The 57,671-nt window shown below is 56.0% G+C and carries 53 protein-coding genes and 6 tRNA genes (2 of these 59 only partly in view); 24 read left to right on the plus strand and 35 right to left on the minus strand.

Annotation, left to right across the window (positions count from 1 at the left end):
* The 5 genes from yacG to EQV93_RS02375 all read left to right on the plus strand — a co-directional run.
* Positions 1-20: the 3' portion of a DNA gyrase inhibitor YacG gene (gene yacG / locus EQV93_RS02355; RefSeq protein ID WP_122785818.1), read on the plus strand. It extends 184 nt beyond the left edge of the window; 20 of the gene's 204 nt are visible here — the last part of the coding sequence; its start codon lies off the left edge, out of view; the stop codon is at positions 18-20.
* Between the two features lie 84 nt (positions 21-104).
* Positions 105-734 (plus strand): DUF1780 domain-containing protein, encoded by a 630-nt coding sequence (locus tag EQV93_RS02360; protein WP_146384323.1) that lies wholly within the window; start codon positions 105-107, stop codon positions 732-734.
* Positions 731-1,258 (plus strand): MOSC domain-containing protein, encoded by a 528-nt coding sequence (locus EQV93_RS02365; protein ID WP_122785820.1) that lies wholly within the window; start codon positions 731-733, stop codon positions 1,256-1,258. Before EQV93_RS02360 ends, EQV93_RS02365 begins: the two co-directional genes overlap by 4 nt.
* 54 nt (positions 1,259-1,312) lie before the next feature.
* Complete coding sequence (locus EQV93_RS02370) at positions 1,313-1,486, plus strand: DUF3094 family protein (RefSeq protein WP_122785821.1); 174 nt, start codon at positions 1,313-1,315, stop codon at positions 1,484-1,486.
* Positions 1,487-1,552: 66 nt separating this feature from the next.
* Complete coding sequence (locus tag EQV93_RS02375; RefSeq protein ID WP_122785822.1) at positions 1,553-2,854, plus strand: NAD(P)/FAD-dependent oxidoreductase; 1,302 nt, start codon at positions 1,553-1,555, stop codon at positions 2,852-2,854.
* A gap of 46 nt (positions 2,855-2,900) precedes the next feature.
* Here the strand turns inward: EQV93_RS02375 and EQV93_RS02380 are convergent, their stop codons facing one another.
* Positions 2,901-4,298, minus strand: coding sequence for a glutamate decarboxylase (locus EQV93_RS02380; RefSeq protein ID WP_122785823.1), 1,398 nt, complete (start codon positions 4,296-4,298; stop codon positions 2,901-2,903).
* A gap of 169 nt (positions 4,299-4,467) precedes the next feature.
* Here EQV93_RS02380 and glsA point away from each other — a divergent pair, with 169 nt between their 5' ends.
* The 3 genes from glsA to EQV93_RS02395 all read left to right on the plus strand — a co-directional run bounded on the left by glsA (position 4,468) and on the right by EQV93_RS02395 (position 7,868).
* On the plus strand, positions 4,468-5,421 hold the full coding sequence (gene glsA, locus EQV93_RS02385) for a glutaminase A (RefSeq protein WP_240890815.1): 954 nt from the start codon (positions 4,468-4,470) through the stop codon (positions 5,419-5,421).
* A gap of 15 nt (positions 5,422-5,436) precedes the next feature.
* A complete protein-coding gene (locus EQV93_RS02390; protein ID WP_122785825.1) occupies positions 5,437-7,023 on the plus strand; it encodes an amino acid permease in 1,587 nt (528 codons plus the stop codon).
* Between the two features lie 572 nt (positions 7,024-7,595).
* A complete protein-coding gene (locus EQV93_RS02395) occupies positions 7,596-7,868 on the plus strand; it encodes a DUF3077 domain-containing protein (protein ID WP_240890816.1) in 273 nt (90 codons plus the stop codon).
* 251 nt (positions 7,869-8,119) lie between these two features.
* On the opposite strand, the gene EQV93_RS02400 is transcribed toward EQV93_RS02395, so the two are convergent.
* The 9 genes from EQV93_RS02400 to rluD form a co-directional block, all read right to left on the minus strand.
* Positions 8,120-8,195 (minus strand) — tRNA-Lys (locus EQV93_RS02400).
* 18 nt (positions 8,196-8,213) lie between these two features.
* Positions 8,214-8,289: transfer RNA gene (locus EQV93_RS02405), tRNA-Asn, on the minus strand.
* 120 nt (positions 8,290-8,409) lie between these two features.
* Positions 8,410-8,486: transfer RNA gene (locus tag EQV93_RS02410), tRNA-Pro, on the minus strand.
* Between the two features lie 93 nt (positions 8,487-8,579).
* Positions 8,580-8,655: transfer RNA gene (locus EQV93_RS02415), tRNA-Lys, on the minus strand.
* Positions 8,656-8,660: 5 nt separating this feature from the next.
* Positions 8,661-8,737: transfer RNA gene (locus tag EQV93_RS02420), tRNA-Pro, on the minus strand.
* Between the two features lie 9 nt (positions 8,738-8,746).
* Positions 8,747-8,822: transfer RNA gene (locus EQV93_RS02425), tRNA-Asn, on the minus strand.
* 307 nt (positions 8,823-9,129) lie between these two features.
* Positions 9,130-11,697 (minus strand): ATP-dependent chaperone ClpB, encoded by a 2,568-nt coding sequence (gene clpB / locus EQV93_RS02430; RefSeq protein ID WP_122785828.1) that lies wholly within the window; start codon positions 11,695-11,697, stop codon positions 9,130-9,132.
* A 120-nt stretch (positions 11,698-11,817) separates the two neighbouring features.
* Positions 11,818-12,552, minus strand: coding sequence for a peptidoglycan editing factor PgeF (pgeF, locus tag EQV93_RS02435; protein WP_122785829.1), 735 nt, complete (start codon positions 12,550-12,552; stop codon positions 11,818-11,820).
* Positions 12,549-13,511, minus strand: coding sequence for a 23S rRNA pseudouridine(1911/1915/1917) synthase RluD (rluD, locus tag EQV93_RS02440; protein ID WP_122785878.1), 963 nt, complete (start codon positions 13,509-13,511; stop codon positions 12,549-12,551). Before rluD ends, pgeF begins: the two co-directional genes overlap by 4 nt.
* 148 nt (positions 13,512-13,659) lie before the next feature.
* Between rluD and EQV93_RS02445 the strand changes: the two genes are divergently transcribed.
* A complete protein-coding gene (locus EQV93_RS02445; protein ID WP_122785830.1) occupies positions 13,660-14,673 on the plus strand; it encodes an outer membrane protein assembly factor BamD in 1,014 nt (337 codons plus the stop codon).
* 119 nt (positions 14,674-14,792) lie between these two features.
* Positions 14,793-15,014, plus strand: coding sequence for a PP0621 family protein (locus EQV93_RS02450; RefSeq protein ID WP_122785831.1), 222 nt, complete (start codon positions 14,793-14,795; stop codon positions 15,012-15,014).
* A 71-nt stretch (positions 15,015-15,085) separates the two neighbouring features.
* Here EQV93_RS02450 and thiO read toward each other — a convergent pair whose 3' ends face one another.
* From thiO to pilV, 5 genes are read right to left on the minus strand one after another with little or no spacing between them, the layout of a single operon-like run.
* Positions 15,086-16,189: a glycine oxidase ThiO gene (thiO, locus tag EQV93_RS02455; protein WP_240890817.1), complete on the minus strand. Its 1,104-nt coding sequence runs from the start codon at positions 16,187-16,189 to the stop codon at positions 15,086-15,088.
* Between the two features lie 30 nt (positions 16,190-16,219).
* The gene (locus EQV93_RS02460; protein WP_425281162.1) at positions 16,220-16,651 is read right to left on the minus strand and encodes a type IV pilin protein; all 432 of its coding nucleotides are present in this window, start codon (positions 16,649-16,651) and stop codon (positions 16,220-16,222) included.
* The gene (locus EQV93_RS02465) at positions 16,633-17,175 is read right to left on the minus strand and encodes a pilus assembly PilX family protein (RefSeq protein ID WP_146384335.1); all 543 of its coding nucleotides are present in this window, start codon (positions 17,173-17,175) and stop codon (positions 16,633-16,635) included. Before EQV93_RS02465 ends, EQV93_RS02460 begins: the two co-directional genes overlap by 19 nt.
* Positions 17,176-17,182: 7 nt before the next feature.
* The gene (locus EQV93_RS02470) at positions 17,183-17,878 is read right to left on the minus strand and encodes a PilW family protein (RefSeq protein ID WP_146384337.1); all 696 of its coding nucleotides are present in this window, start codon (positions 17,876-17,878) and stop codon (positions 17,183-17,185) included.
* Entirely contained in the window at positions 17,875-18,327 is a 453-nt protein-coding gene (pilV, locus tag EQV93_RS02475; RefSeq protein ID WP_122785836.1) for a type IV pilus modification protein PilV, read from the minus strand. The genes EQV93_RS02470 and pilV overlap by 4 nt, the downstream gene beginning before the upstream one ends.
* Before the next feature lie 252 nt (positions 18,328-18,579).
* Between pilV and EQV93_RS02480 the strand changes: the two genes are divergently transcribed.
* A complete protein-coding gene (locus EQV93_RS02480; RefSeq protein ID WP_240890818.1) occupies positions 18,580-19,095 on the plus strand; it encodes a GspH/FimT family pseudopilin in 516 nt (171 codons plus the stop codon).
* Here the strand turns inward: EQV93_RS02480 and ispH are convergent.
* The 6 genes from ispH to murJ all read right to left on the minus strand — a co-directional run bounded on the left by ispH (position 19,092) and on the right by murJ (position 26,481).
* Positions 19,092-20,039 carry a 4-hydroxy-3-methylbut-2-enyl diphosphate reductase gene (gene ispH / locus EQV93_RS02485; RefSeq protein ID WP_122785838.1) on the minus strand — a complete coding sequence of 316 codons (948 nt, stop codon included), beginning with the start codon at positions 20,037-20,039 and terminating at the stop codon, positions 19,092-19,094. The two genes, EQV93_RS02480 and ispH, sit on opposite strands and share 4 nt — an antisense overlap.
* Before the next feature lie 65 nt (positions 20,040-20,104).
* The gene (gene fkpB, locus EQV93_RS02490; RefSeq protein WP_122785839.1) at positions 20,105-20,542 is read right to left on the minus strand and encodes an FKBP-type peptidyl-prolyl cis-trans isomerase; all 438 of its coding nucleotides are present in this window, start codon (positions 20,540-20,542) and stop codon (positions 20,105-20,107) included.
* Positions 20,535-21,053, minus strand: a complete 519-nt coding sequence (lspA, locus tag EQV93_RS02495; protein WP_122785840.1) for a signal peptidase II — start codon at positions 21,051-21,053, stop codon at positions 20,535-20,537. The genes fkpB and lspA overlap by 8 nt, the downstream gene beginning before the upstream one ends.
* Positions 21,046-23,877: an isoleucine--tRNA ligase gene (gene ileS / locus EQV93_RS02500; protein ID WP_146384341.1), complete on the minus strand. Its 2,832-nt coding sequence runs from the start codon at positions 23,875-23,877 to the stop codon at positions 21,046-21,048. Before ileS ends, lspA begins: the two co-directional genes overlap by 8 nt.
* On the minus strand, positions 23,874-24,824 hold the full coding sequence (gene ribF, locus EQV93_RS02505; protein ID WP_122785842.1) for a bifunctional riboflavin kinase/FAD synthetase: 951 nt from the start codon (positions 24,822-24,824) through the stop codon (positions 23,874-23,876). Before ribF ends, ileS begins: the two co-directional genes overlap by 4 nt.
* Positions 24,825-24,942: 118 nt before the next feature.
* Positions 24,943-26,481, minus strand: a complete 1,539-nt coding sequence (murJ, locus tag EQV93_RS02510; protein ID WP_240890819.1) for a murein biosynthesis integral membrane protein MurJ — start codon at positions 26,479-26,481, stop codon at positions 24,943-24,945.
* Positions 26,482-26,731: 250 nt separating this feature from the next.
* Here murJ and rpsT point away from each other — a divergent pair, with 250 nt between their 5' ends.
* Entirely contained in the window at positions 26,732-27,010 is a 279-nt protein-coding gene (gene rpsT, locus EQV93_RS02515; RefSeq protein WP_003443902.1) for a 30S ribosomal protein S20, read from the plus strand.
* Positions 27,011-27,287: 277 nt separating this feature from the next.
* Here the strand turns inward: rpsT and EQV93_RS02520 are convergent, their stop codons facing one another.
* The 5 genes from EQV93_RS02520 to rplU all read right to left on the minus strand — a co-directional run bounded on the left by EQV93_RS02520 (position 27,288) and on the right by rplU (position 31,054).
* Positions 27,288-27,749 (minus strand): CreA family protein, encoded by a 462-nt coding sequence (locus tag EQV93_RS02520; RefSeq protein WP_122785845.1) that lies wholly within the window; start codon positions 27,747-27,749, stop codon positions 27,288-27,290.
* 14 nt (positions 27,750-27,763) lie between these two features.
* Positions 27,764-28,882 (minus strand): glutamate 5-kinase, encoded by a 1,119-nt coding sequence (proB, locus tag EQV93_RS02525; protein WP_240890895.1) that lies wholly within the window; start codon positions 28,880-28,882, stop codon positions 27,764-27,766.
* A 123-nt stretch (positions 28,883-29,005) separates the two neighbouring features.
* Positions 29,006-30,232: an Obg family GTPase CgtA gene (gene cgtA / locus EQV93_RS02530; protein ID WP_122785846.1), complete on the minus strand. Its 1,227-nt coding sequence runs from the start codon at positions 30,230-30,232 to the stop codon at positions 29,006-29,008.
* A 197-nt stretch (positions 30,233-30,429) separates the two neighbouring features.
* The gene (gene rpmA / locus EQV93_RS02535) at positions 30,430-30,705 is read right to left on the minus strand and encodes a 50S ribosomal protein L27 (RefSeq protein WP_003443913.1); all 276 of its coding nucleotides are present in this window, start codon (positions 30,703-30,705) and stop codon (positions 30,430-30,432) included.
* Positions 30,706-30,739: 34 nt separating this feature from the next.
* Positions 30,740-31,054: a 50S ribosomal protein L21 gene (gene rplU / locus EQV93_RS02540; RefSeq protein WP_007901869.1), complete on the minus strand. Its 315-nt coding sequence runs from the start codon at positions 31,052-31,054 to the stop codon at positions 30,740-30,742.
* Between the two features lie 240 nt (positions 31,055-31,294).
* Here rplU and EQV93_RS02545 point away from each other — a divergent pair, with 240 nt between their 5' ends.
* The 3 genes from EQV93_RS02545 (at position 31,295) to EQV93_RS02555 (ending at position 33,431) form a co-directional block, all read left to right on the plus strand.
* Entirely contained in the window at positions 31,295-32,263 is a 969-nt protein-coding gene (locus tag EQV93_RS02545; protein WP_122785847.1) for a polyprenyl synthetase family protein, read from the plus strand.
* Positions 32,264-32,627: 364 nt separating this feature from the next.
* Positions 32,628-32,969 (plus strand): zinc ribbon domain-containing protein YjdM, encoded by a 342-nt coding sequence (locus EQV93_RS02550; protein ID WP_146384347.1) that lies wholly within the window; start codon positions 32,628-32,630, stop codon positions 32,967-32,969.
* Positions 32,970-33,158: 189 nt separating this feature from the next.
* Positions 33,159-33,431, plus strand: a complete 273-nt coding sequence (locus EQV93_RS02555) for a PA4570 family protein (protein ID WP_122785849.1) — start codon at positions 33,159-33,161, stop codon at positions 33,429-33,431.
* A gap of 62 nt (positions 33,432-33,493) precedes the next feature.
* On the opposite strand, the gene EQV93_RS02560 is transcribed toward EQV93_RS02555, so the two are convergent.
* Together EQV93_RS02560 and EQV93_RS02565 are read right to left on the minus strand one after the other, a co-directional pair.
* Positions 33,494-34,111 (minus strand): FKBP-type peptidyl-prolyl cis-trans isomerase, encoded by a 618-nt coding sequence (locus EQV93_RS02560; RefSeq protein ID WP_122785850.1) that lies wholly within the window; start codon positions 34,109-34,111, stop codon positions 33,494-33,496.
* A 147-nt stretch (positions 34,112-34,258) separates the two neighbouring features.
* Positions 34,259-34,747, minus strand: coding sequence for a TIGR00645 family protein (locus EQV93_RS02565; RefSeq protein WP_122785851.1), 489 nt, complete (start codon positions 34,745-34,747; stop codon positions 34,259-34,261).
* Positions 34,748-34,888: 141 nt separating this feature from the next.
* Here EQV93_RS02565 and EQV93_RS02570 point away from each other — a divergent pair, with 141 nt between their 5' ends.
* Complete coding sequence (locus EQV93_RS02570) at positions 34,889-36,721, plus strand: hypothetical protein (RefSeq protein WP_122785852.1); 1,833 nt, start codon at positions 34,889-34,891, stop codon at positions 36,719-36,721.
* On the opposite strand, the gene EQV93_RS02575 is transcribed toward EQV93_RS02570, so the two are convergent.
* Together EQV93_RS02575 and EQV93_RS02580 are read right to left on the minus strand one after the other, a co-directional pair.
* On the minus strand, positions 36,718-37,035 hold the full coding sequence (locus EQV93_RS02575) for a PA4575 family protein (protein WP_122785853.1): 318 nt from the start codon (positions 37,033-37,035) through the stop codon (positions 36,718-36,720). The genes EQV93_RS02570 and EQV93_RS02575 overlap by 4 nt on opposite strands.
* Positions 37,036-37,281: 246 nt before the next feature.
* Entirely contained in the window at positions 37,282-39,723 is a 2,442-nt protein-coding gene (locus EQV93_RS02580; protein ID WP_146384349.1) for a Lon protease family protein, read from the minus strand.
* Between the two features lie 271 nt (positions 39,724-39,994).
* Here EQV93_RS02580 and EQV93_RS02585 point away from each other — a divergent pair, with 271 nt between their 5' ends.
* The 3 genes from EQV93_RS02585 (at position 39,995) to EQV93_RS02595 (ending at position 43,037) form a co-directional block, all read left to right on the plus strand.
* Positions 39,995-40,483 carry a DUF3015 domain-containing protein gene (locus tag EQV93_RS02585; protein WP_122785855.1) on the plus strand — a complete coding sequence of 163 codons (489 nt, stop codon included), beginning with the start codon at positions 39,995-39,997 and terminating at the stop codon, positions 40,481-40,483.
* 75 nt (positions 40,484-40,558) lie between these two features.
* Entirely contained in the window at positions 40,559-42,412 is a 1,854-nt protein-coding gene (locus tag EQV93_RS02590; RefSeq protein ID WP_240890820.1) for an Lnb N-terminal periplasmic domain-containing protein, read from the plus strand.
* Positions 42,413-42,542: 130 nt separating this feature from the next.
* The gene (locus EQV93_RS02595; protein WP_240890821.1) at positions 42,543-43,037 is read left to right on the plus strand and encodes a GreA/GreB family elongation factor; all 495 of its coding nucleotides are present in this window, start codon (positions 42,543-42,545) and stop codon (positions 43,035-43,037) included.
* On the opposite strand, the gene gdhA is transcribed toward EQV93_RS02595, so the two are convergent.
* Positions 43,034-44,371: an NADP-specific glutamate dehydrogenase gene (gene gdhA, locus EQV93_RS02600; RefSeq protein WP_122785858.1), complete on the minus strand. Its 1,338-nt coding sequence runs from the start codon at positions 44,369-44,371 to the stop codon at positions 43,034-43,036. The genes EQV93_RS02595 and gdhA overlap by 4 nt on opposite strands.
* Positions 44,372-44,754: 383 nt before the next feature.
* Entirely contained in the window at positions 44,755-46,422 is a 1,668-nt protein-coding gene (gene ettA, locus EQV93_RS02605; protein ID WP_122785859.1) for an energy-dependent translational throttle protein EttA, read from the minus strand.
* Between the two features lie 280 nt (positions 46,423-46,702).
* Here ettA and EQV93_RS02610 point away from each other — a divergent pair, with 280 nt between their 5' ends.
* The gene (locus EQV93_RS02610; protein ID WP_146425471.1) at positions 46,703-50,149 is read left to right on the plus strand and encodes a sensor domain-containing protein; all 3,447 of its coding nucleotides are present in this window, start codon (positions 46,703-46,705) and stop codon (positions 50,147-50,149) included.
* 99 nt (positions 50,150-50,248) lie between these two features.
* Positions 50,249-51,502, plus strand: coding sequence for a serine hydroxymethyltransferase (glyA, locus tag EQV93_RS02615; protein ID WP_122785861.1), 1,254 nt, complete (start codon positions 50,249-50,251; stop codon positions 51,500-51,502).
* A 59-nt stretch (positions 51,503-51,561) separates the two neighbouring features.
* Here glyA and EQV93_RS02620 read toward each other — a convergent pair whose 3' ends face one another.
* Positions 51,562-52,686, minus strand: coding sequence for a methyltransferase (locus tag EQV93_RS02620; protein WP_122785862.1), 1,125 nt, complete (start codon positions 52,684-52,686; stop codon positions 51,562-51,564).
* 169 nt (positions 52,687-52,855) lie between these two features.
* Complete coding sequence (locus EQV93_RS02625) at positions 52,856-53,569, minus strand: autoinducer binding domain-containing protein (RefSeq protein ID WP_240890822.1); 714 nt, start codon at positions 53,567-53,569, stop codon at positions 52,856-52,858.
* A 356-nt stretch (positions 53,570-53,925) separates the two neighbouring features.
* Between EQV93_RS02625 and EQV93_RS02630 the strand changes: the two genes are divergently transcribed.
* Positions 53,926-54,702, plus strand: a complete 777-nt coding sequence (locus EQV93_RS02630; protein ID WP_240890823.1) for a ferredoxin--NADP reductase — start codon at positions 53,926-53,928, stop codon at positions 54,700-54,702.
* 53 nt (positions 54,703-54,755) lie between these two features.
* Here the strand turns inward: EQV93_RS02630 and mscL are convergent, their stop codons facing one another.
* On the minus strand, positions 54,756-55,169 hold the full coding sequence (gene mscL, locus EQV93_RS02635; protein WP_122785864.1) for a large-conductance mechanosensitive channel protein MscL: 414 nt from the start codon (positions 55,167-55,169) through the stop codon (positions 54,756-54,758).
* 270 nt (positions 55,170-55,439) lie between these two features.
* Here mscL and katB point away from each other — a divergent pair, with 270 nt between their 5' ends.
* Positions 55,440-56,981: a catalase KatB gene (katB, locus tag EQV93_RS02640; RefSeq protein WP_146425465.1), complete on the plus strand. Its 1,542-nt coding sequence runs from the start codon at positions 55,440-55,442 to the stop codon at positions 56,979-56,981.
* Positions 56,982-57,251: 270 nt separating this feature from the next.
* On the plus strand, positions 57,252-57,671 hold the 5' portion of the coding sequence (locus EQV93_RS02645; protein WP_240890824.1) for an ankyrin repeat domain-containing protein. The gene runs 111 nt beyond the window's last position; the window shows 420 of its 531 coding nt (coding positions 1-420); its start codon is at positions 57,252-57,254; its stop codon lies beyond the right edge, outside the window.

Below are 57,671 nucleotides of genomic sequence, written 5' to 3' on the forward strand. Positions count from 1 at the left end.
TGCCTGAGCAAGTGCATTAAACGAGGAGCGCCGGGCAGCGGCTGCGAGCCCGAACACGTTTCGGGCTCTCGGTAACCCCTGTTTCAACGCTAAGGTGCCTGTATATGGACGACTCAGATTATCTGCGCCTGCTCACGATCCAGGCCGAACAAGCCAATGCATTTTTATCCAATGCTCGCAAATGGGAGCGTGAGCGCTGGGTATGCCAGCGCCTGCTTCAGGGGTTGAATGTTCCCTACCACACTGAAGACTTCACACCCGCCAGCCAGGAACCCCCGGATGTGCTGTTTGGCGAAGCGCGTTTCGAAGTGTTTTTTGTGCTCGACGAAGGTCGACGCTTGAATGACGAATGGCGCGAAGAGCTCCAACGACGACGCAGTGCATATTCCCTGAGCCAACTGGTACGCCGTGAAGCACGGCCCAAACGCATTCCCGCGAGCAAGCTGCTGCAACGACTGGGCCCGACTCTGCACAAAAAAGCCAAGAACTATTTAGAGCGTGATATCGATCTGGGGCAACTGGACATCATTGCCTTCTCCAGCCTCAAACGCGAGGTACTGGACCTCAACAGCCACTTCCCGCCGCCGACCGAGTATTTGCGTATGGGCTGGCGCTCCTTGTCACTGGTGGGCCCCACCTTCGCCCGTGTGCTGTTCGCGCAACCGGATGCACCCGATTTTCTACGCAACAACCTGGGCCGCAGCATTATTTTTGATGTGGGTATCAGTCTGTGAGCCCTCTGCAAGAGTTGATAGCGAACGTCCCGCAAACCGGGCTCGTACGCTGGATTGGCGTACGCCCCGAATCTCGTGCCGAAATGCTGGTGCTCGATGCCGTCGAAGCCCGGCGCGAAGCCGGACTGACCGGCGACCATGCACGACCCGGCGCTCGCAATGCCCGACAAGTCACACTTATTCAGTGGGAACATCTGGCTGTGATCAACTCATTGCTGGGACGGGCGCCCGATCAACCGGTTGTGGCGCAAGACTTGCGCCGCAATCTGGTCATCAGCGGGATCAACCTGTTTAGCCTCAAAGGCCGACGGTTCAAGATTGGCCAGGCCATTTTCGAAACGACCGGCTGGTGCCAACCTTGCGCCCGGCTTGAGCAACGGCTGGGTGAGGGGACGTTTCAGGCAGTACGCGGCCATGGCGGTATCACGGCACGGGTAATTGAAAGTGGCATCATTCGTCTAGACGACCAAGTAAGTGTCGAGCCGCTGGGTCCCAACGGCTATGCTTCATTTCATCCCGGTTGATCACTGCTGTAGCTTTAACACCGCCTGCAACGTCTATCGGATGAGGCCTTAAATATGTCCAGCCGCCTGAACCCAGATGATCAAAAGCATGTCGAAGAGTACCTGCTGCTTCCTCAACACCAAGTTGAGCGCCGGCCTTTCAGGCCGTGGCTGCTCCTTGCTGTGGTGGTGATCGTGGTGATTGGCCTCGGCCTTTTGAGCCGCCTCCTGAGTTATCTGGCGCTATGAGCTGCGTAGCGCTCGCCCGGATTGCTCAGGCACAGAATTTTTTTTCAAGCCTTGTGAGTGATACCTATGTCCCATCGTATTGTTATTGTCGGCGGCGGTGCCGGCGGCCTGGAGTTGGCGACCCGCCTGGGCAAGACTCTGGGTAAGCGCGGCAAAGCCAGCGTCACGCTGGTCGACGCCAACCTGACCCATATCTGGAAGCCGTTGCTGCATGAAGTCGCCGCTGGCTCGCTGAACTCCTCTGAAGATGAGCTCAACTATGTCGCCCAAGCTAAATGGAACCACTTCGAGTTCCAGCTGGGGCGCATGAGCGGTCTGGACCGCGATGGGAAAAAGATCTCATTGTCGGCGACCCTCGACGAAAACGGTCAGGAATTGGTGCCAGCGCGCGACTTGAGTTACGACACGCTGGTGATTGCCGTGGGCAGTACCACCAACGACTTCGGCACCCAGGGCGCAGCGGAGCACTGTTTGTTTCTCGACACCCGCAAACAGGCAGAGAAGTTTCACCAACAATTGCTTAATCACTACCTGCGCGCGCACGCCGGGCAAACCGATGCCGTTGAGCAAATCAGCGTCGCAATTGTAGGTGCCGGGGCAACCGGTGTTGAACTGGCCGCCGAACTGCACAATGCCGCGCACGAGCTGGCGGCTTACGGGCTGGATCGGATCAAGCCGGAAAACATGCACATCACTCTGATCGAAGCCGGTCCACGGGTGCTGCCTGCCCTGCCGGAACGTATTGGCGGGCCTGTGCATAAAACCCTGGAAAAACTTGGCGTCACCGTACTGACTAACGCCGCCGTGAGCGAAGTGACTGCTGACAGCCTGATCACCAAGGATGGCCAAGTCATTCCTGCCAGCCTGAAAGTATGGGCAGCAGGCATTCGGGCACCGGGCTTTCTGAAAGACATTGCCGGGCTGGAAACCAACCGCATTAACCAATTGGTCGTGCGCCCTACCCTGCAAACGACGCACGATGACAACATCTTTGCCTTTGGCGACTGTGCGGCGTGCCCGCAACCGGGCAGTGACAAGATGGTTCCTCCTCGCGCGCAAGCCGCTCACCAGCAAGCGTCGCTGCTGGCCAAGTCGTTGAAACTGCGCCTGGAAGGTAAAACGCAATTACCGGACTACCACTACCGCGATTATGGTTCGCTGATTTCGCTGTCGAGCTTTTCGGCGGTGGGTAACTTGATGGGCAGCTTGATGGGTACCGTCATGCTGGAAGGCTGGTTGGCGCGAATGTTCTATATCTCGCTGTATCGCATGCACCAGATGGCGCTTTACGGCACGTTCCGTACGTTGATGCTGATGCTTGGCAGCAGAATCGGACGCGGCACCGAGCCGCGTCTGAAACTGCACTAAATAACCACCCTCGGCCCCGCGAGCAAGCGCTTGCGGGGCGCAGAACCTAACGACCCGTGTGGTTACCCGCCTCGCCCTCACGGCCTTTGAAGCCATGAGGCTGGTGCTCATCGAAGAACTCAACCGCACGTTTGAAGTCAGCCAGCAGCAACTTGGCCATGTCGATCGACAGGCCTTGCTTGACCAGAATCCGCTGCACGACGACGTTTTCGACATTTGCTGGCAAGCTATACGCCGGCACCAACCAACCCCGCGTACGCAACCGATCCGCCAGATCATAGAGCGAATAACTCACCTTCGCGCCCGGCTTCAAACGCCATGTGAGCGCGGGGATACCCAACTGTGGATTGCCGTCATAGAGCATTTCGAACGGGCCGATCTTGACCACTTCGCTGGCCAGAAATTGTGCCGTCTCATAGCACGCCGAATGAATTCGCTCGTAACCTTCACGCCCCAGGCGCAAGAAATTGTAGTACTGCGCAATGATTTGCCCCGCCGGACGCGAGAAGTTCAAGGCGAAGGTTGGCATGTCCCCGCCCAGGTAATTCACGTGGAAGATCAAACCTTCAGGTAGCTCTTTGACGTCACGCCAGATCACCCAGCCTGCCCCCAGCGGTGCCAAGCCAAACTTGTGCCCCGATGTACTGATGGACTTGACGCGTGCGACACGGAAATCCCAAAGAACATCAGGTGCACAAAACGGAGCCAGCATCGCGCCACTTGCACCGTCAACGTGAATATCAACGCTCAAGCCAGTGCGCTTGTCCAGATCATCCAGCGCATCCGAAAGCGGTTTTACCGTTTCATAGAGACCGGTGAAGGTCTGCCCAAACGTTGGTACTACCACAATCGTATTTTCATCAACACGCGACAGCATGTCTTCGGGCGTCATAAACCACTGCCCTTCGGACATCGGCACTTCACGAATTTCGACATCCCAGTAACGGGCAAATTTGTGCCAGCAAACTTGTACCGGACCACAGACCATGTTCGGGGTGGACGTAGGCTTGCCTGCCGCCTTGCGTACCGCACGCCAGCGCCACAGAGCAGCGAGACCACCGAGCATGCAAGCCTCACTGGAGCCTACGGTTGATGTGCCGATAGTGGTCGCAGCTTCCGGGGAGTGCCATAGGTCCGCCAGCATGTGAATGCAACGGTTTTCCAGCTCGGCGGACTGGGGGTATTCGTCCTTGTCGATCATGTTTTTGTCGATCGACAGGTCCATCAGTTTGTGAACTTCATCCTCTTCCCACGTTTGGCAAAACGTGGCGAGGTTCTGCCGAGAGTTGCCATCGAGATACAACTCATCATGAACCAGCTGAAACACATCCCCGGGGGATTGCTCAGCCTCGGGAAATTGCTTGGTCGCTGCAACATGCGCCAGCGCGGAAGAACCAAATACAGGGTCAATATCCTTATTGCTCTTGATACGGTGAAGGGCCATTTAATCTCTCCTTGAGTATGGGTCAACCGGGGCGTGCCTTAATCAACTGAGGCTCGATCAGACCCAGCCAGCATAGACAACCTTTTGAGGGATGCCGTCCGATAATCGATCGATGTGAATTTTCCGATCTATAGTCTTTTGTCTTCAACGTACTCACGGAGCGAGCACCATGAAACAAAGACCCACCACCCTCAATAGCGAGGTCAAGCAGGCACTGGACGAAGCGCTGCAGCGCTATAGCGGCAACCATCATGGAAAAAACGCCAGTTACATTCCCTATCTGGCCTCAGTACCTTCGAATCTGTTTGGCATCAGCATCATGTTTTGCGATGGCACGCATGCCGAAGTGGGCGACACCGATTACGCCTTCGCCATTGAGTCAATTTCCAAGGTATTTACGCTGGCCCACGTGCTGGATGAAGTGGGGCCCCAAGTCTTGCGCAGCAAGATCGGCTGCGACCCGACCGGCGAACCCTTCAATTCGGTCATTGCTCTGGAACTGCACAAAGGCCGCCCCCTGAACCCCTTCGTCAACGCCGGTGCGATGGCGACTGTCAGCCTGATCAAAGCCGAGACGGCAAAAGATCGCTGGGATCAGATTCAAGCAACCTACAACGCTTTCGCAGGGCGCGAATTGTCCGTCAACGAAGAAGTTTATCAATCGGAAGCCAACACCAATCAGCACAACCGCGGCATTGCCTGGCTGTTGCAAAGCTATGGCTATATGCACGCCGATCCCATGCAAGTGTGCGACGTTTACACCCGCCAATGCTCCGTTTCGATTACCTGCCATGACCTCGTGACCATGGGCGTGACACTGGCTAATGGCGGCGTGAACCCCATTACGGGCAAGCGTGTTGTGGCCGCTAAAAATGTGGCACCGATTCTTTCCGAGATGACCTTGAATGGCCTGTATGACACCACGGGCGACTGGTACTACAAGGTCGGCTTACCGGGTAAAAGCGGGGTTGGCGGTGGAATTCTGGCCGTAGTGCCGGGCGTGTGCGCCATTGCCGCCTTTGCCCCGCCTTTGGATGTGGCGGGTAACAGCGTGCGCGGCCAGCTAGCCGCCGAGCACCTGAGCCGCACGCTTAATCTGAGCCTGCTGCACGAATTCGCGTAAGGGAGCGAGACACTTATGGCTACTACCAGTAAAGCTAAAACATACATGTCGTGGCTCACCATCTGCTTCATGATGGTTGCCGCGGTTGCCAGCATCCGCTCCTTGCCGAGCATGGCGGTCTACGGTTTGGGCTCGGTATTTCTGTACGTGATTCCGGCGCTGCTGTTCTTCATTCCGGTGTCACTGGTTGCCTCTGAACTGGGCACAGGTTGGAACGGCGGGATTTACGGCTGGGTGCGCCAAGCATATGGCGACCGACCGGGCTTTTTCATCATGTGGTTCATGTGGGTACAAGTGGTCACCTGGTACCCCATCGTCCTGGGCTTTGGCGCCAGCACGCTGGCTTACCTGATCAATCCTGAACTGGCCAAGAGCGGGGTTTTCACCACTGCGGTGATCATCGTCCTGTATTGGCTATCAACGTTCGTGGCGCTTAACGGGCTGACAGCCCTGTCGAAATTGACCTCCTGGTTCATGTTGCTGGGCACGGCCTTACCCGCTGCGCTCTTGGTGCTGCTCGGCGTGGCCTGGCTGGTACTGGGGCATAAATCGGCAACACCCTTGACGTGGGACGCGCTGATTCCAGCCATTTTCGACACCCACACCACAGTAAAAGCGGGCGCTCATAATCTGCACCCGGACTTTTGGCAGGAATTTACCGGAGCCATCACCGGCCTGGTGCTGATCGTCAGCAACTTCCTGGCGTTCGCCGGTATTGAAATGAACGCTATTCACGCCCGTGAGCTGCGCAACCCGCAAAAAGAAATGCCGCGCGCAATCCTGTTGGCGTTCTTCATGATTCTGTTGGTGTTCATCCCACCGACCGTGGCGATTTCGCTGGTGGTGCCGGCGGATTCGACCAGCCTGACCGCGGGCGTCATTCAGGCTTACTCGGCCTTTTTTGAAGGTTTCGGCATACCGTGGGCAACGCCCATTCTGGCTATCCTGCTGATTATCGGTGCATTGGGCGGGGTGCTGGCCTGGACGGCGGGGCCATCAACAGGCCTGCTGTTCGTCGGTAAAGCCGGCATGCTTCCACCCATCTTTCAGCAAGTGAACAAAAAGGGCGTGCAGAAAAACATCCTGTACTTGCAGGCCATCATCGTCACCCTGCTTTCAACGATCTATATCTTTATCGACAACGTATCCGATGCCTTCTGGATGATCAGCGCCATGGCCGCGTTGATGTACCTGATCATTTACGTGTTCATGTTCCTGGCCGCCATGAAGTTGCGTAAAACTCAGCCCAACGTCAAACGCGGTTATGTGCTTAAAGGGCTGCACGGCTGGTGCTATCTGGGTCTGTTTTCGACCTGCGTGGCGCTGATCTTCGGCTTTATTCCACCGAACAGTTTCAGCAGCATGCCGTTCTTTGAATACGCGGGGATATTACTGCTCGGGCTGATCATCGCGGGGATACCGCCCTTTATCTTCTATGCGGTGCGCAAACCTTCATGGCAGATGGTGCCCAAGGCAGAAGCCGATCAGTACTCCGCAGCACTGCAAGACTTGCAAGATGCAGACGACAAGGCTGCTGCCGCGACGGCCGCAAGCAACAGCACGACATCAACGACCCCTCCCCCTGCTCCAGCGGCAACCTGAGATGGCACGTGGTCGCTGCCTGGGGCAGTGACCACAGACTGGGTTTAACACAGGTGTAAAAAAAGCGTCCCAACGGACGCTTTTTTTATGAGTAACGCGAATACGGCTCTCGATAGAGCCGTTTTTCATCCGGAGGCTTATCGGTGGTCGCTGGGAATAATGATCACGTTACAAATGCAGGGGATGTTGCTGTGGCACGCGAGCACGCGGTTGCACTTTAATGACCCCAGCGTTACCCTTCCGACGTCGCTGCTCATCAGCGAACGGGTTTAGCGGCCCGAGTTCATACAGGCGCACAGCGCCCACCATTCAGATGACAGGCGCTTTTTTGTGCCCGCCTATCTGTTTATGGCGGTTGTGCGTGGGAGACCCTCGGGTCTGCCGGGGTCCTGTATGCCCGGTCCGCTAACCTGCGCACAGCTGCCACCCTAATTCGTTTAGCGGCGAACCGTGGTAGCTCCTCACATACAGGAGTAATGCCAGATGCACGCTCTCAATCCGTTCAAAAAATGCCCTACGCGCACTGTCGCCCTGCCCAAAGCCCAACATCTCGATGCGAAACGAGGTGACCTATGAACGCCTCCCCGTTGATCAAAACTGTTGGCGGCGCCACCTTTGGCTCCTGCAACGCAGAGAACCAGCGCCTGTTCAGCGTCATTGCCGGTGTCTCGGGCGAAGAAGCCCTGCAACACGCCTCGTTACTGTTGAACTGTGTCAACCGGCTCTCGTACCTGGGTGCCATGGACGATGGCCACGAAACCATGCGTTGGGCGTCGCACTACCTCAGCGAGATGGCGAAAGCGATCATTGATGACGTGACCCTGGGGCTGCAAGACGTTCCTTGACACGCATCATGAGCGCTTCTCCTTGATGCCTAGTGCCCATCCTGCCTACGCTCGGTCGCCAACTGCCGATCGACCTGGCGGCTTTCCACGTGCAACGCACCTATTGATTTAAAGCGGGAGCAGCATACTAGGCAATCCTTCCCGTCGAATATCAGCTAGTGCTCACCTGAAGAGGGCTATTCTTACCAAATCGCAGGCACAAAAAAGCCGGTCATCCCTGAGGATAAACCGGCTGTTTTGGTCTTGCGATATGGTGGGTCGTGTGGGATTCGAACCTACGACCAATTGGTTAAAAGCCAACTGCTCTACCAACTGAGCTAACGACCCAAAAAACAGGTTTGAAAATGGCTCCACGACCTGGACTCGAACCAGGGACCCAATGATTAACAGTCATTTGCTCTACCAACTGAGCTATCGCGGAACTGCATATTTCAATAACAACTGGATAAAAAAAGCGCCCCTGCGGACGCTTTTTTTATGGCAACTGATGCAATTGGCATCAGCACCGTATTTTCTACACCCACTACTGCCGGGCAGAAAATGGTCGGGGTAAGGGGATTCGAACTCCTGACATCCTGCTCCCAAAGCAGGCGCGCTACCGGACTGCGCTATACCCCGGTAAAAAAAAGGCACCTTCAAGAGGCGCCTTCTGCGATCAGCGCTTTTGGCATCTGATCTTAAGATCTAGCTTCAGCGAACTGAAACCAAAAATGGTGGGTCGTGTGGGATTCGAACCTACGACCAATTGGTTAAAAGCCAACTGCTCTACCAACTGAGCTAACGACCCAAAAATGGTCGGGGTAAGGGGATTCGAACTCCTGACATCCTGCTCCCAAAGCAGGCGCGCTACCGGACTGCGCTATACCCCGGCTTGAAAATGGCTCCACGACCTGGACTCGAACCAGGGACCCAATGATTAACAGTCATTTGCTCTACCAACTGAGCTATCGCGGAACTACATATTTCAATTTACAACATTACTGCCTTACAACTTTACAGCACTCTTTGACTTCTTCGTATCGCTACGCTTGCGTCTCTAAGGCGGGCCATTTTACAACCTTTGAAACCCTTGTCAACCCTTATTTTTCGTTAGAAGACAATGATTTAGCTCTTCTTACGGGCTTCCTGGTTTGGGCCAAGTTGCCGTTACGGGTGACTTACTGCGGGGCGCATCTTACAAGCGTTTTCCTTACAGATCAACACTCTAAGAAAAAAAAGGCCTCGCCAAGCGAGGCCTCTCTTAAAACACCACCACAAAGCCTTATGCGAAGACGATTTCGTCGTCTTTCACAGTGGCCACCACCGTAGTGCCCGGCATGAACTGACCCGAAAGAATCAGCTGTGCCAGAGGGTTTTCGATCCAGCGCTGGATCGCACGTTTCAGAGGACGTGCGCCATAGACAGGGTCGTAACCTACCGCAATCAGCTTGTCCAAAGCTTCTTGGCTCAACTCCAGGCTCAGATCACGCTCAGCCAGACGGCTACGCAGACGACCCATCTGGATTTCAGCAATACCTGCAATCTGATCACGGGCCAGAGGCTCGAAGATCACCACTTCATCGATCCGGTTCACAAACTCCGGACGGAAGTGCGTGCTGACAGCATCCATCACCGCTGCCCGTTGCGCTTCACGATCGCCAACCAGTTCCTGGATCTGTGCAGACCCCAGGTTGGAGGTCATCACGATCACCGTATTGCGGAAGTCAACGGTGCGACCATGGCTGTCAGTCAGACGGCCATCCTCAAGCACTTGCAGCAACACGTTGAACACGTCCGGGTGAGCCTTCTCGACTTCGTCCAGCAAGATCACCGAATACGGTTTGCGGCGCACAGCTTCGGTCAAGTAGCCGCCTTCCTCGTAACCCACGTAGCCAGGTGGCGCACCAATCAGTCGAGCCACAGAATGTTTCTCCATGAACTCGGACATGTCGATCCGTACCATCGCCTCTTCCGTATCAAACAGGAACTCGGCCAGCGCCTTGCACAACTCGGTTTTACCCACACCGGTTGGGCCCAGGAACATGAACGAGCCGCTTGGACGGTTCGGGTCACTCAGCCCGGCGCGCGAACGGCGTACGGCGTTGGACACGGCCACTACGGCCTCGTCCTGACCAATTACGCGCTCATGCAGCAAGCTTTCCATTTTCATCAATTTGTCGCGCTCGCCTTCGAGCATTTTGGATACCGGAATACCGGTCCACTTCGACACGACTTCGGCAATTTCTTCTTCAGTCACTTTGCTGCGCAACAATTGATTCTCGGTCTTGTTGCTGTGCTCATCGACCATTTGCAGGCTGCGTTCCAGGTCGGGAATGACCCCGTACTGCAATTCGGCCATGCGATTGAGGTTGCCACTACGACGCGCCACTTCAAGCTCTTGGCGCGCTTGCTCGATCTTTTGCTGGATCTGGGCAGAACCCTGCACTTCAGCTTTTTCCGAAGTCCAGATTTCTTCCAGGTCAGAATACTCACGCTCATGGCGCTCGATTTCTTCCTGCAATTTTTCGAGGCGTTTTTTCGCAGCCTCATCCTCTTCTTTCTTCAGCGCCTGCGCCTCAACCTTCAGTTGAATCAGGCGGCGTTCAAGACGGTCCAGTACTTCAGGCTTGGAGTCGATCTCCATGCGAATACGGCTGGCCGCCTCGTCCATCAGGTCAATCGCCTTGTCAGGCAACTGCCGATCGGTGATGTAACGATGGCTAAGTTTTACCGCCGCGATAATCGCGCCATCAGTGATCGCCACTTTGTGGTGAACTTCATAGCGTTCTTTCAGGCCACGCAGAATCGCGATGGTGTCTTCTTCGCTAGGTTCATCCACCAATACTTTCTGGAACCGACGCTCAAGAGCGGCGTCCTTCTCGATGTATTGCCGATATTCGTTGAGCGTGGTGGCACCGACACAGTGCAGCTCACCTCGCGCCAGCGCTGGCTTGAGCATGTTGCCCGCATCCATTGCGCCTTCGCCTTTACCGGCGCCGACCATGACATGCAGTTCGTCAATGAACAGGATGATTTGCCCTTCCTGTTTCGACAGCTCATTGAGCAACGCTTTCAGACGCTCTTCGAACTCACCGCGGAACTTGGCACCCGCAATCAGCGCACCAATGTCCAGCGACAGCAGGCGTTTGCCTTTCAGGCCGTCAGGCACTTCACCATTGATGATGCGCTGGGCCAGACCTTCGGCAATCGCGGTTTTACCCACACCCGGTTCACCGATCAACACAGGATTGTTTTTAGTCCGGCGTTGCAACACTTGAATGGTGCGACGAATTTCATCGTCACGACCGATCACAGGGTCGAGCTTGCCTTCTTCAGCACGCTTGGTCAGGTCAATGGTGTATTTATCCAACGCCTGACGCGACTCTTCCGCGTTTGGATCATTGACTGCTTCACCGCCACGCAGGTTGTTGATGGCATTTTCCAGGGCTTTTTTGCTCACACCCTGGCCCAGCAACAACTTGCCCAGCTTGCTGTTTTCATCCATCGCAGCGAGCAACACGAGTTCGCTGGTGATGTATTGGTCACCTTTTTGCTGTGCCAAACGATCCGCCTGATTCAGCAGGCGTGCCAAATCCTGCGACATATTCACGTCGCCAGTAGGATTCTGAATTTTTGGCAGTTGATCGAGCTCTTTGGTCAGCTCTTTACGCAGGCTGTTTACATCAAAACCGACTTGCATCAGCAACGGCTTGATCGAGCCGCCCTGTTGTTCCAGCAATGCCTGCATCAAGTGCGCAGGTTCAATGGCCGGATGGTCAAGGCCTACGGCCAAGGACTGAGCATCGGACAACGCCAATTGCAATTTGCTGGTTAATCTATCTATACGCATTCGTCACCTTCCTTATGAGCAGGCCGGAGGGATGGAAACTCCTGAATGAAGAAACCTGCCAGATACCATAGTAGATGCGGGCGAATACGGAAGTTTCAAGACGAACACATTTGATGCAGATCAGCTGGACGGTCTTTCGATCCAGACCAGAGATGCGAAGCGGCCAGTGCGAGGACTGCGCCGGTAGGAGAAAAATCGCGGATCAGTCACGGTGCAATAACCCCCGCCATAGACGGCCGTAATACCGTAACGAGCAAGACGCAGGCGCGCCAGCTCATAAATATCGGCCATGAATCGTCCCGGATTGATACTTGGAACGAAAGCCGCGGCGGACTGCGGCAGGTCTTGCACAAAGACTTCCCTGACCTCGCCTCCAACCTCGAAGGCTGTGGGGCCGATAGCAGGGCCAAGCCAGACCAGTATCTCTTGAGGCTCAACATTGAGGCTTTTGGCGGTGGCTTCAAGCACCCCGGCGGCGAGCCCGCGCCAGCCAGCATGAGCCGCAGCCACACGGGTGCCGGCACGATTGCAGAACAATGCGGGCAAACAGTCGGCCGTCATGACCGTGCAGGCAATACCGGGCGTAGAGGTCCAGCTGGCGTCAGCTTCAACGACGCGGCCTGGTGAAGCAGGTGCAACGACAACCCCGTGAACCTGGCTAAGCCAAGCGGGCTGTACGTCAAAAATATGGGTGAGACGCTGGCGGTTGGCAGCAACGGCCAGGGGATCGTCATCAACATGGTCGCCCAGATTCAGGCTGTCGAACGGCGCCAGACTGACGCCGCCCGCACGGGTGGTCACGCAGGCCCTGATGCCTGCCGGCGCAGGCCAGTCAGGAATCAGGAACGTATTCACCCGATGAATGCCTCACGGTCTTGCTTGAGCAGCGTCAACAGCCAGACAAAATCGTCGGGCAGTGGCGATTCCCAGCTCATGCGCTTACCGGTCGTCGGATGATCCAACTCAAGGAAACGCGCATGCAGCGCCTGACGCGGGAAGTTTTTCAGTGATTCGACCATCGTCACGTTGGCCGCTGGGGGAATACGGAAGCGACCGCCGTAGGCAGGGTCTCCGACCAACGGGAAGTTGATGTGCGACATATGCACGCGAATCTGGTGCGTACGGCCGGTCTCCAGTTTGACCCGCACATGGGTGTGGGAACGGAAGCGCTCAAGCACACGGTAATGACTCACCGCCTGTTTGCCGCCTTCCATCACCGCCATGCGCTGGCGCTGCTGACCGTGACGGCCGATGGGCGCGTCAATTTTGCCCCCGGCGGTGACGACACCAATAACGATGCACTCGTAGATCCGGCTGACACTGCGGCTCTGCAACTGGGTGACCAGTTGTGTCTGCGCCTGAATGGTCTTGGCGACGACCATAAGGCCCGTGGTGTCTTTGTCCAGGCGATGCACGATACCCGCACGCGGCACATTGATAATGTCCGGTACGTGATGCAGCAAAGCATTGAGCAAAGTGCCATCGGCATGCCCCGCAGCCGGGTGTACCACCAGGCCCGCAGGCTTGTTGATGACCAGGATGTCATCGTCTTCGTAGACGATGTCCAGGGGGATGTCTTGGGCGACCCACTCACCCTGGGCTTCCTGCTCGGCAGTCAGCTCCAGGATGGCACCACCGTGAACAATGTCACGGGGCCGAATAACGGCTCCGTCCACAGTCAGGCGGCCGTCTTTGATCCAGGCGGAAAGGCGCGAGCGCGAGTGCTCAGCGAATAATTGTGCGGCGACTTGATCGAGGCGTTGGCCACCCAGTTCGGACGGCACCTCTTCGCGAAGTTGAATTTTCTCGGACATGCTCATCAGGACCGCGCCAAGCCTTTGGTTTCGGCTGCGCGCTTGTGGTTAAATACGGCGTCTTTTGCCCCGAGGCTTTTCACGGGGCGCTCATCATAACAGGACGGACCCGCCCAAGACAGCGGCCGTCATAGGGACGCAAGCCGCCATGCAAGTGAGACACCTGCTGCTGATCGCCATCCTCGCACTGACCGCCGCCTGCTCGTCGACCAAAGAAGTCGTGGACGACAACTTGAGCGAAGTCGAGCTGTACCAGCAGGCGCAGGCCGACCTGGATAACCACAGCTATACCAGTGCTACCGCCAAGCTGAAGGCTTTAGAGTCGCGCTATCCGTTCGGACGCTATGCCGATCAGGCACAGCTCGAACTGATCTACGCCTACTATAAAAACTCCGAACCGGAAGCTGCAAAGTCAGCTGCCGAACGGTTTATCCGCCTTCACCCACAGCATCCGAACGTCGACTATGCCTATTATCTTAAAGGCTTGACCTCGTTCGACCAGGACGTTGGCCTGCTGGCGCGCTTCCTGCCGCTGGACATGACCAAGCGCGACCCGGGTGCTGCACGCGACTCCTACAACGAGTTCGCTCAGCTCACCAGCCGCTTCCCGGACAGCCGCTACGCACCGGATGCCAAACAACGCATGATCTACCTGCGTAACCTGCTGGCCGCCTATGAAATTCACGTTGCCGATTACTACCTGACCCGTCAGGCCTATGTAGCCGCGGCTAACCGTGGACGCTATGTGGTAGAAAACTTCCAGGAAACCCCTTCAGTGGGTGACGGCCTGGCAGTAATGGTTGAGGCTTATCAACGCATGCACCTCGATGAGCTGGCCAACACCAGCCTCGAAGTATTGAAAGACAACTACCCGAACCACCCAAGTCTGGTGGACGGTCAGTTTGTGCCGCAGGTGTCCGATTCGGATAACCGCTCGTGGCTGAGCAAGGCTACGCTGGGCCTGATCGAATCGAGCACACCGTTGCCGCCAGGTGAAACGCGCGCCAACCTTGATATTCAGAAGCAATATCAGGACGCCAAGGATTCGATTCCTGCCGAACTGAAGCCAAAAGACGCCGACGGTAACGTCATCCCTGAGCCGGAAGCGGAAGGCAAAAGCCGTTCGTGGTTGAGCTACATGACCTTTGGTCTGTTTGACTGATCAATCCGCGCCACAAAAAAGAGCCCTTCGGGGCTCTTTTTTTTATGTGCAATTTGGCCCTGTGCGCCTGTGGAGTCCTTGGCTAAACTGACGCATCTTCTTTCTAATAGCGAATAACCATGTTTCGTCTACTGTTGTGGGCTGCACTGATTGCTGCGGGCGTATGGTGCTGGCGCAAATACAAAGCGAGTATTGCTGCCCCTAAAAGGTCGGTTGATCCCGGTGCAATGCCGATGGTGCGTTGCGCTCACTGCGGCGTTCACTTACCCCGTGATCGCGCATTGAGCCAGCAGCAAGAATGGTATTGCACCCAGAATCACCTGGAGAAAGGCCCGAAGTAATCACGCTGAACGCTATTCAATACGTAGCCGCGCGCTGCTCGTCAGCGGCTACAGGGGTTGCGCCAGAGCGTTCAAATCCGCCCTTCGGGCGCATAGGATCGCGGGTCGATGATCGGCTCACGCCCTAACAATAGATCGGCAAACAAATGGCAAGACGCTGGAGCCAATACCAAGCCGTTACGGTAATGCCCGCAGTTAAGCCATAACCCCTCTACCCCCGCCACCCTGCCGATATACGGAATACCTTCAGGCGAGCCCGGCCTCAACCCGGCCCAATGCGCCACCGGCTCGGCCCCCGCCAACGCTGGAATCAACTCAACTGCCGACGCTTTCAAACTTTCAAGGGCGCTTTGAGTCGGGGTTTTATCAAACCCTTCATGCTCCAGCGTGCTACCAATCAAGATATGGCCGTCACGACGCGGGATTGCGTACCGCCCTTTTGCCAGCACCATGCTGGACAAAAAGTCGGGCGCACACTTGTACATAATCATCTGGCCTTTGACAGGTTCTACAGGTAATTCAAGGCCCAGACTGCTCAGCAACTCACCACTCCAGGCACCCGCGGCTAACACCACGTGGTCAGCCAAGCGCTCACCTTGAGCCGTCTTCACGCCCAGAATTTTTTCGCCCTTTTGAATAAACCCCTCAACTTTGCAGTGCTCCTCAATCGTGACGTTAGGCATTGCCTGCAAGGCAGCCCTTAACGATTTAACCAGTCGCGGATTGCGAACATTAGCGACACCGGCCATATAAATAGCGCGCGAATAATCACCAGCGCCCAACACCGGTACTGCACGTTCTACGGCCGAGATATCGACTGAACTCAAGGGCCGCCCCTCGCGCTTTGCCCACGCCAGCGCCTGGGCCTCATCTTCGAGGTCTAGCCAGTACAGGCCCGTGGTATGAACTTCAGGGTCCAGGCCCGTCTCAGCCAACAAACGCTGTGCCAAATGAGGGTAAAAGTCTTGCGACCAATGAGCCAAAGCGGTGACTGCCAAGTTATAGCGCCAAGGGTATAGCGGAGAAACAATGCCGCCCCCAGCCCATGACGACTCCTGGCCTACACCGCTACGATCCAGCAATACGACGCGCTCAACCTGCGCCGCCAGATTAAATGCGGTCAGCAGCCCAATAACACCGCCCCCTACAATTACCACTCGTTGCTGCTTAGCCATCGATCCACTCAGCTCACATAAAAATAAACGTTAGTGCCCCCAACACTGCTGCTCTGTCAGGTCCGGGGCGGCTTGGGTAATCGCCATTACCCCGGTGTGGGCCAATGTGAAGTTGCCGCAGGCATCGTCCACCATAGACGCGCCTTCTCGGCGGGTCGCCGTCAACAAGAAGTCGTGATCGCCTAACGCATGGGTTACCCAGTAATGCTTATTGCCCACACTCAGATTTTCTGCACCTCTGTATACGCCATTTTTCGAAAAAAAACGCTCCAGACTTTGGGATTGTTCCCACAACAAAACCACGATTTGCGAGCGGTTGGCACGGGTTACCGAGTCGCTGTAGACCGGATACACAAACGCACTCAGCAGGCCAACAATAGCCACCACGACCATGAGTTCCACCAAGCTAAACCCTGCCCCATGCTTGCCCACAACCTGCCCTCCTATTGGATTTGACGCCACATCACACGCTTGAAGAGCAGACCTTGGGCCTGACCGGGTGCTGCGCCGACCTGTTGATAACTCACCACTACGCTCTCCAGAACCGTGCGTGACAAGCCGCGCAAACCAATGCCTGTCACCCGATAAAACTGACCGACAGTGATGCCCGGCAGGTTTGCCGGCATCACACCCTGGCCCAGACTCTGAATGCCAAAAAAACCGTCGGGGGTGCGCTCCCATATCACCCGTGACACCGGGTCTACACCCGGCGAGTCTCGAGTACGGGCTTCTTGAGGAGGGATGCATTGAGCAGCCGAGGCGCACTCGATTAATCGCGGCCATTGGGCTTGCACCTGCAACTCGCCCCTACGCAATGCTGTTTCTGCAGCTTGCAGCGACTGATGAGCGAACAACACGCTGCCAGCGATCTTTTGCTGCTGACCCGCGCTTTGCAGAGCTGATACGCCGAGCACGCTCAGCATCAGTAAAAATGTCAGGCAAACCAGTAATGCCATGCCAGCCTGATGGCGTGATAAAGACGTCATCTGCGATCTAACTCAATCGATTACGCAGCGCGACGACAAGGTGATAGACCTGATCTTTGACCTGCAACCCGGGATCTCGCAGGGTAAGGGCAATGCGCACACTGCGAATGCTGCCTAAACGAGCAGGGCTGGCCTCATAACGCTGAACAGACTGATCACTGCCCGCGCCGGAAACACCGAAGCTCATATCGAATGCGATAACGTTATCCAGAAGTACAGCTTTGTTCGCCCCAACTTTTAGTTGATTGCCTTCAAACCAATAAAAAATCTTACGCAACGCAAAAGCAGTTTCTCCGGGCGCCAAAACAGCCCGCGAACCAGAATAGGACTGTGCATAACTTTTACAGTCCGAGACCACGGTCCAATCAGGTTGTGACGATTGCGACCCGACATCCGCACTAATCAATGTCAGCGATCGCGAGGTTGCTGAGCCTTGCCAGGCGATAGGTGTTTGAAACGCAGCCGGCGCATCAACAATGCGGTCGGCGGCCAGACAACCGAACATGCCAGTCATGCGGATTTCCTGAGCTATTTTGCTTAAGACAAAACGCGCATCCTGTTGCGCCATTGCGCCTGCGTGTTGGGCCAGATACGTATGCCGGGCACTCAAAAAAACCTGTGTAACCGCTAAGACCAATAGCATCCCCAGTGCCAGAGCCACCATGAGTTCAATCAGACCAAACCCTGCATTTCGCAAGCTCATGAAGCAGTTGCCAGTGCGTCGGCGGAAATCTGGCTGGTCAGGGTAATGGTTTGCCGTGCACCGATTTGCGAGGCCCTGCGAGCGTCACTCCACTCAAGGGTAATACTCACCTCCCGATCAGTGACCGCAATCATGCCGGTCGCACTCTCCCCGCCGAACTCGAATATGGCGCGTTTGAAATCATTCAAGTCCTGATTAAGCGCACCGCTTGGAACTGCGCCGTCAGAGCTCGAATAGCGGTAATCGGCCTGTTCGTTCGCGCGTACCCGATCCAGCATGCCGTAAGCAATAAAGCTGGCCTGGGAGGTCATCAGCGCACTGTCTGTGTGTTTAAGGGCGCTGAGCTGAACCGCCGCAGCACCCAGCAAACCGCTGGATAAAATCAATGTCGCGACCATCACCTCAATCAAGGTCATTGCGCATTGACGGTATTTGTGTGAGATAGCCATGTGCCCCATCCGTGAGCGTTTACTGGGCGACACGTCCTGTGTCGTCAGGAGTGAAGCCTAGCCCCGGAATATGGGCCTACCTGTAGGAGAACACTGGCAAGGCATACGGATTGTTCTTTAACTGAACCTAAACACGCCTTAAACATGATGAAACTGTTGCCAACATGGGCCTTCTAACCCTTGAGCTATACCTGAAAGCAGCCAACGAACAGCGCAAGGAGTGCGACTGCCAATCTGTCCAGGGAGGACATCGTGAACCAACAAGGCATGAGCCTGATTCAACTGTTATTCGTTCTGCTGATCGTCGCGCTTAGCGCTCAATTCGCCAGTCCGGCTTATAACGTTCTGATTGAGCAGCAACGGCGGCAAGTTGCTGCACAGCAATTAGTCAGCAGCCTGCGCAACGCCCGCGTCGAGGCGCTGGTGCGTCATCAGACTGTAGTGGTTCATGCATTGGGCGCAGATTGGAGCCAAGGCTGGCAGGTCATTCTGGACGTGAGTGGACGAGGACATCAGGACCCCAGCAACCCGGTGCTGACACAAAGACAAGGCGACTCACGCATTCCAATTGCCGGCAATACACCGGTCAGGCATTACGTGCGTTTTAACCCGCTGGGTGAACCCTTATTGAGTGGAGGCGCATTTCAAGCAGGAACGCTGCATGTTTGCCATGCAAGGACAGCGCAGAGCCACTTTCAAGTGGTGCTGGCAAAAACCGGGAGGATCAGCCTGCGCAACGATAAAGCCGCGCAGGCGTTATGCGCTTAAAGCAGCGAGCGAACGCGCAGCTCTTTGGGCATGGAGAACGTAATGTTCTCTTCGCGACCGGCCAATTCATCAGCGCCGGTTGCACCCCAGGCGTGCAATTGCTGGATCACGCCACGAACCAATACTTCAGGCGCAGAAGCACCGGCAGTAATACCGATACTCTGAACGCCGTCGAACCAGTCTTTCTGCATGTCTTCGGCACCATCGATCAAGTAAGCCGGAGTTTTCATGCGTTCCGCCAGCTCACGCAGACGGTTCGAGTTAGAGCTGTTCGGGCTGCCCACCACCAGCACCACATCACACTCGTCGGCCAGTTGCTTGACGGCATCCTGACGATTTTGGGTGGCGTAGCAGATGTCATCCTTGCGCGGGCCACCAATAGCCGGAAAGCGGGTGCGCAAGGCGTCGATGACTCGGCTGGTGTCGTCCATAGATAGCGTGGTCTGTGTGACAAACGCCAGTTTTTCCGGGTTTTTCACTTGCAGGTTGGCGACGTCTTTCTCATCTTCAACCAGATAAATAGCGCCGCCATTACTGGCGTCGTACTGGCCCATTGTGCCCTCAACCTCCGGGTGGCCGGCATGACCAATCAGAATGCATTCGCGACCGTCGCGGCTATAACGAGCCACTTCGATGTGCACCTTGGTCACCAGCGGACAGGTGGCATCGAATACTTTCAGGCCACGACCCGCGGCTTCGGTACGCACGGCCTGGGATACACCGTGAGCACTGAAGATGACGATGACGTCGTCCGGAACTTGGTCCAGCTCTTCGACAAAGATCGCGCCACGGGAGCGCAGGTCTTCAACGACGAATTTGTTGTGCACCACTTCGTGGCGGACGTAGATAGGCGGACCGAATACTTCGAGAGCGCGATTGACGATTTCAATCGCCCGATCCACCCCAGCGCAAAAGCCACGGGGGTTGGCGAGTTTGATGTGCATGCTAGGCCTCGTGGGACGCGCAGAGAAATAATGCCAATCAGGCCCGGCTTTCGCCGGGCACTGAGTTACAGCGCTTTGACTTCGAAGATTTCCACGTCGAAGGTCAGGGTCTTGCCTGCCAACGGGTGGTTGAAATCGATAGTCACTTGCTCATCATCAAAGGCTTTGACCACACCCGGCAACTCGGTGTTGGCGGCATCATTGAAGATGACCAGCAAACCTTCCGACAACTCCATGTCATTAAACTGGGAGCGCGCAATGATTTGTACGTTTTGCGGGTTAGGCTGACCGAAGGCGTTTTCCGGCAGGATCTGCAGCTCGCGCTTGTCGCCTGCCTTGAAACCAAACAGGGCGGCTTCGAATCCCGGTAACAGGCTACCGTCGCCGACCTTGAAAGTGGCAGGCGATTTGTCAAAGGTGCTGTCAACGGTGTCGCCATTTTCAAGACGCAGAGCGAAATGCAAAGTGACTTGCGTGTTCTGGCCAATACGTTGCTCAGTCATGAGCGGGTTCTCCGGACTTTTTACTTTTAAACATATCCAGTGCCAGCATCACTGCCCCTACACAAATCGCACTGTCGGCGAAGTTGAATGCAGGGAAGTACCAGCGATTTTGCCAATGCACCAGAATGAAATCGACGACATGTCCGTAGGCAATGCGGTCATAGAGGTTGCCCAAGGCACCTCCAAGAATCAGTGCAAGCGCGATGGCCAGCCAAGTGTCATTGCGCCCGAGACGCTTGAGCCACACCACCAGCACGGCACTGACCACCACAGCAATCAATGCGAACAGCCAACGCTGCCAACCCGCACTTTCAGCCAGAAAGCTGAAGGCCGCACCTTCGTTGTAAGCCAGCGTCCAGCTAAAGAGGTCAGGTATGACCACAATCTGCTGGTACAAATGCAGCGCGTTATCAAAATAGACCTTGCTGGTCAGGTCAATGACCAGAACCAGCACAGTCAACCAGAGCCAGCCCAGGCGCCCGAAGCGCCCGGCAGTGCTGGTGTTAGGCATAGTGACGTACCTCGCCGGCGCCGCTGATGTTGTCGACACAACGACCGCAGATTTCCGGATGCTCCGGGTTCACGCCAACGTCTTCACGGCAATGCCAGCAGCGCGCGCACTTGGCGTGTACAGACTTGACCACTTTGAGCTTGAGGCCCGGTACTTCAGTGACCACAGCATCGGCAGGTGCCAGTGCAAACGGCGCAACGCTGGCGGTGGAAGTGATCAGTACAAAACGCAGCTCGTTGCTCAGCTTGGACAGGTCGGCCGCCAGCTCTTCTTCGGCAAACAGAGTGACTTCAGCCTGCAAGTTACCGCCAATGGCCTTGGCCGCGCGCAGGTTTTCCATCTCTTTGTTGACCGCAACTTTAACCGCCATGATCCGCTCCCAGTAGGCGCGGTCCAGCTCGGTGCCTTCCGGCAATTCGCTCAGGCCTTCGTACCAGGTGTTCAGCATGACCGACTCGTTACGCTCGCCCGGCAGGTATTGCCACAATTCGTCCGCGGTGAACGCCAGGATCGGCGCGATCCAGCGAACCAAGGCTTCGGAGATGTGGAACAGCGCGGTCTGGCACGAACGGCGAGCCTTGCTGTTGGCGCCGGTGGTGTACTGGCGGTCCTTGATGATGTCGAGATAGAAGCCGCCCAGCTCCTGAACGCAGAAGTTGTGCACCTTGGAGTACACGTTCCAGAAACGGTATTCGCCGTAATGCAGTTCCAGCTCACGTTGCAGCAACAACGCACGATCCACAGCCCAACGGTCCAGTGCCAGCATTTCTTCGGCAGGCAGGATGTCAGTGGCCGGGTTGAAGCCGGTCAGGTTGGAGAGCAGGAAGCGCGCGGTGTTACGGATACGACGATAGGCGTCGGCACTGCGTTGCAGAATCTGGTCGGAAACCGCGATTTCACCCGAGTAGTCGGTCGAGGCCACCCACAGGCGCATGATGTCGGCACCCAAGGTGTCATTGACCTTTTGCGGAGCAATGACATTGCCCAGGGACTTGGACATTTTGCGGCCTGCTTCGTCCACAGTGAAACCGTGGGTCAGCAACTCGCGATAGGGCGCGTGGTTGTCGATGGCGCAGCCGGTCAACAACGACGAGTGGAACCAGCCACGGTGTTGGTCCGAACCTTCAAGGTACAGGTCGGCACGCGGGCCGCTTTCGTGGCCCATCGGGTGCGAACCACGCAGTACGTGCCAGTGTGTGGTACCCGAATCGAACCAGACGTCCAGCGTGTCGCTGATTTTGTCGTACAGCGGTGCTTCGTCGCCCAGCAGCTCGGCAGCATCCAGCTTGAACCACGCCTCGATACCTTCAACTTCAACGCGCTTGGCCACTTCTTCCATCATTTCGACGGTGCGCGGGTGCAGCTCGCCGCTTTCCTTGTTCAGGAAGAACGGGATCGGCACGCCCCAGTTACGTTGACGCGAGATGCACCAGTCTGGACGGTTGGCGATCATCGAGTGCAGGCGAGCCTGGCCCCATGCGGGTACGAACTGGGTGTCTTCGATGGCCTGAAGTGCGCGGGTGCGCAGGGTATCGCCTTCGACGGGCTCTTTGTCCATGCCGATAAACCACTGCGCGGTAGCGCGGTAGATCAGCGGCGTCTTGTGGCGCCAGCAGTGCATATAGCTGTGGCTGATGGTCTCGGTGAACATCAACGAACCGACTTCGATCAGTTTGTCGATGATGTTCTGGTTGGCTTTCCAGATGAACTGGCCACCGAAGAATTCCAGCGACGGCACATATACGCCGTTGCTTTGAACCGGATTGATGATGTCGTCGTTGACCATGCCATAGGCTTTGCAGGTCACGAAGTCGTCTACGCCATAAGCCGGTGCGGAGTGAACCACGCCCGTGCCTGCGCCCAGCTCAACGTAATCGGCCAGGTAAACAGGCGACAGACGGTCGTAGAACGGGTGACGGAAGTTGATCAGTTCCAACGCCGTACCGGTCGTGGTGGCGATGACCGAACCTTGCAGGTTGTAGCGCGCCAGACTCGCCTCGACCAGCTCTTCAGCCAGCACCAGCAGTTTGTCGCCCACGTCGACCAGCGCGTAGGTGAACTCAGGGTGCACATTAAGTGCTTGGTTCGCCGGGATGGTCCACGGGGTGGTGGTCCAGATCACGATCGAGGTCGGCTTGCTCAAGGCAGCCAGACCGAAGGCTTCGGCCAGCTTGGCTTCATCGGCAACCGGGAAGGCAACGTCGATGGCTGCGGACTTTTTGTCCTGGTATTCAACTTCAGCTTCAGCCAGTGCCGAGCCGCAGTCGAAACACCAGTTCACAGGCTTAAGGCCCTTGAACACGAAACCGCCCTTGACGATTTCGGCCAATGCTCGAATTTCACCGGCTTCGTTTTTGAAGTCCATGGTTTTGTACGGGTTGGCGAAATCGCCCAACACGCCCAAACGGATGAACTCGGATTTCTGACCTTCGATCTGCTCGGTTGCGTACGCACGGCACAGCTCGCGGGTTTTATCCGCGCTCAGGTTTTTACCGTGGGTCACTTCAACCTTGTGCTCGATCGGCAGGCCGTGGCAGTCCCAGCCCGGCACATACGGCGCATCAAAACCCGACAGGGTTTTGGAGCGGATAATCATGTCCTTGAGGATCTTGTTCAGCGCATGACCGATGTGGATGGTGCCGTTGGCGTACGGAGGACCGTCGTGAAGTACGAACTTCGGACGATCCTTGCCAATCTCGCGCAACTTCCCGTACAGGCCAATGCTGTCCCAGCGCTGCAAAATTTGCGGTTCGCGCTGTGGCAGGCCGGCCTTCATTGGGAAGGCTGTGTCCGGAAGGTTTAGCGTGGCTTTGTAGTCGGTCATTTCAGGCTCTTTTTAAGCGGTTGACCCAGCCAGAAGGCTCGGGCGGCGGCGACGTCCGCATTGATCGCCGTCTTGAGCGCCTCAAGGGAGGCGAAACGCTGCTCATCACGCAGCTTGTGGTGGAATGCCACGGTCAATCGTCGGCCATACACATCGCCGGCGAAATCTAATAGATGTACTTCAAGATGGGCGCTGCCATCCCCTGCTACGGTGGGTCTGACGCCGATATTGGCGACACCCGGCCAGGTTTTACCGTCGATTTCAACGCTGACCACATAAACACCGGTCAACGGAGCGCGACGACGCTTGAGCTGGATATTGGCGGTTGGTGTGCCCAGTTGGCGCGCCAGTTTCTGACCGTGCAGAACCCTGCCTTCAATGGTGAAGGGGCGCCCGAGCAAACGTTCTGCGAGGCCGAAATCTGCACTGGCCAAGGCGTCTCGCACCTTGGTACTGCTGATTCGTACGCCATCAAGCTCAACAGTTTGCGCCGCTTCGACCGTAAATTTCTGCATCAGCCCTGCTTGCTGCAGGAAGTCAAAGTCGCCCACCCGGTCACAGCCAAAGCGGAAGTCGTCGCCGACTTCAAGGTGCTGAACACCCAGGCCGTCAACCAGAATGGTATCAACGAACTCTGCGGCGCTGAGTTTGCACAAGCGTTGGTTAAACGCCAGGCACAAGACCCGATCAACCCCGGCGTCGGCCAACAACTGCAGCTTGTCGCGCAGGCGTGCCAGACGGGCCGGAGCCGTTTCAGGGGCAAAGAACTCGCGCGGCTGCGGCTCAAAAATCACCACGCAGCTGGGCACGCCCAACTCCAGTGCACGCTCACGCAGTCGCTCCAGGATAGCCTGGTGACCACGGTGTACACCGTCAAAGTTGCCAATAGTGGCGACACAGCCCCGATGCTGGGGCCGCAAATTGTGTAGGCCTAGAACCAGCTGCATAACGCGCTTCTTGCTCATAAAGTGGCCGATTATAACCACACCCGGCCCGCTACGACAGGCAACTGCACACGGCAAATCGAGTGAAATCGACAAAATGGACGTCTGACAGGTCATTACCTTACATAAGAGACTTGCGGGCGAAATCCCTCAAACGCAAGCCCAGCAGCAATAACATGCCGAAATAAGTCGCAACACCGGCAATCACCAGGCCGCCCAGACGAATAAACCGCTCGAGCATATGACCGTGATCCCAGGCGGGCATCAACTGCATAAGGCCCAACAATACGGCGGACATCACAGCCACTGCCACCGCCAGTTTGAACAGGTACTTCGTCCAGCCGGGCTGCGCCACAAACAGCTTTTGCTTACGCAACTGCCAAAACAGCAGGCCGGCATTGATGCAGGCCCCCACACTGATAGCCAAGGCGAGGCCGGCGTGTTGCAGCGGCACAATAAAAACCAGGTTGAGCAACTGAGTGATGATCAACGTGAACACCGCGATTTTCACCGGCGTGCGAATGTTTTGCTGAGCATAGAACCCAGGCGCTAACACCTTGATCAAAATCAGCCCGAGCAAACCGACGGAATAGGCAACCAGTGCGCGTTGGGTCATCGAGGCATCAAATGCACTGAATTCACCGTACTGAAACAGCGAAACCGTCAGTGGCTCAGCCAGGATAGCCAGAGCCAGCGAGCACGGCAGCACCAGTACAAAACACAGGCGCAAGCCCCAGTCGAGGATCCGCGAGTACTCCTGGCGGTCTTTGCTGGCATAGGTTTTGGACAGGGTGGGCAACAGGATCGTGCCCAGCGCGACGCCCAGCACTCCCGATGGCAACTCCATCAACCGGTCGGCGTAATACATCCAGGACACGGAACCCGCGACCAGAAATGACGCAAAAATGGTGTTGATGATCAGCGAAATCTGGCTAACCGAAACCCCGAGAATGGCCGGCAGCATCAGCTTCATGACTCGCCACACACCGGTATCGCGCAGGTTGATTCGTGGCAGCACCAACATGCCGATTTTCTTCAGATGCGGCAACTGGAACAGCAACTGGGCCAAACCGCCCACTAGCACAGCCCAACCCAACGCCATGACGGGCGGATCGAAATATGGCGTCAGAAACAGAGCGAAAATAATCATGCTCACGTTCAGCAGCGTCGGCACAAACGCGGGCACCGAAAAACGGTTCCAGGTATTGAGAATGGCGCCGGCCAATGAAGACAACGAAATCAACAATATGTAGGGAAACGTAACCCGCAACATCTCGGAGGTCAGTTCGAATTTCTCCGGTGATGTGGCAAAACCGGGCGCCGTAGCCCAAATCACCCAAGGTGCAGCCACCATGCCGAGTACGGTGACTATGGCCAGCACCAGCGTCAGTAAACCGGCCACGTACGCCACAAAGGTGCGCGTCGCTTCCTCGCCTTGCTGACTTTTGTATTCCGCCAGAATGGGCACGAATGCTTGAGAAAAAGCCCCCTCGGCGAAAATTCTGCGCAGCAGATTGGGCAATTTAAAGGCAATAAAGAACGCATCCGTGGCCATTCCAGCACCAAATGTACGCGCGACGATGGTGTCCCGAATAAAGCCCAAAACCCTTGAAATCATTGTGATAGAGCTGACGGCTGCTAGCGATTTGAGCAAATTCATTGAAAGAGTTTTTGCCTATAGAGAAAGAGCAGGCGAACAAAGCGTCCACTTATGCGATACTGCGCGCCGCAACAGCACAGAGCCAAGCTCGCGAGTTTACAGGTCAAGCGCCGGAAATAAATCTCCCGTCTCCCTCGATCCACCACTCAGCGGATCTTATCAATCGCCCTTGACAAGAGTTGTCGTCATCGGCATGATTCGCGGCCTATTTTGTTTGTTATTTCCCAAAAGTCTTTCGAGGAGCTCGACGGTGGCCAACACACCTTCCGCCAAAAAACGTGCAAAACAGGCTGAGAAGCGTCGCAGCCACAACGCCAGCCTGCGTTCCATGGTTCGTACCTACATCAAGAATGTAGTTAAAGCCATCGACGCAAAAGACGCTGCTAAAGCGCAAGCTGCTTATGTTCTGGCTGTTCCTGTTATCGACCGTATGGCCGATAAAGGCATCATCCACAAGAACAAAGCTGCTCGCCATAAGAGCCGCCTGAATGGCCACGTCAAGGCGTTGAACCTTGCGACTGCCGCTTAAGCGATAAGCTTTTTAAAAAACCGACCCTAGGGTCGGTTTTTTATTGCCTCAGAATTGATCTCGATCCTGTAGTTGCTGAGGAGCGCAGCAAGGCTGCGAGCGACGGCAAAGCCGTCGTAAACCATGAGATTGCGAGCATCCAGCCTGAACGCACCCGCAGAATTTGCGACCGCTTCGCGCTCGAACGCAGCCTCGCTGCGCTCCTCAGCTGCTACAAAACCAGGGAGAGGCAGGCAATAAAAAACCGCGATATACGCGGTTTTTTTATTTAAGCGCTTTAGCCCTGAGGCCACGGCAGAATCGGAATGGCCGTCACCGCATTCTGCGGGCTACCTTCGATCAAGCGATCGCTGTACACAAGATAAACCAGGGTATTGCGCTTCTTGTCGAGGAAGCGCACGACCTGCATGGTCTTGAACACCAGCGATGTCCGCTCCTTGAACACTTCCTCGCCATCTTTAAGTTCGCCCTTGAAGCTGATAGGCCCCGTTTGACGACAAGCAATAGACGCTTCAGCACGATCCTCAGCCAAGCCCAAACCACCTTTCATACCGCCTGTTTTGGCACGCGAGAGGTAGCAGGTCACGCCTTCAACCTTGGGATCATCGAATGCCTCGACCACAATGCGGTCATTGGGCCCAACCAATTTGAAGACCGTCGACACCGAGCCAATTTCTTCCGCCGATGCCATTAACGGCATCATCAACATCAAACCCAACAGCCCGCCAATCAAGCGCATCCCACACCTCAAAATCAAACCAGAATCAGGTTATCGCGATGAACCAGTTCCGGCTCTGCCATATACCCCAGCACACCGACAATCGCATCTGACGGCAGCCCAATTATTTTTTGCGCTTCCGACGCGCTGTAGTTGGCCAGCCCACGCGCGATTTCTCGCCCGTCGGCCGCTACACAGACCACCATCTCGCCCCGGCGAAAACCGCCCTGCACCGCCTTCACGCCCACCGGCAACAAACTTTTATTGCCCTTGGACAAAGCAGCGACAGCACCGTCATCCAGCACCAGCGTGCCACGCGTCTGTAAATGCCCAGCCAGCCACTGTTTGCGTGCAGCCAACAGACCGCGCTCAGGGGATAGCAAGGTACCTATGCGCTCGCCAGCCTTGAGCCGATCCAGCACCCGCTCCAGCCTGCCACCGACAATAATGGTGTGCGCGCCCGAACGCGCAGCCAGTCGCGCAGCACGCAACTTGGTCTGCATTCCGCCACGACCCAGCGCACCGCCCGTGCCACCGGCCACAGCATCAAGCGCAGGGTCGTCGGCACGCGCCTCGTAAATCATTTTTGCATCGGGATTATTACGCGGATCCGCATCAAACATGCCGTCGCGATCGGTCAAAATAACCAGCAAATCCGCTTCGACCAGATTGGCGACCAGTGCAGCCAGCGTGTCGTTATCACCAAAACGAATCTCGTCGGTAACGACCGTGTCATTTTCATTGATGACCGGGATCACACCCAACTCAACCAGGGCACGCAAGGTGCTTCGCGCGTTCAGATAGCGCTTGCGGTCAGACAAGTCATCATGGGTCAGCAGAATTTGCGCGGTATGCCGTGAGTGCTCGGCAAAACTCGACTCCCAAGCCTGCACCAGCCCCATCTGGCCAATGGCAGCAGCGGCCTGCAACTCATGCATGGCACTCGGTCGTACCGTCCAGCCCAAGCGACTCATGCCCGCCGCCACCGCACCGGAGGAAACCAGCACCAACTCCACGCCTGCCTCGTGCAGGGCGACCATTTGCTCGACCCAGACACCCATTGCTGCGCGATCCAGACCCTTGCCATCTGCCGTCAGTAATGCGCTGCCGATCTTCACGACCCAACGTTGCGCACCCGTCACCTTGCTCCGCATCATCACTCAACCTATGCCTGAGAGCAGCGCGACCGAGCGCTGCCCATGGAATTATTTTGACCTCTGTACCACAGATGCTAAAACGCCGCTCAATTGAGCGGCGCTGTAGTTTACTGCAACAAATCAGTCGCGGACGTAAATGATTTCCGGACCATCTTCGTCATCAACATCCTCTTCGTCCCAGTCATCTTCACCGATGTCGTGAACGCTCTTCACGCCGCTGCGACGCAGGGCACGCTTATCGTCCAGAGCCTGCAACTGAGCACGCGCCTCGTCTTCGATGCGCTGATCAAGATCTGCCAACTCAGCCTTGTAAGCCGGATCATTGGCCAGACGATCAGCACGATCTTCCAGGTAACGCATGATGTCGTGGCACAGCTTTTCAGTACCGATCTTGGCAATCGCCGAAATCACGTACACAGGGCCAGTCCACTCAAGACGATCAACGACCTCTTTGACGCGAGCGTCGTGCTCTTCTTGCGGCAACGAATCGCACTTGTTCAGTATCAGCCAGCGATCACGCTCAGCCAGCGACGGGCTGAATTTGGTCAGCTCGTTAACGATGACTTCAGCGGTATCGGCAGCACTTTCAGTGCCTTCAACCGGCGCCATGTCGACGAGGTGCAACAACAGACGCGTACGCGCCAAGTGCTTAAGGAAGCGAATCCCCAGGCCCGCGCCATCGGACGCCCCCTCGATCAAGCCCGGAATATCGGCAATTACGAAGCTTTTCCAGCGATCGACACTGACCACACCCAGGTTTGGCACCAGGGTGGTGAACGGATAATCCGCCACTTTTGGCTTGGCCGCAGACACCGAACGGATGAAGGTACTTTTGCCGGCATTCGGCAAGCCCAGCAAACCGACGTCAGCCAGTACTTTCAATTCCAGTTTCAGGTCACGCTGCTCACCCGGCTTGCCCGGCGTGGTTTGACGCGGAGCGCGGTTAGTACTGGACTTGAAGCGCGTGTTACCCAGACCGTGCCAACCGCCGTGCACCACCATCAAACGCTGACCCGCCTTGGTCAGGTCGCCGATGATTTCTTGAGTGCCCGCATCGATCACCGTCGTGCCGACCGGAACACGCAGCTCCAAGTCTTCGCCTTTACGACCGGTGCAATCCGCGCTGCCGCCATTGGAGCCACGCTGAGCATCGAAGTGACGGGTATAACGGTAGTCAACCAAGGTGTTCAGGTTTTCGTCGGCGACCATATAGATCGAGCCGCCATCACCCCCATCACCACCGTTAGGACCACCGTTTTCGATGAATTTCTCGCGACGGAAACTCATGCAACCGTTACCGCCGTCGCCTGCTTTTACTTTGATCGATACTTCATCAACAAACTTCATAACAAAACGCGCCTCTCGTCATCAGGACGAGCCGATTAAAACCAAGACATAAGACTCTTGCAAAAATGAGCGCAGCGACCTCAATCAACGTCCGTTAAATCCAGCGCCAGCAGCCCATACAAACAGTTTTGCAAGAGACTCACCCCACAAACGAAAAAGCCCCGTCGCAAGACAGGGCTCTTCCAGCTACCAAGCTATTACGCTGCGACGACTGCTGTCTTCGGAACGATGCTTACATAGCGACGACCGAAGGCGCCTTTAACCTGGAACTTGATCACGCCTTCCACTTTCGCGAACAGGGTGTGATCTTTGCCCATACCAACGCCGTAGCCAGCGTGGAATTGGGTGCCGCGCTGACGCACGATGATGTTGCCCGGGATGATAGCCTGGCCGCCATACATCTTCACGCCAAGGCGTTTGGCTTCTGAGTCGCGACCGTTACGGGTACTACCACCAGCTTTTTTGTGTGCCATGAGTCAATTCTCCTAGTGAGGAATTAGGCTGAAATTAAGCCTGAATACCGGTGATTTTGATCTCGGTGTACCACTGGCGGTGGCCCATACGCTTCATGTGGTGCTTACGACGACGGAACTTGATGATGCGGACTTTATCGTGACGACCTTGGGAGATCACTTCAGCCACAACAGTGGCGCCAGGTACAACTGGAGCGCCGATATTTACGTCGTCGCCATTGGCAACCAACAGAACGCGATCAAAAGTTACGGATTCGCCGGTAGCGATTTCCAGTTTTTCGATCTTCAGGTATTCACCTGGAGCTACTTTGTACTGCTTGCCACCAGTAACGATTACTGCGTACGACATGGTATTTCTCCGATAATCCTGCTCACCCAGCGCTTTATAGGTAAAGGTATTGGCTGGCATGGCTGCATGGGGCTGGAACGGCCCAGATGCAATTGCGTAAGGCAGGTGCTGCCCAGGAAGTTCAGGGTGCGCGATTGTACGCAAGGCAGGTCTGGCTTGCAAGGGGCCGTCCATCCGCCTTGACACGCCCAGCCCCCCGACCTAGCATGCCGCGCAACCCTTCTGGAGCACCTGTCGCTGATGCAACCCCAAGCTTTCTACCGCGCGGTGGCGGACGATTTTAGCGCCGTCGACGGCATCATCAAGAAGCAGCTGACTTCACGCGTACCGCTGGTCTCAAAAATCGGCGACTACATTACTTCGGCCGGCGGCAAGCGTTTGCGTCCTTTATTAGTGTTGCTGTGTGGCAAGGCCCTGGGTCGCGAAGGCGATGACTTGCGCCTGCTGGCCGCCACCATTGAGTTCCTGCACACCGCCACCTTGCTTCACGACGACGTTGTGGACATGTCCGGCATGCGCCGAGGCCGCAAAACTGCCAATGCTACCTGGGGCAATGCACCCAGCGTACTGGTCGGCGACTTTCTGTACTCTCGTTCTTTCGAAATGATGGTTGAGCTGGGCTCGATGCCGGTGATGAAAATCCTGTCGCAAGCCACCCGCATCATTGCCGAAGGCGAAGTACTGCAACTGTCCAAGGTACGAGACGCCAGCACCACCGAAGAAACCTACATGGAAGTCATTCGCGGTAAAACCGCAATGCTTTTCGAGGCTTCGACCCACAGTGCTGCGGCGCTGGCCGGTGCAACCCCTGAGCAAAGTGAAGCGCTGCGCACGTTCGGCGATCATCTTGGCGTCGCGTTCCAGTTGGTCGACGACTTGCTCGACTACCGGGGCGACGCGGAGTCCTTGGGCAAGAACGTCGGTGACGACCTTGCAGAAGGCAAACCGACGCTGCCACTGATCTACACCATGCGCGAAGGCACGCCTGAACAGGCGGCCCTGGTTCGCAAAGCCATCCAGAAAGGTGGCATTGAAGACCTTGAAAGCATTCGTGAGGCCGTTGAAGCCTCTGGCTCCCTGGACTACACCGCCCAGTTGGCCCGCGACTTCGTTGCCCGCGCCATTGTGTGCCTCGAAGCCCTGCCGCCGAGCGAATACCGCGATGCGCTGGTTGAGCTGAGCGAATTTGCGGTCGCACGTACGCACTGATCCTTAGCCCCTCACCCCAACCCTCTCCCGGAGGGAGAGGGAGCTGATTGTCGGTGATCTTAAGTTCGCACCCGGTCAGTCCCCTCTCCCTTCGGGGGAGGAGCTGATTGTCGGTGATCTTAAGTTCGCGTGCGGTCAGTACCCTATCCCTTCGGGGGAGGAGCTGATTGTCGGTGATCTTAAGTTCGCACCCGGTCAGTCCCCTCTCCCTCCGGGGGAGGCGTTGATTGTCGGTGATCTTAAGTTCGCGCCCGGTCAGTCCCCTCTCCCTCTGGGAGAGGGCTAGGGTGAGGGTTTTCGCCTTCGCCGATAAAACCCTATACAATGCGCGCCTTTTAGCCGACCTGACGCTTAAGGAGCTTTAGTGAGCACGTTGCCACCCTGCCCAAAATGCAACTCCGAATACACCTACGAAGATGGCGCACAGCTGATATGCCCGGAATGCGCCCACGAATGGTCTGCCACTGGCGACGCTGAAGCGGCTGATGACGTAAAAGTCTACAAAGACTCCGCAGGCACTGTGCTGACCGATGGCGACACCATTACCGTGATCAAAGACCTGAAAATCAAGGGCACTTCACTGGTGGTTAAAGTCGGCACCAAGGTTAAAAACATCCGCTTGTGCGACGGTGACCACGATATTGACTGCAAGATCGACGGTATCGGCCCGATGAAACTCAAGTCCGAGTTCGTACGAAAAGTCTGACTCTGCTGCACGCCTTCCTGCTCCTGCGCAGGAAGGTGCACCACCCTCCCCACTCCCGCAATATCAAAAAGCCAGCAACTTTGATCCGCAGCAGTTGCAACGCATAAAGATCAGAAATCCGCCAATAGGCACTTGCTATTAACTGAATAAGAATTATTCTCATTGGTATTAACCAAGGAGATGACGACCATGACGTATTTGATTGATGCCTGGCTGGACCGCCCACATCCGTACCTGCGAATCCTGCATAGGGAAACCGGAGAAGTCTGTGCGGTACTGGAAGAAGAAGCCCTGAACGAACTTCAGGATCAAGGGGATCTTGATTTCAATGGCCTTAACTCAAACGAGCCGGGGGTGCTCAAAGAGTTGGTGCGCAATCTATTTCTGTTTTGCTACGCCCGGGCATTGCGCCCTGCTGGCGTGAGCGAGACGCACGAACATCACGCCAAGATCGAAATATGAAACGCCCGGTGTAGCTGCGGGTTTGCCAGCAAACCCGCAGCCAACGTCAAAACGCCGGGTTCTTACAGAACTTCCAGCAACTCAACGTCGAATACCAGCACGCTGTGCGGAGCAATGCTGCCAACGCCTTGAGCGCCGTAAGCCAGTTCGCTCGGCACGTAGATGCGCCATTTGCTGCCGGCATTCATCAGTTGCAGGGCTTCGGTCCAACCTGCAATCACGCCACCCACCGGAAACTCGGCTGGCTGACCACGATCGTAGGAGCTGTCAAAGACAGTGCCGTCGATCAGGGTGCCGTGGTAGTGAACACGCACGGTGTCTTCACGGGATGGCTTGGCGCCTTCACCTGTTGTCACGACTTCAAATTGCAGACCCGAAGCCAAGGTGGTGATGCCGTCTTTCTTGGCATTTTCAGCCAGGAAAGCCTTGCCTTCGCCAGCTGCCGCTTCTGCCTTGGCAGCCGCTTCAGCTTGCATGATCTCGCGGATCACTTTGAAGCTGGCCGACATTTCTTCCTGACCTACACGGCTTTCCTTGCCAGCGAAAGCATCAGTCAGACCAGCCAGAATTGCATCCAGGCTTACGCCAGGTGGTGGGTTGTCGCGCAGTTGATCGCCCAGCTGGCGGCCAATGCCGTAGCTAACGCGGGTTTCGTCGGTCGACAGATTTACTTCGGACATAACACTGCTCCGCTGTAGGGCGCATAAGAAAACCTGTTTCTCAACAGGCACTTCCCAGGCGCCAGAATCCAAAAAAGGGCGAGCAGACTATCACAGGCCCCAAAGCCATCGAAGCCCAGCTTCTTGTAAGGCGCGTTTGCACACAGGTTAATGCTTGGTCAGCTTATCCAGATAACCCATCGCAAAGGCTGACACCACAAAGGTCATGTGAATGATCACGTACCACATCAGGTACTGAGTTTCGATATTGCGCGCGTCCATAAACACCCGCAGCAGGTGGATAGACGAAATGGCCACAATTGACGCGGCGACTTTCATCTTCAGCGACGTCGAGTCCATCGTGCCTAACCAGCTAAGCTTTTCCTTGTGCTCGTCGATGTCCAGCTGCGAGACAAAGTTCTCATAACCCGAAATCATCACCATCACCAGCAAACCGCCCACCAGCGCCATATCAATCAACGACAGGATGACCAGGATCAAGTCCGATTCAGATAATGCAAACACGTTGGGAATGACGTGAAACACTTCCTGAAAGAACTTCAATGCCAAAGCCAGCAAGCCCAGAGACAGGCCAAAGTAAATCGGCGCCAGAATCCAGCGGGAGGCGTACATTGCGTTTTCGATAAAGCGTTCCATTGAATCTCACTGGGTATTAAAAAAAATGGGCGCGAGTATATCAGTGACAAAAGCACAGAGATAAAGCCTTCGAAACAGCCGGTAAAAACATTTTCTGCTAGTGTCCATCCCTTCGGCATCGTTACGCACAGGAACTGAACAATGGATCTGCGATTCCCCTTGGGTTGTCTCGGGCTTTCAATAGCGTTGCTCATCACGGGCGGCTGCTCGCCGGACGATAAACCTCAGCAGGCCAGCCTGGAAGACAGAAACGCAGCGTTCGAAAAGACCCTCGATTCGATTCAGGATCAGCAGCTCAAAGACGCCGTTGCAGACCTAGGCGGCTCGCTGCTGCTATTGGAACGCGCGCGCATCAAGCTGCAAGACAAGCCCTTCGAAACCGAATACGGCAACGACGATCTCGCGCTGCTCAAGCATTACCCTGACAGCCAGGCCCTAACCGACACCTATATCAACGGCCTGTTTGTGCTGCGCAAAAACTCCAGCTCTGATTATTTGACCGATCTGGAGCCAGTCTTTCCGTTCCCGGCCAATAGCAATGCCGAGTTCCCGTTCCCCCATGCACTGGAATGGCAGTCCGTAACCCTGAGCAATAAACACGTGGTGCCCTTCCAGCCCGAGTGGTCTGAAACCGACCCAGGCATCCAACTCAGCCCTTCCAGTGCCAATTTGAGCAACCCTGACGACCTCACCATCACCTACCCCTATGTCGACGGGGTAGAAACTGCGAACGCGCAACAGCCGCAGCCCCTGATGCTGCACGGCAAAGTCGAGGTGATCGCCCCCGGCAACGTGGTTAATTTCAAACTGACACGCGAAGACGTGGGCAAAACCCGTACCGACGGCACGATCAGCGTGACCCTGCTGTCGCTGGATAAAAATGTCGCTGAAGTCGACATCATCAACAGCGCACCGCTGGCCGCTGAAGTCCGCGACACGCCGCTCAACCCTCTAATCATTCAGGCCCGCGACCACACGGGGCAATTTCTGTCACGCGCCGGGTCCATCAATGAAAACGCCGAGCAACTGGCGTTTTATCAACAGCAACTGGATGAAATGCTAAAGCAAACCGCATGGAGCGACGCATTTGGCCAGCAGTTGGATGACGAGCAAAAAGCCTTTGAGGCCGAACACCCGCATCACTACAGCAAGGTGTATTTCAACGGCCCAGTTGAGAACCTCGATATCAGCGTGCTCGACTTTTCCACCGCCAATGTCACGCGCAAAACCATTGACTTGCCAGTGCGCAACCTCGACAAGACAGTGGTGAGCAAGGATATTCAATCTCTGCCGTTATCCGTCGTGGTGTATGACGATCAGGCCGCCAACTACCTGAAGGGTTCGGCACTTGAGCCGCAGCAATTGACCAAGAGTGTGATCATCAGTCAATCCGTTGAAGACGCCAGCGCGGCAACGATTGAGTTCAGTCACCCGCCGACATTCAATGATGAGTTGCTGGGCGTACTGCCAGACACTTCTGAGGCGCCTGTCACCTTCTTCGCAGAGGATGAGCACGGCCAACGTAGCGAGCCGCTCGAACTGCCTGTCGAAGCGTTTGATGTCGACCCGCACACAGGGGTCATCACCTACGACCTCAACCTGTTCCCCGAAACACCGGCGTATGCGGTGGGTTCAATGCCACTGTTTATCGCCTCCATCGACAAACACGCCTTCAATACCGCGCAGTTGCCCAAAGGTCTTGAGCTCAAAGGCAATGCACTGGTCGTTGATCAAAAACTGTTTCCGGCGGAAGCCTGGCGCTTTTACGCCAAGGACGACACCGGCAACTACCTGAAAGAAGTACTGGCCGTCAGCCATAGCGCAGAACCGGATGGCCCTGCCTTATTTGACGTGCATTACTTTTATGGGCAGCCGACTTTGATTGAGAGCTACAGCCGCACAGCGCTGAACCCCGTCGAATACGGATTTGAAGTCAAACTGGCCAAAGTCCCGGATACGACAGCCCCCCGCTAACTGAACGAGTGAGCCCGCCCGCCATTGATCTCGCGCAACTGGGCCTGCACATGCAGGCACCAGATTTGCGGGTCATTGGCCACTTGATAACCATGCAGCGTCAGGCTTTCGACGATGGAGTCAAGGGTAGATTCAGCCGCGAACGGGCCGGGAAAAGGGCCTTGGGCTTTGATCGTGGTCGGTTGCTCGCCTGCCAGGCCTGCGGCAAAGAGCAGTGTCCACATCCCGTTATTGCCTGCCAGCGGGCGAACGCTGCATTCAATACGGGTAACCAAGCCAAAGCATTGGCGTGTAAGGCAAAGGTTGCGCGACATGGCGGCGACCCTCGGTAGATCCTGTATCAGCCGCTCAAAACGGGCTGCATCATTCCGCTGACTACAGTGGAGGTCCTTGAGGTGAGCATAGAAGAAATATCTGACAGGTGAGAATGTCGTGACCAACGGAAGGCAGGTGAGCGCCCAACACCCTCACCCCAACCCTCTCCCAGAGGGAGAGGGGGCTGATTAGTGGCGCTGCACAAGTCCCCTCTCCCTCTGGGAGAGGGCTAGGGTGAGGGGCTTTTAAGCGGGCTTTTGCTTCGCCGCCAAGGTTTCAGCAATCAGCTCTTTCTCGGCCTCTTTGAGGTCTTCGTCACTGATCATCTCGGCAATTACCCGCAAACGCTCAACCACCCGGGCATTGACGCTGCCTTCAGGGAATTGCCCTTCGGCATCGGGCTCACCCGCAGGCTCACCCACCAGCAGACTCAAGGCTTCATCCGCCTGACGCACGGCGTACACGTGGAACTTGCCATCACGCACGGCTTGCAGCACCTTCTCGTCCAGCATCAAGGTGGCCACGTTGGCTTGCGGGATGATCGCGCCCTGCTCCCCCGTAAGACCGCGCGCTTCACACAGTCGGAAGAAGCCTTCGATTTTCTCGTTAACTCCGCCTACCGCTTGGACTTCACCAAACTGGTTGATCGACCCCGTAATTGCAAAACACTGCTTGAGCGGCGTTTTCGAGAGCGCCGAGATCAGCGTGCAAGCCTCGCCCAGTGACGCACTGTCGCCATCGACGTAACCGTAGGACTGTTCCAGCGCAATACTCGCCGAGATCGCCAGCGGGAACTCCTGTGCATAACGGCTGCCCAGATACCCGGTCAGAATCATTACGCCCTTGGAGTGAATCGGCTGCCCCAGGTTTACCTCGCGCTCAATATCGACAATACCGCTGCCGCCCGGATACACCGTGGCGGAAATGCGCGCCGGCACGCCAAACGCTGAATCGCCCACCTCAAGTACAGTCAAGCCATTGCACTTGCCGACCGCAGCGCCATCGGTGTCGATCAGAATGATCCCGGCCAGCATGTCATCGAGAATCCGTGCAGACACGCGCCCGGTACGCGTGGCCTTGGCCTTCAACGCACGTTCGATATGCCCCGCGTCGGTCATTTCATCGTTGGCCAGGTGACGGATAAAATCCGCCTCGCTGACCAACTGAAACAAGTCGCCGATACGGGCTGATAAACGCCCCTGATGCTCGGCCAGACGGGCGCTGTAGGTGGCCAGTCGCGCCACGGCATCAGCCGTCAGCGGCGCCATGCCTTCTTCGCAAGTGCGTGTGGTCAACAGCTGAGCGAACTGTTCAAGGCTCTCGTCGACCATCGGAATATCTTCATCGAAGTCCACCAACACCCGGAACATCTCCTGGAAGTCCGGATCAAGGTCTTGCAGCGTGTAATACAACTGGCGAGCACCAATGATGATGACTTTGACCTGCAAGGGAATCACTTGCGGGCTCAGGGTAATGGTGGCCAGACGTCCCATTTCACCCAGCGGCGACTCCATTTTCAGTTTGCGCGATTGCAAGGCCCGCTTCAGCGCATCCCACACATAGGGTTCGCTCAGCATCTTCTCGGCTTCAAGGATCAAAAAGCCACCGTTCGCACGGTGCAACGCCCCCGGACGCAGCTGTCGATACGTGGTGTACAGCGCGCCTTGGTCGGTGCTGTATTCAATACGGCCAAACAAATTGTCGTAAGTCGGGTGCGGTTCAAACACCACCGGCGCGCCACCACTCATGGGTTGGCCAACCACCAGACTCGGCAGGTATTGCTCCTCAAGCAACTTGCGCGCTTGAGCATCGGTCTTGCTGTCATCGACCAGCTGCTCGACCACAGTTTTAAGCAGATACACCTGCATCGCCTGCAAATAGCCGCACACTTCAGCATTTTCGGCGTACTTTTGCGACAGAGGTGCCAACAAGGGTTGCAACGCCAAGGTGATCGTTTCTTCGTTCAACTGACGCAGCTGGTTGTTCGACTCTCGCTTCCACTGCGGCAGGCTGGCCAGCTCTTCGTTGAGACGCTCCTCAAGTGCAGATATATCTTCGTGGAAGCGCTCGCGCTCTTCCTCCGGCAACTGCGAGAACTCGGCTTCGTCCAACGCCTTGCCGTCACTCATGGGCGTAAACGCGACGTTGCTGCTGTCGCGGTATAACGCCACGCCTTTTTCCAGTGCCAAGCGCTCGATCACATCAAGGGCACGGTCGTAGCGCTGGTTGAAGCCGCGATCAATCGCGCTTTTGCGCTGTTGGTACGTCGGGTGCTCAAACACCGCCGGGAACGTTGCCAGCAAGTTGTCGATCAGGCCATTGATATCACCGATAAACGCGCCCGCCGTGCTGGCCGGCAGTTCCAGTGCTCGCGGCTCGCGAGGGTCATCGAAATTGTTGACGTACACCCAGTCGCTGGGTGACTTGAGCCGCTTGCCTTCAGCTTTGAGGTAGCGTTTAACAAACGAAAAACGCCCAGTCCCGGGCTCGCCCATCACAAACACGTTGTAACCGGGGCGCGGCATGGCCACGCCAAACTGCAGGGCTTCGACCGCACGCTCCTGGCCGAGAATGCCGCGAAAGGGCTCCAAATCATTGGTGGTCGAGAAGCTGAACTGTTCAGCGGAGAACGGACGGGTTAGCGCGTCAGGCGCTAGACGCAAGCTGGCAGCAACAGAATCAGGCATCGGGCTTCCTTACATCGGGCGGGGCAGATGCAGGCATTCTGGCGCTGGCCATGCACGACTGGCAAGGCACACATCGCGTGAAATCTTACCCCCCCGTATTTACGGGACGAAAATGTGCTCAAGCCACGATTGTTTTACAAAAAATCACGGAACCCTACGATCGTGCCTAGACTCCTACATGTTACGCGGCTGGAGTAATAACCGACCCGTACTGGCGCAATGAGCCAGAACCCCTTGTCCATTGGTTGCATACACATAGAGATCTCAGCTTATGAAACGGATTCTTCTTGGTACTCTCTTTACCGTTGTATCCCTCAATGCCATGGCGCAAGCGCCCGGTGGCCCGAACTGCGGTTGGGGCAACATGTTGTTTGAAGGTCAGCGCGGTACACCTGCCCACTTCCTGGCATCCACTACCAACGGCACTTCCGGTAACGCCACCTTCGGCATGACCTCCGGCACCAACGGCTGTACCACCAAAGACGCCCTGACCTACGGCGGCAAATCGTGGATTGCCATGAATGGCATGATGAACGAGCTGTCCGAAGACATGGCCAAAGGCAATGGCGAAGCACTGACGACCTATGCGGTGGTTCTGGGTGTCGCACCTGAAGATCGCGAGCATTTTGCAGCCGTTACCCACGAACACTTCCAACAAATCTTCAGCAAAGCTGATGTAACTGCGGAAGATATTCACAACAACACCCTGGCCGTGCTGAAAAGTGACGCACGCCTGTCCAAGTACGCAACAGCTGCGTAAATGAGGCCTGCCCGCTCCTTCGGGAGCGGGTATTGTGTCGCGACACCTCTCTTCGTCTGACAACAGTTGCCGAACATGCTCAAACGCCTTGCCTATCTGGCGCTCTGTGCCTGCGCCCCGCTGTATGCCTCTCCCCAGCTCGACAATCAACGTGTGCAACAACTGGCCAATGATCCATTCTGGATTTCTTTGGGTCATTACGAGGCTGGCAAGCTCAGTGGTTGGCGCAGCTATGTCAGCGATGACAAATTTTTTCTCGCCCCTGACGGTGCTCATCATCCGGACGCAGAACTACGCGCCACCGTCGAGGCGTTGTATACCCCCCTGAGCCTGGGCGATAAACACCCACAATGTGTCTACCCGGCACGAACTCGCTGGCTCAAAGCCCAACTGAACCTGACCGACCTGCCCAAGGCCGATTGCGCAGAGTTCACTCAATGGTTCAAAGACGTGGCGCCCCACAGCACGGTGATGATTTTCCCGGCCGCGTACCTGAACAGCCCGTCCTCCATGTTTGGCCATACCTTGTTGCGGATCGACCAGGCTGACGTACAGAGCAACAAGACGGCGCTGCTCAGCTATGCGATCAACTTTGGCGCTTACATTGAAGGCTCTGACAACAGCATCCTGTATGCCTGGAAGGGCTTGGCCGGCGGCTATCCCGGCCTGTTCGCACTGGTGCCGTATCAGGAAAAGCTTTCGGAATACCGCAGTCTGGAAAACCGTGACCTGTGGGAATACCGCCTGAACCTGGCACCCGAAGAAACCCAACGCATGGTTGAACATGTGTGGGAGCTTAAACAGGTTCAGTTTGACTACTTTTTCTTTGACGAAAACTGCTCATACCGCCTGCTGGAGCTGCTGCAAGTTGCGCGTCCCGGCTTGCAACTGACCACCCAGTTCCCGCTGACCGCAATCCCCACCGACACAGTGAAAGCCGTCAAGGAAGCCGGGCTGGTAGAAAGCATTGAATACCGGCCATCCCGCGAGCGTGAACTGCTGGATCGGGCCAAGGTGCTCGATCCGCAAGAACAGCAATGGGTACTGCAGGTCAGCGCCGATCAGGCGCAGCTGCAGAATCCGGCTTTCAAGGCGCTGCCCAAAGAACGCCAGGCGTTGATTATTGACGCGGCGTATCGCCTTGAACGCTATCGTGCCAATGGCCTTGAGCGCGATGCCGGGCGTTCGCAACGCAGCTTTGAACTGCTGCGAGCGATCAACCAGAACCCTGCGCCCGAACTAAAGGTCGAGAAACCTGAATTACCTGAAAACGGCCACGAGTCGCGCACCTGGCAATTAGGTGCCGGTAGCCGCGACGACAAAGCGTTTGCCGAGTACGGCTTGCGCATGGCCTATCACGACCTGAACGACAACGCGCCGGGCTTCCCGCTGGGGGCGCAGATTGAAATTCTGCAACTCAAACTGCGCCAGTACGAAGGTAATAAATGGCAAGTCCAGCAGCTGGATCTGGCCAATATCCGCTCCCTGACGCCGCGTAACGAGCTGCTTAAGCCGTGGTCATGGCAAGTCGGCGGCGGGCTAGAACGGGTACTGGGCAAGCACGGCGACGAAAATCTGGTGAGTCATGTCAACGGCGGCGCGGGCGGCACCTGGCAATTGGGTGAAGACATGCTCGGCTTTGCGCTGGGGACTGTGCGGATAGAACACAACAATGACTTCGCGGCCTTCGTATCACCCGCTGCCGGTTTTAATACCGGTGTGCTGTGGCGTAACCCGGTGGGTAATCTGAGCCTTGAGGCCAAGGGTGACTACTTCGCCAATGGAGAAATCCGCCGTAGCCTCAGTTTGAATCAACAGTGGGAAGTGTCTCGTAATCTGGGAGTGCGCTTGAGTGCTCAACGAGAGTTCAGCAAGCTCACCTCCCCCATCAACGAAGTGATGCTGGAAGTGAAGTGGTATCACTACTAGTAATCGCTGCCGAAGGCTGCGACCGAGCGCGAAGCGGTCGCAGACTGGACGCATCGGTGTGTCACTCAAAAGGAATTGAACCCGCACACTCAGCCGTGCTCTGAACCTTGTAGCCACAAGGAAAATCCCTATGAGCCGCGCATTTGTAAATGAAGACAACGCTGCCGATCAGGCCAATACGCCCATTGAGCGCCACGTCAGCGATCAGCCCAACCTGGTGACCGCTGAAGGGCTGGCCCAGATGCAGGCCAGGGTCAGCGAGTTACAGCGCCAGCACAGTGACGAAACCGCACGCGGCGAGCAGGCCGATAAACAGCGAATAGCCGAGCTTGAACGCGACTTGCGCTACTTCAATCAGCGGTTAAACACCGCCCGCGTCATTGCTCCCGCGACATCTACGCAGGAGGTGCAGATTGGCAGTTGGGTGACATTTGCCGATGAACACGGCGTTGAGCAGCGGGTGCAATTGGTAGGCGAGGATCAGGCCGATACACGCAACGGGCTGATCAACTGGGGCTCGCCGCTGGGGCGAGCCCTGCTCAAGACACAGCTGGGCGATGAGGTGTTGTGGGTTCGACCTGCCGGGAATGTGCAGGTCGAAATCATCAAGATTGAACCGGCTTAAACCACGCCTTGAGCCAGCATGGCATCGGCCACTTTGACGAAACCGGCAATGTTGGCGCCTTTGACGTAGTTGATGCGGCCGTTTTCTTCACCGTAGTGCACGCACGCATGGTGAATGGACTGCATGATGTTGTGTAACTTGCTGTCCACCTCGCCTGCCGTCCACAGTAAGCGCATGGCGTTCTGCGACATTTCCAGGCCGCTCACGGCTACCCCACCGGCATTTGAAGCCTTGCCCGGCGCAAACAAAGTACCCGCTTCAATAAACAGATCGACAGCCTCAAGGGTGGTCGGCATGTTCGCCCCTTCAGCCACGCACACGCAGCCATTGCGCAATAGCGTGCGCGCCGCCTCGGCGTCCAGTTCGTTCTGGGTCGCGCAAGGCAGGGCTATGTCGCACACCAGACTCCACGGGTGCTGGCCGGCCAGGAACTCCAGACCAAACTGTGTCGCCAGCTCGCTGATGCGGCCACGCTTGACGTTTTTGAGCTCCATCAGCGCTTCCCACTGCTCTTCGCTCAAACCCGCTTCGCAGTACAGCGTGCCTTCGGAATCAGACAGCGAAATCACTTTACCGCCCAGATCCATCACCTTACGTGCCGCGTACTGCGCAACGTTACCGGAACCGGAGATGGCGACCCGCTTGCCGTCAATACGCTGACCGCTGCGCTTGAGCATTTCCTGAGCGAAGTACACACAGCCAAAACCGGTGGCTTCCGGACGGATCAAACTGCCCCCGTAGCTCATGCCTTTGCCGGTCAGCACCGAGGTAAATTGATTACTCAGACGCTTGTATTGGCCGAACATAAAGCCGATTTCCCGTGCGCCCACGCCGATATCACCCGCGGGCACGTCCACATCCGAACCGATATGGCGGTACAGCTCACTCATGAATGCCTGACAAAACCGCATGACTTCGGCGTCGCTTTTGCCTTTAGGGTTGAAGTCCGATCCACCCTTGCCGCCGCCCATAGGCAACGAGGTCAGGGAGTTTTTGAAGGTTTGTTCAAAGGCCAGAAACTTCAGAACACCTAAATTGACCGAGGGGTGGAAGCGCAATCCACCTTTGTACGGGCCAATGGCACTGTTCATCTGAATACGGAAACCGCGATTGACCCGCACTTTGCCTTCGTCGTCGACCCACGAGACACGGAACACGATGGCACGCTCGGGCTCACAGATGCGCTCAAGAATGCCGGAGGTCAGGTAATGAGGGTTGGCTTCAAGAAAAGGCCAAAGGCTGCGCAGGACTTCTTCCACAGCCTGGTGGAATTCCGGTTGGTCCGGGTCACGTTTTTTCAGGCGGGCAAGGAAGTGGTCGACGGATTCGATCATGGAAAAGTCTCGGCAAATTTGTTGTCGTTAGAAGGCGATTGGCCAGAACTTTATCAATTCATGTCGCACCGCGACAGCGCAAAATGTCGCAGTTCTGAATTTAAATGGTGCTTTTATATAAATAGAACCGATTTCAAAGGGTTTTGCGCACCAAAAAATGGCTTCTTGTACGCACTTTTGCACCATTGAAAACCGAACCGTAGCAGCTGCGAGGCTGCGTCCGATTGCGAAGCGATCGTAGGATTCGTCTCTGCATGTTTAATGTCACACCGCCTTTACGACGGCTTCGCCGCCGGACACAGCCTTCGGCTGCGGCTACGAATTGAAGTCCGCACACCAAAAAAAACGGCGCCCGAAGGCGCCGTCTTGTGTTGCAACCGCCCTTACTGGGCCAGTTTTTTGTGACGCACGCGGTGCGGCAAGGTGGCCGCTTCGCCGAGGCGCTTTTTACGATCAGCTTCGTACTCGGTGTAGTTGCCTTCAAAGAAGACCGCTTGCGAGTCGTCTTCGTACGCCAGGATGTGAGTCGCGACGCGGTCAAGGAACCACCGATCGTGAGAGATCACAATGGCGGCGCCCGGGAAGTCCAGCAGCGCTTCTTCCAGCGAACGCAAGGTCTCAACGTCAAGGTCGTTGGACGGTTCGTCGAGCAGCAACACGTTGGCGCCCTCTTTCAAGGTCAGAGCCAGGTGCAAGCGACCACGCTCACCACCGGACAAGTCCTTGACGAACTTCTGCTGATCGCCGCCTTTGAAGTTGAAACGACCGACATAGGTACGCGACGGAATTTCATAGTTGCCAATGCGGATCACATCAGAACCATCGGAAATGGCCTGGAATACCGTTTTGCTGCCATCCAGGTCGTCACGGCTCTGGTCAACACACGCCAGTTGCACGGTGTCGCCAATTTCGATGCTGCCCGAATCCGGCTGCTCTTTGCCCATCAGCATGCGGAACAGGGTCGATTTACCCGCACCGTTACCGCCGATCACGCCAACAATGGCGCCTTTAGGCATCGCGAACGACAGGTTGTCGATCAGCACGCGATCGCCGTAACCCTTGGAGACGTTTTTGAACTCAATAACCTTGTCACCCAGGCGCGGACCGGCCGGGATGTAGATTTCGTTGGTTTCGCTACGCTTCTGGAATTCCTGCGATTGCAGTTCTTCGAAGCGTTGCAGACGTGCCTTGGACTTGGACTGACGCGCCTTGGCCCCTTTACGGACCCACTCCAGCTCGTCTTTCATGGCCTTTTCATGGGCCGACTGCTGTTTGGATTCGGCCGCCAGACGATCGGACTTGGCTTCAAGCCAACCCGAGTAGTTGCCTTCGTAAGGAATGCCCGCACCGCGGTCGAGTTCCAGAATCCAGCCCGCCACGTTGTCCAGGAAGTAACGGTCGTGCGTAATCGCAACCACAGTGCCCGGGAAGTCGTGCAGGAAGTGCTCCAGCCAAGCCACCGAATCAGCATCCAGGTGGTTGGTTGGTTCGTCGAGCAGCAGCATGTCCGGGGCCGACAGCAACAGGCGGCACAGGGCTACACGGCGTTTTTCACCACCCGACAGGTGCTCGACCTTGGCATCCCAGGCCGGCAGGCGCAGTGCATCGGCAGCGACTTCGAGCTGGCGCTCAAGGTTATGACCGTCACTGGCTTGCAGAATGGCTTCGAGCTTGGCCTGTTCAGCAGCCAGCTTGTCGAAGTCGGCATCCGGGTCCGCGTATTCGGCATACACCTGATCCAGACGCGCTTGGGCATCCTTGATCACGCTAACGGCTTCTTCAACCACTTCGCGAACGGTTTTGCTTGGATCCAGTTGCGGTTCTTGTGGCAGATAGCCTATGTTCAGGTCCGGCATTGGACGGGCTTCACCGTCAAACTCGGTATCAACGCCAGCCATGATTTTCAACAGGGTGGATTTACCCGAACCGTTCAAACCGAGTACGCCGATCTTGGCGCCCGGGAAAAACGACAGGGAGATATTTTTCAGGATTTCCCGCTTCGGCGGAACAACTTTGCTCAACCGATGCATGGTGAAAACGTATTGGGCCATGGAGAACCTAGCGTCTGTGACTGATGAATAAAGCGCGAGCTACGCCCGGATCAGGCCATAGCAGTCAGTCAGGGACTGATCGAAATCAATACCTGCTCGCACAAAAAGCCTAAGTGTAGGAGATCGAATGCTCCCGCGTAACCGGCAAAGCTACCTGAATGCGCTGATCAGGGCAAACCAACCGGCGCCACAGAGCTGGCACTTTGCCACAACCCAAGGCATGCTAGGCGTCCTCTGGGCGTAGGCTTATAGCCATACAGCCAAACCGCAGGATCACAGTTTGCCCAACGTCAACGCGTCAACGTCCACTCGCGCACCCAAACCAGGCCAACGCACTGGCACGCCTGTGCGCGGCACGCTCAAAGGGGCACTGGCGACGCTGGTTCTATTCTTGCTGGGCATGTTGTTCTGGTTGTTAATTGAGCAATATCAGGAAACCCTTCAGCAAGAGCGGCAATGGAGCATCAATTACAGCGCCGACCTGGCGGACAACATCAGCTTGAATATGGCCCTCAGAGCCGAAATCGCGCTGAACCAGTTACCCCAGTACGAGCAGCCAACCACCTCGCGCCAGCAACAAGCCCTGGTCAATCGGCTGCGCCAATCCTTACCGTCCCTGCATAGCCTTGCTTGGTTAAGCCCCGACGCAAAAGTGCTGATCGACAGCACTGGCATCAGCCCCGATGCCGCCTACCTCGAAGACTGGATCAAACACCGCCAGCCCATCCAGCGCACCGATGGTTACTACTACGCCAGTAACCGTGATGGCAGCCTTTCTTATTTATTGCTGAACCACCCCATTGGCCCGGCCAGAGGTTACTGGCTGCTGCGCATGACACCCGACTTGCTGCAAAACCTGACACGCCAGACAGCCGCAACCAAACGTCCACAATGGCTGATTGAAAACACCCAAACGGGCCGAGTGCTCAGTCACAGCGACCCGACCATTCGTCCCTCCTCAGCCATGACACAGGCCGACATAGAAGACACCGTACTATTAAAGCCCTTGAGCCACAGCGACTGGCAACTACGGGGGCTGTTCAACGAACAGAAGACCATTGAAGCCCTCTTGCCCGGACTGATCGCAAAGTGCCTGCTCGGTTTGCTGTTTTCATTGCTGCCGATTGTCGCACTGGTGAACATGCGCCGCCGTCAACGGCAGTTACACGAGGGGCGCCGGCGTTATCACGATATTTTTGAAGGCACCGGGGTGGCGCTTTGTGTGCTCGACCTGGCCAACTTGCCAGGTTTTCTGGAGCGCGAGAAATTACACAACGTCGACGCTCTGACGCGCTGGCTCACCCAGAATCCTGAGCGCCACCCGTTATTGCTTGAGCAATTGCGCATCACCGAAGTGAATCAGGTCGCCATGCATCTATTGCAGGTCGGATCCGAAGACGGTGCCTGGTTAAAACTGATTAACGGTTGCCCGAAAAACGCTGCTGCCATTGGTTATCGAGTGGTCGAAACCGTGATTACTCAGCAGCAACAGCTTGAGTTGGAAATCAAACTGAGTGACGCCAAGGGTGAAGATCAGCATTTATGGCTGGTGCTGCGCCTTCCGGAGGTCGAGCAGGACTATCACGCGGTCATTCTGAGCATCACGGACATCACCAGCCGCAAACTCATTGAGCTGTCCTTGCAAGAACGTGAACGCTTCTGGTCAGAAGTTGTGCGCACCGTGCCTGATCATTTGTATGTACAAGACGTGAATAGCCAGATGATGATTTTCAGTAATCACCATCTGGGCTATAGCTTGGGCTACAACGATGCTGAGCTGCACCAGATGGGCGCTTACTTCTGGGAAATACTGCTACACCCCGAGGATGCCGAACGATACGCGCAACGGCGCATCTTGCAGCGCGCCACCGCTTACAGCCAACTGTTGCAGTGCCAGTTACGCTTTCGCCATCGCACGGGTGTGTGGCGACGCTTTGATATACGCGAACAGGCCCTGGCCCGTAACGCTCGCGATCAGGTCACACGGATCATCGGAGTGGCTAAAGACATCACCGACCAGATAGAAGCCAGCGAATCCTTGCGCATGGCTGCCACGGTGTTCGAACACTCGACCTCGGCGATTCTGATCACTGACCCCGACGGGTTTATCGTGCAAGCCAACGAAGCCTTCAGCCGGGTCAGCGGTTACGCCGTGTCACACGTACTCGACCAACTGCCCACCATGCTCACCGTGGACGAACATCAGCAGACACACTTGCGCTACATCTTCAAACAACTCAGCCAGCACCGCTCATGGGAAGGCGAGGTGTGGCTTAAACGGCGCAATGGCGAGCACTACCCGGCGTGGGTCGGGATCACCGCCGTACTGGACAATGAAGGCGACCTGGCCAGTTACGTGTGCTTCTTCAGCGATATCAGCGAACGCAAGGCCAGTGAGCAGCGCATCCATCGCCTGGCGTATTACGATGCGCTGACCCACCTGCCCAACCGCACACTGTTTCAAGATCGCCTGCACACCGCACTGCAACAAGGCGACCGGAATAAATCGTGGGTGGTGCTGATGTTCCTCGATCTCGACCGCTTCAAACCCATCAATGATTCCCTGGGGCACGCGGCAGGCGACCGCATGCTCAAAGACATGGCCATACGCCTACTGGCATGTGTCGGCGACGACGATACCGTGGCTCGGATGGGCGGAGACGAATTCACCCTGCTTTTACAGCCGCGCAATACCCGTGAGCACGCTCTGAACCGGGCGGTTCATGTGGCCGAAGAAATTCTCGCCAGCCTGGTGAAACCCTTTGTGCTGGAAAGCCGCGAGTTCTTCGTGACGGCCAGCATCGGTATCGCCCTGAGCCCTCAGGATGGCAAGGAACTCAGCCAACTGATGAAGAACGCCGACACGGCGATGTATCACGCCAAGGAGCGCGGTAAAAACAACTTCCAGTTCTATCAGGCCGACATGAACGCCAGCGCGCTGGAGCGCCTCGAACTTGAGAGCGACTTGCGCCATGCGCTGGACCTGCAAGAGTTCATCCTCTATTACCAGCCACAATTCAGCGGCGACGGTAAACGCCTGACCGGCGTTGAAGCGCTGCTGCGCTGGAATCACCCTCGGCGCGGGCTAGTGCCGCCAGGGGATTTTATCCCGGTGCTCGAAGAGCTCGGGCTGGTGGTAGAAGTCGGCGACTGGGTGCTGACAGAAGCCTGCCGGCAGCTCAAGCACTGGCACCAGGCCAAAGTGCGTGTACCTAAAGTGTCGGTCAATATTTCGGCCCGTCAGTTTTCCGATGGCCAGCTCGGCACACGTATCGCCAACATTCTAAAAATGACCGGTTTGCCCCCGGCCTGTCTGGAGCTGGAGCTGACCGAAAGCATCTTGATGCGTGAAGTCAGCGAAGCCCTGCACATTCTGGATAGCCTCAAAAACCTCGGGCTAAGTATTGCCGTCGATGACTTTGGCACGGGCTACTCGTCGCTCAACTACCTCAAACAATTCCCGATTGATGTGTTGAAAATTGACCGCACCTTTGTCGATGGCCTACCGCTGGGCGAGCAAGATGCGCAAATTGCCCGGGCCATCATCGCGATGGCCCACAGCCTGAACCTGTCGGTGATCGCCGAGGGCGTCGAGACCCACGAACAGTTGAATTTTTTGCGCGAGCACGGTTGCGATGAAGTGCAGGGTTATCTGTTCGGCCGACCGGTGCCTGCCGAGCAGTTAGCCTTGCAACTAACGGCCGCCAGTCGCGAGCTACCGGCGTGAAGCTCGCAGCTCGTCACCATGAATCGCATTCATATGTCAGAAAAAATCCATTGAGTTAGAATGCCCTCCTTTTCTGCCCCCCGATCCTTGAGGACCGCCATGTTCAGCCGTGATTTGACACTTGCCAAGTTCGACGCCGACCTTTTTGCCGCCATGGAGCAAGAAGCTCAGCGCCAGGAAGAACATATTGAACTTATCGCCTCGGAAAACTACACCAGCCCAGCGGTCATGGAAGCTCAAGGCTCGGTACTGACCAACAAGTACGCCGAAGGTTACCCAGGCAAGCGTTACTACGGCGGCTGCGAATATGTAGACGTGGTTGAGCAACTGGCCATCGACCGTGCCAAGGAACTGTTCGGTGCCGATTACGCCAACGTTCAACCCCACGCCGGTTCCCAGGCCAACAGCGCTGTTTACCTGGCGCTGCTGTCGGCAGGCGACACCATTCTGGGCATGAGCCTGGCTCACGGCGGTCACTTGACCCACGGCGCCAGCGTTTCGTCCTCGGGCAAGCTGTACAACGCCATTCAGTACGGCATCGACGCCAACGGCCTGATCGACTACGACGAAGTTGAGCGTCTGGCCGTTGAGCACAAGCCAAAAATGATCGTGGCCGGTTTCTCTGCCTACTCGCAGATTCTGGACTTCCCGCGCTTCCGCGCCATTGCCGACAAAGTAGGCGCTTACCTCTTCGTCGACATGGCTCACGTTGCCGGTCTTGTAGCCGCAGGCGTATACCCGAACCCGGTGCCGTTTGCAGACGTGGTGACCACTACGACTCACAAAACCCTTCGCGGTCCTCGTGGCGGTCTGATTCTGGCCAAGGCCAACCCTGAAATCGAGAAAAAGCTGAATTCGGCTGTTTTCCCGGGTTCGCAAGGCGGTCCACTGGAGCACGTGATTGCAGGTAAGGCTGTTTGCTTTAAAGAAGCCCTGCAACCGGAGTTCAAGGTTTACCAGCAACAAGTGGTGAAAAACGCTCAAGCTATGGCGTCGGTATTCATCGAGCGCGGTTTTGACGTGGTATCGGGCGGCACTGAAAACCACCTGTTCCTGCTGTCGCTGATCAAGCAAGACATTTCCGGTAAAGACGCTGACGCCGCACTGGGCAAAGCATTTATCACCGTGAACAAAAACTCCGTGCCGAACGATCCTCGCTCCCCGTTTGTAACCTCGGGCCTGCGTTTCGGTACACCAGCAGTCACCACTCGCGGCTTCAAAGTAGAAGAATGCCGTGAACTGGCGAGCTGGATTTGCGACATCCTCGACGACATCAACAACGAAGCTGTGATTGATGCTGTTCGCGAGAAAGTAAAAGCCATCTGCGCCAAGCTGCCGGTCTACGGCAACTGAGTGTCGATCGCTGAATAAAAAAGCCCGGCGTTGAGCCGGGCTTTTTTGTGGGCGGTGGTTTACTTGCGGGCCTTGAGAATTACAAACTTGGGTGTGGCCGCCACTTGCTCTACACCACGAAACAACTTGGCCAGCTTGCTGTGATAACCCAGATGACGGTTGCCGACGATATACAGCGCACCGCCGACGACCAGCGCATCACGGGCTTGCTGGAACATGCGCCACGCCAGAAAGTCACCCACCACTTGCTGCTGGTGAAACGGCGGGTTGCACAGCACCACGTCCAGTGAGTTTGGCTCTTGCCCGGCCAAGCCATCACCTGCCCGCACAATGACCTCACGCTCACCCAGAATAGCCTGCCAGTTTTCACGGGCGGACTGCACTGCCATAAACGACTCATCAACCAGCGTGTAGTGAGCCTCAGGATTGTTCAGCGCACTCGCAATCGCCAGCACCCCATTGCCACACCCCACATCAGCCACGCGGGCAGCCCCCAGGTTTTTGGGCAGATGGGGTAGAAAAGCGCGAGTACCGATGTCCAGCCCTTCCCGGCAGAAAACATTGGCATGGTTGAGCAGCTCAATCGCCGGTTCATCCAGCAGATAGCGAGTAGGGTAAGGCGAAACAAACGGTTGTTTAGTTTCAGGGGTAGCCATCAGCAGTCGGGCTTTTTTAACCGCCAATGAGGCCTGTACCGGCCCGATATACCGTTCCAGCAGCTCACCTGCGGCGCGCGGCAAATGTTTGACCATCGCCCCCGCAATCACCTGAGCATTCGGCGCCAACTGGCCTTGCAGACGAATAAGCTGTTCTTCAAGCAGGGCCAGGGTTTTAGGGACGCGCACCAAAACGCAGTCGAAAGGGCCTGTTAATGGCTCACTGGCAGGGATAATCGTGACCGCATCAAATGCCTGGCCGTTAAGGACCAGATTTTTCTCCAGCGCCTGGATGGCGAGAAACGAGTCGCTGCTGCTGGTGACCTTCATCGTGGCCACAAGGCTGACTGCCAATGCGCCGAAGCTGTCATTGAGGATCAGCACCCGGCTACCAGCGGGTAGTCCCTGTTCGGCCAAGTGGTTCAGTAAATACTCATCTGCAGCATCAAAAGCCTGTAACGGCTCATTTTGCTGTTCAGGTTGGCGGATCAAACGGAGTTGAGCGAACGGGCTTTCAAGCACTGGCATTTATACAAACTCTGGGGCATCGAGACCCATGAAAATCGCCTTTGGGCGGTTTGACGGGCAATCGAGACCGGTGGGTTTTACAGGTGGCGCTGATTTTACTTTTTTTTAAAGCTAATTGCCTGATGCGATTTAACGCGCTGGCGAGGGAGACTGCTCACAGCGCACTCAACTAGATAAAACCGCGTTGAGTGGCGAGTACCACCGCTGACGTTTTATTGCTGGTGCCCAGTTTTCTGATCGCACTGCTGATATGAAAATTCACGGTGCGTGTCGTCAGCCCCAAAATCATGCCGACATCCGAAGCGGTTTTGCCTTGAGCTGTCCACTTCAACACCTCTGCTTCGCGCTGCGACAAATGCTCCAGAGGCGTCTGAACCCTTTGTGCGGGTGAAAGCTCGGCCAATACGGCTCCATGCAATTGGTTGCACAGCCACAATACATCGGCTGCTTTTTCATCAAACTCTTCTTGAGTAATAGCCGTACTGCTTCTGGCCATGTTCAAAATACTGGTCCAGCCTTGAGTGTCATGCACTGCTTGCGACCAGCCATAATTCAGGCCGTGCGCCTGAGCTTGCCTCGAGAGCTCAGGAGTGTCTCGAAAAATGGACTCATCCCAAATAATTGGGTCAATGGAGCGCTGGCAATGACTGACTAAAGGATTGTTAAGAGAAACGTCAATACTTCTGTAAAACTCGATAAACTCATCTGAATAGTTAGAAACACGCTTTACACTCACATGAATGTTTTTAAGGTGAGTAGTGAAGCAAAAACAGAAGTACTCAAAACCATAGCACTGTATCTGTTTGAGGGTATATTCATACAAGTCGCTTGGATTTAGCTTGTTAACATATTGTTTTTCATCGGGCACGCACTTAATGCCCATGAAATAGACCCCTCCCTTGAGCACAACAAATAGAAGATCCCTACACCCGATATTAATAAACTCCGGTAGGAAATAACAATATATAACACCACCAATTAAACATTAATGATGAACGGATCAATATACGAGAAAGCTCTAAGAACAGCGCCAACTCGCTGACTTTATGGCGCCAATATTTTGTTTTCCCGGCAAGTTCAATAGGGCAAATACTCTAATTCCGGTTAACACTATTACTTATTAACTAGTTCGATAGTTAGGCGTTGCACCCCTGAAACACTGGATGCCCCTACCCCTTCTGGGTGTTCCCGCGAGCGGGTTTGCGCGACACTAGCTCTTCAGTCAACACGGAGCGCACCATGACCGACAGTGCAGACAAGTTCACACGCCAGACGCTGCTTGAGGTAAACCCTCTGACTCCCAGCCTGTTTACACTGCGTACCACTCGCGACAATGGGTTTCGTTTCCGCGCAGGGCAGTTCACCAAGCTTGGGGTCACCAAGGCCGATGGCAGCACCGTATGGCGAGCGTATTCGGTTGTTTCATCACCTTACGACGAGTTTTTGGAGTTTTTTTCCATTGTGGTACCAGGCGGAGAGTTCACCAGTGAGCTGAGCCGGCTCAAGGTCGGTGACACGCTAATGGTTGAGCGTCAGGCGTATGGCTTTCTGACGCTGGACAGATTTATTGACGGTCGTGACTTGTGGTTGTTGGCCACGGGAACTGGGGTAGCCCCCTTTTTGTCGATCCTTCAGGACTTTGAGGTCTGGGAGAAATTTGAACGGATCGTGCTGGTCTATAGCGCACGCGAAGTACGCGAACTCGCCTATCAGGACTTGATCGCTGATCTGACCCAACGTGAGTACCTGGCCGAATATGCGCACAAGTTGACCTACATCCCGATAGTGACTCGCGAAGAAGTGCCCAGCACACTCAATGGCCGCATTACCACATTGATTGAAAGTGGTGAGTTAGAGCGTGCTGCCGGCGTGCAACTAAGCCCTGAGCACTCCCGGGTCATGCTGTGCGGTAATCCGCAAATGATTGACGACACACGCAAACTGCTAAAAGAACGCAACTTGCAACTAAGCCTGACGCGACGCCCAGGCCAGGTAGCCGTCGAAAACTACTGGTAACTCAGACCCTATAAACAACGGCGCCCTGAGGCGCCGCTGTTTAAACATACCGTTTAAGGTTTGTTGTTTTGTACTTTGAGCAAGTCGCGAATTTCACCCAACAGCTCTTCTTCTTTAGACGGCAACGGTGGCGCACTCGGCGCTACTGCTTCTTCACGTTTGAGCCGGTTGATGGCTTTCACGCCCATGAAGATAGCGAAGGCCACGATAATGAAGTCAATGACACTCTGGATGAACTTGCCATAGGCTAATACCACGGCAGGCGCATCGCCCGCTGCAGCTTTGAGGGTAATGGCCAGATCTGTGAAATCCACCCCGCCGATCAACAAGCCCAAGGGCGGCATGATCACATCGCCTACGAAGGAGGAAACGATCTTGCCGAACGCTGCGCCAATGATGATACCAACGGCCATATCGACCACGTTACCTTTGACCGCGAAGGCCTTGAACTCACTTATCACGCCCATAGGTTATTCCTTGTTACAGATGAGGTTGAGGGTGAAGTGTAAATCAGCCTGACTGATCTTGCCTGCCCGTCCTCTTTTATGCTCATAAATTGACAGCCAACGGTCAGCAGCCGTTTAAAAAACGGCTCGCTAAATAACCGTTTAGACGCGTCAGGGCCAGACCTTTTTTTCAATCGACTGTGTGCGACCTTTCTATTTAGAGTTTTCGGTCCAGGCCTCTAGCCTTTGTTCAGCGCCTTGATGCGCAGAAAATAATCAGAGGACTTACGCATGACCACCCCCCTAGGCTCAGGACTGCTTTCGCAGGGTCGCCTGCTGTGTGTTTTGAGCGCCGGCCTGCTGTCGGTTTCAGTCAACGCCGCCACCTTGACGCGTGACAACGGCGCCGCTGTTGGCGACAACCAGAACTCTCAAACGGCAGGCGCCAACGGCCCTGTGATGCTGCAAGACGTGCAATTACTGCAAAAGCTCCAGCGCTTTGACCGCGAACGCATCCCTGAGCGCGTCGTGCATGCGCGCGGCACGGGGGCTCACGGTACGTTTACGGTGACCAACGACCTGAGCGACCTGACCAAAGCCAATGTGTTTGCCGCTGGCGTGACCACCCCCGTGTTTGTGCGCTTCTCGGCCGTGGTGCACAGTGCTCACTCGCCTGAAACCTTGCGCGACCCGCGTGGCTTTGCCACCAAGTTCTATACCGCCGACGGTAACTGGGACTTGGTCGGCAACAACTTCCCGACATTCTTTATCCGCGATGCCATCAAGTTCCCGGACATGGTTCACGCCTTCAAGCCTGACCCACGCACCAACCTTGATGATGACTCACGTCGCTTTGACTTCTTCTCCCACGTCCCGGAAGCCACTCGCACCCTGACCGAGCTGTACTCCAACGCGGGAACACCGGCCAGCTATCGCGAAATGGACGGCAATGGTGTGCACGCCTACAAATTGGTTAATGCCAAAGGCGACGTGCGTTATGTGAAGTTCCACTGGAAGAGTCTGCAAGGCCTGAACAACCTTGATCCAAAACAAGTGACTCAGGTTCAGGGGCAAGACTACAGCCACATGACCCATGATTTGGTTACGCACATCAACAAGGGCGACTTCCCTAAATGGGACCTATACGTACAAGTGCTCAAGCCTGAAGACCTGAAGTCTTTCGATTTTGACCCATTGGACGCGACCAAAATCTGGCCCAATGTTCCTGAGCGCAAAGTCGGTCAGATGGTGCTGAACCGTAACCCGGCCAACGTCTTCCAGGAGACCGAGCAAGTCGCAATGGCGCCGGCAAACCTGGTGCCTGGCATCGAGCCGTCTGAAGACCGTCTGCTGCAAGGTCGCGTGTTCTCCTACGCCGACACCCAGATGTACCGTTTGGGCGCGAACGCCATGCAGTTGCCGATCAACGCTCCACGTGTGGCGGTGAATAACGGTAATCAGGACGGCGCTATGAATGCCGGTCACACCACCACGGGTGTGAACTACCAGCCGAGTCGCTTGATGCCCCGTGAAGAACCGCAATCTGCCCTTTACAGCCAGATGCCCGTCTCAGGCACTACCCAGCAAGCGAAGATCCAGCGTGAACAGAACTTCAAGCAGGCCGGTGATCTGTATCGCTCATTCAGCAAAAAGGAGCGTCAGGACCTGATTGAAAGCTTCGGTGGCTCGCTGGCAACCACCGATGACGAAAGCAAGCACATCATGCTTTCGTTCCTTTACAAAGCAGACCCTGAGTACGGCACAGGCGTCACTAAAGTCGCCAAAGGCGATCTGGCGCGGGTTAAAGCGCTGGCGGCCAAGTTAGTGGATTGACTTTTTACCCTCACCCCAACCCTCTCCCAGAGGGAGAGGGAGCTGATATGCGGTGATTTTGAAGGCGCATGCGGTCAGTCCCCCCTCCCCGCAGGAGATGGGGCCGATATGCGGTGATTTTGAAGGCGCAGGCGGTCAGCCACCCCCTCCCCGCAGGAGATGGGGCCGATATGCGGTGATTTTGAAGGCGCATGCGGTCAGTCCCCTCTCCCTCCGGGAGAGGGCTAGGGTGAGGGGCTTTTGATCCAGTCACTTAACAGGCAGCTCAACATGAACATTTTTCTTTCCCTGGCCTTGCTGCTCGTCAGCAGCCTAAGCCTTGCAGATGAACCCGACGTGCCCACCCAACTGCAAACCTACTATTTCGACGCCGCCCGCCAAGGCGACGTGGAGATGCTCAATACCTTCATTGCCTCTCACTACCCGCTCGATGCGCAGGACGACAAAGGCTATACCGCGCTCATCCTGGCGGCCTACAACGGCCATAGCAAGGCGGTAGAACAACTTCTGAACGCCGGTGCCAATGCCTGTGTTCAAGACAAACGCGGCAACACCGCCCTGATGGGCGCTATTTTCAAAGGTGAGCTGAAAATCGCCCGACGATTAATGGCCACCGAATGCAATCCCGATCAGCGCAATGGCGCCGGGCAGACCGCAGCCATGTATGCAGGCCTGTTCAAACGGGTCGAA

The sequence above is a fragment of the Pseudomonas sp. TMW22091 genome (assembly GCF_022496705.1).
Lineage (GTDB): Bacteria > Pseudomonadota > Gammaproteobacteria > Pseudomonadales > Pseudomonadaceae > Aquipseudomonas > Aquipseudomonas saxonica.

Coding starts and splice junctions, on each gene's coding strand:
- EQV93_RS02360 (WP_146384323.1), top strand. CDS start 105: ATGGACGACTCAGATTATCTGCGCCTGCTCACGATCCAGGCCGAACAA.
- EQV93_RS02370 (WP_122785821.1), top strand. CDS start 1,313: ATGTCCAGCCGCCTGAACCCAGATGATCAAAAGCATGTCGAAGAGTAC.
- EQV93_RS02375 (WP_122785822.1), top strand. CDS start 1,553: ATGTCCCATCGTATTGTTATTGTCGGCGGCGGTGCCGGCGGCCTGGAG.
- EQV93_RS02380 (WP_122785823.1), bottom strand. CDS start 4,298: ATGGCCCTTCACCGTATCAAGAGCAATAAGGATATTGACCCTGTATTT.
- glsA (WP_240890815.1), top strand. CDS start 4,468: ATGAAACAAAGACCCACCACCCTCAATAGCGAGGTCAAGCAGGCACTG.
- EQV93_RS02390 (WP_122785825.1), top strand. CDS start 5,437: ATGGCTACTACCAGTAAAGCTAAAACATACATGTCGTGGCTCACCATC.
- EQV93_RS02395 (WP_240890816.1), top strand. CDS start 7,596: ATGAACGCCTCCCCGTTGATCAAAACTGTTGGCGGCGCCACCTTTGGC.
- clpB (WP_122785828.1), bottom strand. CDS start 11,697: ATGCGTATAGATAGATTAACCAGCAAATTGCAATTGGCGTTGTCCGAT.
- rluD (WP_122785878.1), bottom strand. CDS start 13,511: ATGTCCGAGAAAATTCAACTTCGCGAAGAGGTGCCGTCCGAACTGGGT.
- EQV93_RS02445 (WP_122785830.1), top strand. CDS start 13,660: ATGCAAGTGAGACACCTGCTGCTGATCGCCATCCTCGCACTGACCGCC.
- EQV93_RS02450 (WP_122785831.1), top strand. CDS start 14,793: ATGTTTCGTCTACTGTTGTGGGCTGCACTGATTGCTGCGGGCGTATGG.
- thiO (WP_240890817.1), bottom strand. CDS start 16,189: ATGGCTAAGCAGCAACGAGTGGTAATTGTAGGGGGCGGTGTTATTGGG.
- EQV93_RS02465 (WP_146384335.1), bottom strand. CDS start 17,175: ATGACGTCTTTATCACGCCATCAGGCTGGCATGGCATTACTGGTTTGC.
- EQV93_RS02470 (WP_146384337.1), bottom strand. CDS start 17,878: ATGAGCTTGCGAAATGCAGGGTTTGGTCTGATTGAACTCATGGTGGCT.
- pilV (WP_122785836.1), bottom strand. CDS start 18,327: ATGGCTATCTCACACAAATACCGTCAATGCGCAATGACCTTGATTGAG.
- ispH (WP_122785838.1), bottom strand. CDS start 20,039: ATGCACATCAAACTCGCCAACCCCCGTGGCTTTTGCGCTGGGGTGGAT.
- fkpB (WP_122785839.1), bottom strand. CDS start 20,542: ATGACTGAGCAACGTATTGGCCAGAACACGCAAGTCACTTTGCATTTC.
- lspA (WP_122785840.1), bottom strand. CDS start 21,053: ATGCCTAACACCAGCACTGCCGGGCGCTTCGGGCGCCTGGGCTGGCTC.
- ileS (WP_146384341.1), bottom strand. CDS start 23,877: ATGACCGACTACAAAGCCACGCTAAACCTTCCGGACACAGCCTTCCCA.
- ribF (WP_122785842.1), bottom strand. CDS start 24,824: ATGCAGCTGGTTCTAGGCCTACACAATTTGCGGCCCCAGCATCGGGGC.
- murJ (WP_240890819.1), bottom strand. CDS start 26,481: ATGAATTTGCTCAAATCGCTAGCAGCCGTCAGCTCTATCACAATGATT.
- EQV93_RS02520 (WP_122785845.1), bottom strand. CDS start 27,749: ATGCGCTTGATTGGCGGGCTGTTGGGTTTGATGTTGATGATGCCGTTA.
- proB (WP_240890895.1), bottom strand. CDS start 28,882: ATGCGGAGCAAGGTGACGGGTGCGCAACGTTGGGTCGTGAAGATCGGC.
- cgtA (WP_122785846.1), bottom strand. CDS start 30,232: ATGAAGTTTGTTGATGAAGTATCGATCAAAGTAAAAGCAGGCGACGGC.
- rpmA (WP_003443913.1), bottom strand. CDS start 30,705: ATGGCACACAAAAAAGCTGGTGGTAGTACCCGTAACGGTCGCGACTCA.
- rplU (WP_007901869.1), bottom strand. CDS start 31,054: ATGTCGTACGCAGTAATCGTTACTGGTGGCAAGCAGTACAAAGTAGCT.
- EQV93_RS02545 (WP_122785847.1), top strand. CDS start 31,295: ATGCAACCCCAAGCTTTCTACCGCGCGGTGGCGGACGATTTTAGCGCC.
- EQV93_RS02555 (WP_122785849.1), top strand. CDS start 33,159: ATGACGTATTTGATTGATGCCTGGCTGGACCGCCCACATCCGTACCTG.
- EQV93_RS02560 (WP_122785850.1), bottom strand. CDS start 34,111: ATGTCCGAAGTAAATCTGTCGACCGACGAAACCCGCGTTAGCTACGGC.
- EQV93_RS02565 (WP_122785851.1), bottom strand. CDS start 34,747: ATGGAACGCTTTATCGAAAACGCAATGTACGCCTCCCGCTGGATTCTG.
- EQV93_RS02570 (WP_122785852.1), top strand. CDS start 34,889: ATGGATCTGCGATTCCCCTTGGGTTGTCTCGGGCTTTCAATAGCGTTG.
- EQV93_RS02575 (WP_122785853.1), bottom strand. CDS start 37,035: ATGTCGCGCAACCTTTGCCTTACACGCCAATGCTTTGGCTTGGTTACC.
- EQV93_RS02580 (WP_146384349.1), bottom strand. CDS start 39,723: ATGCCTGATTCTGTTGCTGCCAGCTTGCGTCTAGCGCCTGACGCGCTA.
- EQV93_RS02585 (WP_122785855.1), top strand. CDS start 39,995: ATGAAACGGATTCTTCTTGGTACTCTCTTTACCGTTGTATCCCTCAAT.
- EQV93_RS02590 (WP_240890820.1), top strand. CDS start 40,559: ATGCTCAAACGCCTTGCCTATCTGGCGCTCTGTGCCTGCGCCCCGCTG.
- EQV93_RS02595 (WP_240890821.1), top strand. CDS start 42,543: ATGAGCCGCGCATTTGTAAATGAAGACAACGCTGCCGATCAGGCCAAT.
- gdhA (WP_122785858.1), bottom strand. CDS start 44,371: ATGATCGAATCCGTCGACCACTTCCTTGCCCGCCTGAAAAAACGTGAC.
- ettA (WP_122785859.1), bottom strand. CDS start 46,422: ATGGCCCAATACGTTTTCACCATGCATCGGTTGAGCAAAGTTGTTCCG.
- glyA (WP_122785861.1), top strand. CDS start 50,249: ATGTTCAGCCGTGATTTGACACTTGCCAAGTTCGACGCCGACCTTTTT.
- EQV93_RS02620 (WP_122785862.1), bottom strand. CDS start 52,686: ATGCCAGTGCTTGAAAGCCCGTTCGCTCAACTCCGTTTGATCCGCCAA.
- EQV93_RS02625 (WP_240890822.1), bottom strand. CDS start 53,569: ATGGGCATTAAGTGCGTGCCCGATGAAAAACAATATGTTAACAAGCTA.
- EQV93_RS02630 (WP_240890823.1), top strand. CDS start 53,926: ATGACCGACAGTGCAGACAAGTTCACACGCCAGACGCTGCTTGAGGTA.
- mscL (WP_122785864.1), bottom strand. CDS start 55,169: ATGGGCGTGATAAGTGAGTTCAAGGCCTTCGCGGTCAAAGGTAACGTG.
- katB (WP_146425465.1), top strand. CDS start 55,440: ATGACCACCCCCCTAGGCTCAGGACTGCTTTCGCAGGGTCGCCTGCTG.